This is a genomic window from Actinomadura litoris, from assembly GCF_009733595.1.
GTDB lineage: Bacteria > Actinomycetota > Actinomycetes > Streptosporangiales > Streptosporangiaceae > Spirillospora > Spirillospora litoris.
In genome coordinates this window covers 56,189-113,859 of the sequence record NZ_WOFH01000010.1, presented here as the reverse complement: position 1 = coordinate 113,859, position 57,671 = coordinate 56,189, and the positions used below count along the sequence as shown (strand labels likewise).

Genomic DNA, 57,671 nt, shown 5'->3' with positions numbered 1-57,671 from the left:
GGCGAACGCGCCCGGCATCGCGCTGCCGTCGAGGGTGCGGTAGACGATCCGGTCGAGTTTCGCGGGCGCGCCCCACCAGGCGGGGTCGCGCACCATCGTGACCGTCTTGGCGGTCTGGTCGATTCCCTGGAGTTTGAAGGGGCCCGCCGTGAGGGGCAGGCGGTCGAGCCACCCGGTGTTGAACGCGGCGGGGCTGGAATAGGCGGCCGCCGGATAGAGCGGGCTGAACAGGCTCCGCCAGTCCGCGTAGGTTCCGTCGAAGGTGACGATGACGACGTTGCCGCGCGTCCCGCGCTCGATGCGGCTGATCTGCTTGTAGCCGGTGACGGTCGAGACCTGGAAACGCGGGTCCCGGCCGGAGAGGGCGTGAGCCTGCGCGACGAAGTCGGCGTAGCCGAGGGGGGTGCCGTCCGACCATTTCGCCTTGGGGTTCAGCTCGTAGGTGACGGTCTGGCCGTGCTCGGTGCGTTCCAGTGTCGCCGCTCGCAGATAGGCGGGTACGGGATGCGGCATGGCCTTCTCGTCGGCGCGCATGAGATAGGGCAACGCGCCTTGGATGACGTGCTCGACGACGCCTCTCGTCCCGTTGACGTGGTTGAAGTTCCACTGGGACGGAAACTCGGGCAGGGGCCAGTGCAGCGTCCCGCCGTTGCCGACACGGTCGCGAGGAAGGGGGTTCACGTCGGACGCGGGCAGCCGCCCGGCCGCCGCCGTGGCCCCCCCGCCCGCCGTCCCGCACCCCCCGCTTACCAGCACCGTGGCCAGGAGAAGGATCGCGGCGGCCACCGCGCGCGTGCGCCCCGGCGCCCTCACAGCTCGACCTTCGCGGCGATGAGCGGGTGGTGGCACGCGACCGACCGGTCGGCGTCGTGACCGACCGCGCGGGGCCTCGGGTCGTGCTCGTCGCAGAGGCGGCTCTCCACCGCGTCGAGCGCGGTGTAGCGGGGGCAGCGCGAACGGAACCGGCAGCCCGGGGGCGGGTCGGTCGGGTCCGGCGGGTCCCCTCGCAGCGGGACGCGGCGCCGGCGCCGCTCCAGGAAGGGGTCCGGGAGCGGTACGGCGTCCAGGAGGGCGCGCGTGTACGGGTGGGCCGGCGCCCCGTAGACCTCGTCCACGGAGCCGATCTCCACGATGCGCCCCAGATGCATGACGGCGACCCGGTCGGCGATGCGCCGGACGACCGCCAGGTCGTGCGCCACGAACAGGTAGGCGAGGCCCAGCCGGGCGCGGAGTTCTTCCAGCAGGTCCATGACACCGGCCTGTACGGAGACGTCCAGGGAGGCGACGGGCTCGTCCAGCAGGAGCAGGCGCGGTTCCAGGGCGAGGGCGCGGGCGATGCCCACGCGCTGCCGCTGCCCGCCCGACAGCCCGTGCGGGTAGCGGCCCGCGTGGGCGGGCTCCAGGCCCACGAGGTCCAGCAGCTCCTCCACGCGGCGTCCGATCGGCAGGCCGTGCGTGGTCAGGGGCTCGGCGAGGATGTCGGCGACGCGCATGCGCGGGTCCAGCGAGGTGAACGGGTCCTGGAAGACGACCTGGACGTCGCGGCGCAGCGCCTTGCGCCGGGCGGGGGACAGCGCGGCCGTGTCCTCGCCGAGGACGGCGACGCGCCCCCGCTGCGGGCGCGCCAGCCGCAGGATCTCCATCAGCGCCGTGGTCTTGCCGCAGCCCGACTCCCCGACCAGGGCGAGCGTCTCGCCCTCCCGGACGTCGAACCCGACGCCGTCGACGGCGTGCACGCTGCCCGCTCGGCGCCGCAGCAGCGCGCCCCGGTACACGGGGTGGTGGCGGACGAGATCGGCCACCTCAAGGACGATGGGGCGCTCCCGCCGGGGCCTGCGCGCCGGCGGCGGGACCGCGACGTCGGGCACCGGGAACACCGCGGCCGGGTCGGCGGTCGCGGACGTGTTCACGCACGCGGCCACATGCCCGCCCGGCCCGACCAGGATCGGCTCGGGCTCGGCGGCGGCGCACGCGGCGTCCGCGACCGGGCAGCGCGGCAGGAACGGGCACCGGGCGGGCGGCGGCGCCGCGCCGGACGGCGGGCCCTCGATGGGCGCCCGGCGGCCCCGCGCCGCCCCCTCCCCGGCCGGGCCGTCGACGCGCGGGAGCGACTGGAGCAGCCCGATCGTGTACGGCATGCGGGGGCGCCGGTAGATCTCGTCCACCGGGCCCGACTCCACGGCGCGTCCGGCGTACATCACCATGACGCGGTCGGCGAACCCGGCGACGACGGCGAGGTCGTGGGTGATCAGGACGATCGCGGCGCCGGTGGCCTCCTTCGCGACCCGCAGCACGTCCAGGACCTGCGCCTGGATCGTGACGTCGAGCGCGGTGGTCGGCTCGTCCGCCAGGATCGCGACCGGGTCGTTGGCGATCGCCATCGCGATCATCACCCGCTGCCGCATGCCGCCGGAGAACTCGTGCGGGTAGGCGCGCGCCCGCCGGGCGGCGCCGGGGATGCCGACCAGGTCGAGCAGCTCGACGGCCCGCGCGCGCGCCGCCGCGCGGGTCGCGCCCGAGTGGATGCGGATCGTCTCGGCGATCTGGTCGCCCACCGCGTACACGGGCGTGAGCGCCGAGAGCGGGTCCTGGAACACCATGGCCAGGTCCTTGCCGCGCACCCTGGACAGCTCCCGGTCGGAGCGCCCGAGCAGCTCCTCGCCGCGCAGCCGGACCGACCCGGACGTCCGGGTCCCCTCCGGGAGCAGGCCCATCACGGCGAGGGCCAGCGCGGTCTTGCCGGAGCCCGACTCGCCGACGATCCCGAGGACCTCGCCCTGCCCGACGCTGAGGCCGACCCCGCGCACGGCCTGGACGTCCGGCGCGAACCCCACCCGCAGGTCGGTGACCTCCAGGACGTTCACCGCCCGCCTCCTCTGGACGGCGACAACGGGTCGAGGACGTCGCGCAGGCCGTCCCCCAGCAGGTTCACCGCGAGGACGATCAGGACGAGCAGCCCGGCCGCGCACCCGAACGGCCACGGGTAGGTCGTCGCGGCGCCGCGCCCGTCGGCGATGAGCGTGCCGAGCGAGACGTCGGGCGCCCGGACGCCGATCCCGAGGAACGACAGCGCGCTCTCGGCGATGACCGCGACGCTGACGTTCACGCTCGCGTCCACGACCAGCAGCGACGCGAGCTGCGGGACGATGTGCCGGGCGATCAGCCGGGGCGTGCCCACCCCGAGGAAGCGGGCCGCCAGCACCGACTCCCGCTCCCGCACCGACAGCGTCATGGCGCGCACCGCCCGCGCGGTGACCATCCACAGGAACGCCGCGAGCAACGGCACCAGCAGGAGCCAGTGCCCGCCCAGGCGCGGCGACAGGACCGCCAGGACGAGCAGCGAGGGCAGCACCAGCAGCAGGTCGACGCCCCACATCAGGACGCGGTCGGTCCAGCCGCCCACGAACCCCGCGACGGTCCCGAAGAGGGCGGCGAGCCCGGTCGAGACCACGGCGACGGAGACCCCGATGAGCAGGGACTTCTGCGCGCCGCGCAGGGTGAGCGCGAACACGTCGCGGCCGCTCGGCGTCGTCCCGAACCAATGCCGGGCGGACGGCCCCTGGCGGAACGCGGTGAAGTCGGTGTCGTCCCATCCCCAGGGCGACACCAGCGGGCCGGCGATGGACAGGGAGAGCAGCAGGCCGAGGAGGACGCACCCGCAGAGGGCACGCCGGTTCCGCACGACCTTCCGTGCCAGGTGCCGACGGCGTTCGGGGATCACGCGACGGCCCCCGTCCGGACGCGGGGGTCGAGGACCCCGTACATCACGTCCGAGGCCATTCCGGCGAGCAGCACCGCCGCGGCCGCCACGCAGTTCACGGCCGCGACCGCGTTGACGTCGCCCCGGGTCACCGAGTCGATCAGCCACTCCCCCACCCCGTGCCAGCCGAAGAGCTTCTCGGTGAACATGCCGCCCAGCAGGAGCAGGCCGGAGGTGTAGGCGAAGTAGGTGGTCATGGGGATCAGCGCCGTGCGGAGGCCGTGCCGCAGGAGCGCGTCCCGGCGGCGCAGCCCCTTGGCCCTGGCGGTGCGGACGAAGTCGGCCTGCAGGACGTCCAGCATCATGCTGCGCTGGTAGCGGCTGTAGAGGGCGAACTGGGCGAGCGCGATGGTGGCGGTGGGCAGGAGCAGGTGGCGGACGCGGTCCCCGAGGCCGCCCAGGGCGCCGAACGGCCCGTCCGAGGCGCCGGGCGTGGTCTCGCCGACCCACTCGAAGACGCGCAGGCCCGTCGCCTGGTTGGTCCTGCTGGCGACGATCTGCAGGAGGACCGCGAGCACGAACACGGGGACGGCCAGCACGAGGTAGGACAGGAAGGTGACGAGCAGGTCGGCGGTCCGGCCCCGCCTCACCGCCGCGTAGGCACCGGCCAGGACGCCCAGCGCACTGCCCAGGACGGCCCCGAGCACGAGCAGCCTGAGGCTGACGCCGAGGCGGCGCCACAGCTCGGCGTTGACGGGCTCGCCCTGCCACGTCCGGCCGAAGTCCCCGCGCGCCAGCCCCGCGACCCAGGTTCCGTAGCGCTCGGCCAGGGGGGTGCGGTCGTTGAGGTTGAACCGGGTGAGCTGCGCGTCGACGACGGCCTCCGGCGGACGCGGCGCGCGGCCCTCGTAGTTGGCGCGCGGCGTGAGCGCGGCGGCGGCGAGCAGGTACGCGAGGCTCGCGGCGAGAACGACCAGCACGGCGTAGTTCGCCAGCCGGCGTAGCAGGAACGCCGCCATGTCACCCCTCCCGGCGCGTGCAGCAGTCACAGAATGCTACTGATCACTCACGCGACGCGCGGAGAAACGCCGGGGCACTCCCGTTCCGGGTACGACTTCGGCGCCACTGAACCGTGGCGGATCGGTCCGCGAAGCAGACCCGTCCGCCATATCCCGGGGGATCTACCCGGCCATAGCGGGCGCTCGCTCAGGTACGGGACGTTCCTCGGTACGGCGCCGGAGCGCGCCGACCGCCAGCAGCGCCAGCCCGGCGGCGGCCCACGCCGCCAGGACGGTGAGCGCGCGCGCCGCCCCCGCGCCGTCGAAGAACGACGTGGACCTGATCAGCGTCACCGCCGCGCCCGGCGGGAGGAACTGGCCGATCTCCCCCCACGGCCGCGGCAGCAGTTCCGGCGCCGACGACGCGGCCGACAGGGGGTTGCCGAGCAGCAGCATGAGCAGACCGCCGGCGCCGATGCCCGCCCGGCCGAGGGCGGCGGCCAGCCCGGCGACGGTGCCCGCCACCGCGAGGATGGACAGCGCCAGGACCCCGGCGAGCGTCAGGTAGGACCCGGGCAGCAGCGACAGCCAGCCCTGCGCGAGCGCGGCGACACCGAACCCGCCGAGCGCCGCGAACAGGACCACTCCGGCGGCCCGCCACGCCACGGCCCGGATCGCGAACGTGAGCAGCACGGCCGCGGCCAGGCCGGACATGATCAGCGGCAGCACGAGGGCACCGAACCCTGTGCCGCGCGGATCGTGGGAGTCCGCCGCCACCACGTCCTGGACGGCCGCTCCCCGGGCGCCCTGGGGCCCGGTCAGCTTCTCGGCGAGCGCCCCGAGCTGCTGCGCGACCATCGGCGACGCGGCCGACGCGGTGAGGACGCGGGGACCGGCCGGTGTGGTGACGATGGCCCCGTACGCCTCGCGGTCGGTCAGCGCTTCGCGCGCGGCGGCCTCGTCCCGGCGCGTCTCGACGGCGAAGGCGCCGGGCCGCTCGTGCTCCAGGCGGTCGGCGACGGCGGACGCCTGCGGCCCGGTCACGACGATCGGCACGTCGCGCGGCCCCGTCCGGGCCGACGGCCAGGCGAAGGCGGTGATCATGATCAGTTGCAGCAGGACCGCGCCGACGGCGACACCGAGGACGCGCGAGGGGAGCGACGATCGCATGGCCGCCTCCAAAAAATCGGATGTCCGTTCTCTTTTATGCGGCCAGCGTGGCACCGGCGTCGCGGCCTTGTCAAGAACGGACGTTCGTTTTATATTGCTGCCATGCCGCGAGTCACCGAGGAGCACCTGGAGCGGCGCCGGCGGCAGATCCTCGACGCGGCCCGCGCCTGCTTCATCCGCAAGGGCATCCACGAGACGTCCATGCAGGACGTCTTCGCCGCGTCCGGGCTCTCGGCCGGAGCCGTCTACCGCTACTACAAGAGCAAGAGCGACATCATCGAGGCCGTCGCCTCCACCGTGGTCGGCGACCTGCTCACGTTCTTCGCCGACCTCGCCCGGCGCGACCCGCTCCTTCCGCTGGACGTCATGGTGGAGGAGCTCGCCACCAAGGTCGTCTCCCTCTCCGGCGAGGACGGCCCGCTGCGCCTGGCGCCCCAGGCGTGGGGCCTGGCCATGCACGACGAGCAGCTCGGCCGCTACATCCGGGAGTCCATCGAGGCCATGCGGGAGACCTGGATGTTCTACGCGGGCCGCCTCGTGGACGCCGGGCTGCTGCCTCCGGAGACCGACGTGGAGGCCGTCGCCAAGACGCTGTTCGGGCTCATGCCCGGGTTCGTCCTGCAACGGCTCGTCATGGGTGATGTCACCCCGGAGATCTTGCGAAGCGGCATACGGTCGCTCTCCCGCGACAGCACACTCACCCTCCTCGCCTAACCTGAGGCCACCGCGTCCCGGGCGGGTCTGGACGGCGCCCCATGCCGACCAGCGCGGGGTGACCCACGGGAGTGGTGTGCGCGTCTTCTGTGAACACTGTGCTCGCCAGGGCCCACATGGGCGTCATACGGCTGAAGTGCGTCGTTCGCTCTAGGGGTGTGCCCATGTCCGCTGCCGTGTCCGGTGTGACGCGGGTCTCACCATGCCCGGCCGGCGCCGGCGGTGCTCCGAACCCGCCCCTGTATGAGCTCGGGAGGCGCCGCCCGCGTCGCTCGGCCGGGCGCCGGACGGGCCGGGTGCGCGGGGGGCGGGGCGATTTCGCGCCCATCGCCCCTGACCTGCGCGTTCGGTGCCATCATCCGGTTCCCGTGGTTACCATCGCGAAACGCGCGCGCGAGCCGCGACGAAGACAGTGTCGACAGCACCGGGTCCCGGTGTCCTGAGGCGGACGCCCTTATGACCCCAGGACAGGAAGCAGGACGCTTTAACATTTCATTACTTTTGGTTCGGGAGCGGCGATGCAGACGGTGGAACACGACCGGGGGGCGGGACGCGCGGCGTTCCTGCTCGCCCTGGCGGCGGTCCTGCTCGTCACCGCGTCCCTGATGCTCGGCACCTGGGTGCCCGCGGACCGGCGCCTCGTCTGGTGGCACCCCGAGATCGTGATCGGGCTGTTCTGGACGCCCGCGGCCGCGACCCTGCTGCGGCACCGCCCCGGGCTGAGGGTCGGCTGGCTCATGCTCGGGTCCGGCGTCAGCGCGGCGGTGTACATCCTGGTGCTCAACCTCGGCCCGTGGATGGAGCTGCACGGCCTGGCGGGCGCCGGGTTCGTGAAGTGGCTCGGGACGTGGCTGTGGGCGATCGACACGTTCGCGCTGACCCTCGTGCTGCCGCTGATCTTCCCGGACGGGCGGCTCGTGTCGCGCTGGTTCCGGCCCGTCCTGGTGATGGCCTGCCTGGTCCCCGTCGTGGTCTGCGCGCACCTCACCGTCGACCCGGACGCGCGGCGCTTCCACAACGGCGTCTCGGTCTACCCCTTCCAGGAGATCCCGGTCCCGATCAGCGCGTTCATCATCGCGACGCTGGTGGGCGGGCTGGTGTCGGTCGTCGCGCGGTTCGTCCGGTCGCCACCGGACGTGCGGCGGCAGATCGCCTGGGTCGTCTACCCCGGCGTGCTCGCCGAGGCGATCATCTACGTGGGCGAGAACAGCCCGATCGGCGACCCGCTCCGCAACATCACGATCGCCGCCGTCCCGATCTGCATCGCGATCGCCATCACCCGCTACCGGCTCTACGACATCGACCTGGTGGTCAGCCGGACGCTGGTCTACGCCGGGCTCGTCGTGGTGATCACCGGCGTGTACTTCGCGCTGGTCGGGACCGCGAGCCTGCTGGCGCACGGCCGGGGCACCCTCGCCGGGCTGGCCGGCGCCATCGCGGCCGGGGCGGTGTTCGAGCCCGTCCGGCGGCGCCTCCAGCGCACGGTGGACAGCCTCATCCACGGCGAGCGCGACCCCTACCGGATCGCCGACCGGCTCAACCGGCGGCTCCAGACCGCCGCCGACCCGGGCGCGGCGCTCGCGGTCGCCGCCGAGGTCGCCCGCTCGGCCCTGCACGCCACCGGCGTCATGATCGAGGTGCTGGACCGCGACGGCCGCACGATCTCCGCCGAGGACGGCGAGCTCGGCGACCGCCCCCAGCTCATCCCGCTGGTGTGGCACGGCGAGCCGGTCGGGCGGCTGCTGTTCGGCGTCCTGCGTCCGCCCGACGCGCGGCTGTCGGGCATCCTCGCGCGCAACCTGGCCGAGCTGGCGAACGCGGCGCGGCTGGCGGCCGACGTGCAGCGCTCCCGGGAGCGGATCCTGCGCACGCGCGAGGAGGAGCGCCGCCGCCTGCGCCGCGACCTGCACGACGGGCTCGGGCCCACGCTGGCCAGCCTCGCCATGACGGTGGACGCGGCGCGCATCACGATGCGGTCCGACCCCGAGGCGGCGGACGCGCTGCTGGAGAACCTGCGCGCGACGATGGGTCGCACCATCGGCGACATCCGCGACCTCGTGTACGGGCTCCGCCCCCCGGCTCTGGACGACCTCGGCCTGGCCGGGGCCATCCAGGCGCTGGGCGGCGTCGTCGCGACCGGGGACGGCCCCCAGGTGGACGTCCACGTCGAGGGCGACCTGGACCGGCTGCCGGCCGCAGCCGAGGTCGCCGCCTACCGGATCGTGCAGGAGGCCCTCACCAACGTGCACCGGCATGCGAAGGCCGACTGCGCGGAGGTCCACCTGTATCTGAACGGCGATCTGCACGTGAGCGTGGACGACGACGGGGTGGGGTTGCCTCCGCGCGTGCGTTCAGGGGTCGGCATGTCGTCCATGCGAGAGCGCGCGGCCGAACTGGGCGGGTCCTGCACGGTCGGGCCGGGCCCCAAGGGCGGCACCATCGTCCGCGCCCGGCTGCCTGTGAACGGGACCCATTCCTAGCGCTCCGCCAGGAGGGCCGAACCCGGGAGATCCTCCACCGGGCCGCCACCCGGTGGGAGGGCCGGTGACCGCCCCCCGCCAAGAAGGTCGCCACCGGCCCTCGGGCTCCGTACGGCGTCGGGGCTCCCATCCCGGTCCGTACGGGCCATTCACCAGAGGGTGTGCATGAAGAACATTATGCCGCATGGGTCCCGGTGGAGAGGGACCGTTGTCCTGTTCGATCCGGGACCTTCATTGACTAGTAAAATCCGCTGGTCGGGCAGCGTTTGTCAGGGGTCGGTCAGAGAGGTGTCAAAGCCAGCCCCGACGGGTCTCCCCCTCGGCGACGAGCACGGCGGGGCCGCTGAGGACGCTCGTCCCGTGACCCAGGGTCACGGTCACCCGGCCGCCCGGTACGTCCACGGTCCAATCCCCCTGGGGCGGAGCGGCCTCTTCAGGCGATCCGTCCGCGTGGAGGGCGGTCGCGGCGGCCAGGGCCACCGCCACGGTGCCGGTGCCGCAGGAGCGCGTCTCACCGGACCCCCGCTCGTACACGCGCATCTCCACGTGCCGCTCCCCGACGCCGCGGAAGAACTCGACGTTCACACCGTCCGGGAAGGCCGCCGGATCGAAACCCGGGGCGCGGGACAGGTCGAGCCCCGCGATCGGGCCGTCCACCGCGCACGCCAGATGGGGGTTCCCCACGGAGACGCGCTTGCCCTGGAAGACCTCTCCCCCGACGGACGCCTCGCTCCACCCGAGCAGCCGCGGCGCCCCCATGTCCACGGACACGTCGCCGGACGCCCCCAGCGTGACGCGCCGGAGCCCCCCGCGCGTGGCCAGGTTCCACTCCCCGGGCGGGGCGAGCCCCGCGTCCACCAGGTAGCGGGCGAAGACGCGCGCGCCGTTGCCGCACATCTCGGCGACGCCGCCGTCGGCGTTGCGGTAGTCCATGAACCACTCGGCGTCCCCGGCGAGGTCCTCGGGAAGATCCGTGGCCTTCGTCCGGACGACGCGCAGGACGCCGTCGGCGCCGATCCCGGCACGCCGGTCGCACAGCCGCACCACGGCCTCGGCGGTGAGGTCCAGGGCGCCGTCCGGGTCGGGCAGGATCACGAAGTCGTTCTCGGTGCCGTGCCCCTTTACGAACCGCATCCCTCGATCGTATTACGCCGCCCGTAATCCCCGTGCCGCGCTAGGTCACCGACCGCTCACCGGACGAGGCGGAGGGCGCGCCCCAGCAGGTCGGGGTCGTCATAGGGCAGCCAGTGGACGCGCGGGTCCCGGCGGAACCACGACTCCTGACGCCGGGCGAAGCGCCGCGTCGTCCGGATGGTGTCGGCCTTGGCCTGCTCCTCCGTGCACTCCCCCGCCAGGAACCGGAGCACCTGGGCGTAGCCGAGGGCCCGGCCCGCGGTCAGCCCGTCCCGGAGGCCCCGCTTCTCCAGACCCCGCACCTCGTCGACGAGCCCCGCGTCCCACATGCGCTCCACCCGGAGGGCGATCCGCTCGTCCAGCTCGTCGCGCGGCACGGCCAGCCCTATCTGCGTCACCGACCCGTAGCGGTACCGGTGCTCGGGCATGGTGGCGCTGAAAGGGCGCCCGGAGATCTCGATGACCTCCAGGGCGCGGACGATGCGGCGCCCGTTGCTGGGCAGGATCGCCTCCGCCGCCACCGGGTCGGACCGGCGCAGCCGCTCATGCAGGGCGGCCGCGCCCACCTCGGAGAGCTCGCCTTCCAGACGCGCCCGCACGCGCGGGTCCGTCCCGGGGAACTCCAGGTGGTCGAGGGCGGCGCGCACGTACAGCCCCGAGCCGCCGACGAGCACGGGGAGCCGGCCGCGGGCGCGCACCCGCGCGACGGCGTCCTCGCAGAGCCGCTGGTACTCGGCGACGCTGGCGGTCACCGTCACGTCCCACACGTCCAGGAGGTGGTGGGGGACGCCGCGCATCTCGTCCGGGGCCAGCTTGGCGGTGCCGATGTCCATGCCGCGGTACAGCTGCATCGAGTCGGCGTTGACCGCCTCCCCGCCGAGCGCGAGCGCCAGGCCCACGGCGAGGTCGGACTTGCCGGCGGCGGTCGCCCCGACGACCGCGATCACATCTGGAGAGGTCACAGGCTTGATTGTGGCAACAGAACGGGTATAGGCGGGTTGTACGGGTGCCGTGCGCACCAGCGCGGCGCCGTCGAGACGAGGGAATCCGGGGGGTTCGCGAATGTCCATCGTCGACAAGGTCAAGCAGATGCTCGGCCAGCACTCCGACCAGGCGAGGAAGACCGTCGACAAGGGCGGGGACATGATCGACCGGAAGACCGGCGGCAAGCACTCCGACAAGATCGACAGGGCCCAGGAGAAGGCCGGGGACTACATCGACAGGAACGACGAGGGCGGTCCGTCCGGCGGCGCGCCGGGCGGCGGACAGCCCGCCTAGCCGTCCGCTAGACGGCCCTCGACCAGCTCGCGACGAGGTAGCCCACTCCGTAGGGGGCCTCATCCGCGAGCAGGTCGCCCGCCATATGCCCCCGCGCGCCGAACGGCTCGCTCTCCTGAAGGCCGTGCGTCCGGCGGCCGGGGGCGGCGCCCGCCGCGCCGGCGAGCACCTGCCACGCCGCGCGCCCGGCCGCCTGGAGCTCCCGGGACACCCCGGCGTCCAACGCGGCCAGGGCCACGGCGTCGGCCTTCGCGAGCGCGCTCGCCACGGACGCGTCGTAGGACGCGGCGCGCTCGTCCAGATACCCGGGCGCCTTCTCCGAACGGCACGCCGACGCGTCGCCCATCACCAGGAGCGCCACCCGCTCGGCCGACCCCGCGAGGCGGCGGCCGAGGGCCAGGCAGTCCTCGGGGGGCGCGTCGAACGCGACGGCCTCGTAGCGGGCGCCGTCGCCGGCGTCCTCCCGCCTCAGGAGCCAGTGCCCGATCGACAGCGACAGCGGCAGCGGCTCCGCGGCGGCCTCCGCGGGCCCGGTGGGGCTCGTCCAGTCCAGACCGTAGGGGCGGAGCGTCGCGAGCGCGGACGGTCCGTAGGCGCGCGTCTCGGGCGCCCCGCCGACCACCACGAGCGCGTCGACCTCGGGCGCGCGCAGGCGCGGCGGCCTGAGCGACGCGTCGGCGTACCCGGCGCCGAGGCGCCGGACGGCCTCACCGCACGCGGCGCGCACCGCGTCCAGCTCCGGCGCGGCCTCCCCCGCCATGGCGGGCACGAGGACGGGCGGATGCGGGCACACCGCAGCCGAGACCAGCACGCTGCCTCCTCCAGACCGATCCCGGCCTCTTTCGACCCAGCCCTCGCCTAGACGAGCGCCACCGACGCTGGGACGGACTCCACCCCACCATGCCGGCGCCCCATGTCAGTGGATGGAACAGCCCGGCGCGGCCGGGGCGGACGCCGGCGGGCGCCCGACCGAGGGCATTCCCAGCGAGACGCCCTTCCGCGCCTCGTCCGCCTTGCCCTGGCGCGCCTCCCACGCGTCGCCCGCGCGGGTCCGGCGGACGCCCCGCACGGGGTTGTCCGCGACGAGGTGGTGCGGCGCCGCGTAGGTGACCTCGACCGTGACCATGTCCCCGGGCCGCACCGGCTCCTCCGGCGCCCGGAAGTGGACGAGCCGGTTGTCGGCCGCGCGCCCCGACAGGCGGCGGGTCGCGCCGTCCTTGCGGCCCTCCCCCTCCGCCACGAGGACCTCCAGCGTGCGGCCGGACTGCTTCTTGTTCTCCGCCCAGGAGATCTCCTCCTGGAGGGCGACCAGCCGCTCGTACCGCTCCTGGACGACCTCCTTGGGCAGTTGCCCGTCCATGGTGGCGGCGGGGGTTCCGGGACGCTTGGAGTACTGGAAGGTGAACGCGGAGGAGAAGCGCGCCTCGCGCACGACGTGCAGGGTCTGCTCGAAGTCCGCCTCGGTCTCGCCGGGGAAGCCGACGATGATGTCGGTGGTGACCGCCGCGTCCGGGATCGCGGCCCGCACCTTGTCGATGATGCCGAGGTAGCGCTCCTGCCGGTAGGAGCGGCGCATGCTCCGCAGCACCGCGTCCGAGCCGGACTGCAACGGCATGTGCAGCGACGGCATCACGTTCGGCGTCTCGGCCATGGCGGCGATGACGTCGTCGGTGAAGTCCTTGGGGTGCGGCGAGGTGAACCGGACGCGCTCCAGCCCCTCGACGCCGCCGCACGCGCGCAGCAGCCCGGCGAACGCGGACTGCCCGCCGGCCGTCATCGCCCGGACGTCGCCGGGCGCCGCCGAGAGCGCGCCGAAGCCCGAACCGTAGGCGTTGACGTTCTGCCCCAGCAGGGTGACCTCAAGGACGCCCTCGGCCACCAGCGCCTCGACCTCGGCGAGGATCTCCCCGGGGCGGCGGTCCTTCTCCTTGCCGCGCAGCGACGGCACGATGCAGAAGGTGCACGTGTTGTTGCACCCGACCGAGATGGACACCCACGCCGCATACGGCGACTCGCGCCGGGTGGGCAGCGTCGAGGGGAAGGTCACCAGCGACTCTTCTATCTCGACCTGCGCCTCGCTGTTCACCCGCGAGCGCTCCAGCAGCGCGGGCAGCGAACCGATGTTGTGGGTGCCGAACACGACGTCCACCCAGGGGGCGCGCTTGACGATGGTGTCGCGGTCCTTCTGCGCGAGGCACCCGCCGACGGCGATCTGCATGCCCGGCCGGCCGTCCTTGACCGGCCGCAGGTGGCCGAGGTTGCCGTACAGGCGGTTGTCGGCGTTCTCCCGCACGGCGCAGGTGTTGAACACCACCACGTCGGGTTCGCCGTCGCCGGCGCGGACGTATCCGGCCGACTCCAGCAGACCGGACAGGCGCTCGGAGTCGTGGACGTTCATCTGGCACCCGTAGGTACGGATCTCGTACGTGCGGGGGCCCATCTCGATAGGCGCACTCATGACAGTCACCAAGGGTACGCGTCAGGCCCCACCGGACAGGCCCGCGATACGGGACCGGCCGCCCTCGGCAACGCGCCGGCGACCCCGTCCGGCGTCCAAGATCACCGGCAGGTTACCGGCGGGTCACAGATCGGCCGACGCGCCGCGTCCGGGCCCCGCGGTCCCCTGCCCGCGGGCCCTCGCATCCCCTTGCCGACATGGGTTTTCGTGATCGTATCGGTACCGCTCGGAGGCTTTCCGCCCGGCGCGGATGACGTAAAGTCCGAGCGCATGACAGGCAGCGAAGGCGCGCCCGACCCCACCGCGGGAGACGGGCCGGATGACCTCGTCCCGGAGCGATCCGCCGCGGGCTCCGGGCCCCTCGTCGTGGTCGAGCACGTCGACAAGCACTTCGGCGAGCTGCACGTCCTCAAGGACATCAACCTCACCGTGAACCGCGGCGAGGTCGTGGTCGTCATCGGCCCCTCCGGCGGCGGCAAGTCGACCCTCTGCCGGTCGATCAACCGGCTGGAGCCCATCGACGGCGGCTCGATCCTCGTGGACGGCAAGGAGCTGCCCCAGGAGGGCAAGGAGCTGGCCAGGCTCCGCGCGGACGTCGGCATGGTGTTCCAGTCGTTCAACCTGTTCGCCCACAAGACGATCCTGGAGAACGTCACGCTCGGGCCCATCAAGGTCCGCAAGCGGAGCAAGCAGGAGGCGGAGAAGCACGCGATGGAGCTGCTGGACCGGGTCGGCATCGCCAACCAGGCCCAGAAGTACCCCGCGCAGCTCTCCGGGGGGCAGCAGCAGCGCGCCGCCATCGCGCGCTCCCTCGCCATGAAGCCCAAGGTGATGCTGTTCGACGAGCCCACCTCGGCGCTCGACCCCGAGATGGTCAACGAGGTCCTGGACGTGATGACCGGGCTGGCCCGGGACGGCATGACGATGATCGTGGTCACCCACGAGATGGGCTTCGCGCGCCGGGCGGCGCAGAAGGTCGTGTTCATGGCGGACGGCCAGATCGTGGAGGAGAACACGCCCGACGAGTTCTTCACCAACGCGCGCACCGAGCGCGCGAAGGACTTCCTTTCCAAGATCCTCACGCACTGAGCCACGGGGCTCCGGCACGAAAGCAGAGGTGGACGAGCAGTGCGAGCACGTCGTATCGGCGCTCTCATCGGCGCGGGGCTGGCACTGTCGCTGGCGCTCGGCGCCTGCGGCAGCGACAAGGAGAAGACCGAGGCCAAGTCGGTCGCGCAGAAGGCCAAGGACGACAAGAAGCTGACCATCGGCATCAAGTTCGACCAGCCCGCGCTGGGCCTGAAGAAGCCGGACGGCTCCTACGACGGCTTCGACGTGGACGTCGCCAGGTACGTGGCGCAGAAGCTGGGCGTGCCGGCGAACGGCATCACCTTCAAGGAGACGACCTCCGCCAACCGCGAGTCGTTCCTGGGAGGCGGCCAGGTCGACCTGGTGTTCGCGACGTACTCCATCACCCAGGCCCGCAAGGCCCAGGTGACCTTCGGCGGCCCCTACTACGTCGCCCACCAGGACACGATGGTCCGCGCGAACGACAGCGCCATCAAGAAGCCGCAGGACCTCAAGGGCAAGAAGCTGTGCAAGGCCTCCGGGTCGAACTCCTTCCGCCGCATCACCGAGGGCCCGCCGGACGGCCAGCTCGCCATCAAGGGCGTGAACCTGGTCGAGGCGTCCAGCTACTCCGACTGCGCCGCCAAGCTCAAGAACGGCGCGGTCGACGCGGTCAGCACCGACGACCTGATCCTGGCCGGCTTCGCCAACCAGCAGAAGGGCGCGTTCAAGGTCATCAACGCCCCGTTCACCGACGAGAAGTACGGCGTCGGCATCAAGAAGGGCGACAAGGAGACCTGCGAGGCGGTCAACAACGCCATCACGCAGATGTACTCCGACGGCACCGCCAAGACCCTCCTTGAGAAGCACTTCGCCGGAACGGGGCTGAAGTTCGCCACGACCGCCCCGCAGCCGGAAGGGTGCGCCTGATCCGAGGCTGACCCCGTTGTGCGCGCGCGTCCAGGGGACGCCCATCGGCCCGTCCCCTGGACGCGCGCGCGTGACCCGACCCGCTGGAACGCCATGGAACAGCTAAGCCATGTTTGACTTCCGCCCCTTCTTCGACAACTTCGACCAGATCCTTGAGGGGTTCTGGGCGACCGTCCGCCTGTCCGCGCTCGCCGCGGTGCTCTCCATGATCTTCGGCACGGTGCTGGTGAGCTGCCGCGTCTCGCCCATCCCCGTGCTCCGCGCGTTCGGGACCGGCTACGTCAACGTGCTCCGCAACACCCCGCTGACGCTGGTGCTCCTGATGTGCAGCCTCGGTCTGAACGACGAGCTGGCGCTCAAGTTCTCCGGGAGCAACAGCACGTACTACTGGTGGGCGGTCCTCGGACTGTCCGGGTACACGGCGGCGTTCGTCTGCGAGGCGCTGCGCTCGGGCATCAACACGGTCCCCCTGGGGCAGGCCGAGGCGGCGCGCTCGATCGGGCTGGGCTTCACCCAGTCGCTGCGCATCGTCATCCTGCCGCAGGCGTTCCGCGCCGTCATCGCGCCGCTCGGCAGCGTCCTGATCGCCATGATCAAGAACTCGACGGTCGCGTCGGCGGCGGGCTACGCCGAGTCCGCCTCGGTCATGAAGGACATCCTCGACCAGCCCAGCTTCACCAGCGGGGCGATCCCGCTGTTCATCGGCATCGCGGCCGGGTTCATGATCCTCACGCTGCCGACCGGGTTCTTCTTCGGGTGGCTGCACAAGCGGATGGCGGTGGTCCGATGACCAAGGAAGCGACCGTCCTCTTCGACGCCCCCGGCCCCCGGGCGCGCGCGCGGCACAACATCCTGACCGTCGTCGCGGCGGTGGTGTTCCTCGCGATCCTGGGCGCGCTGGTCTGGCGCTTCAACGAGAAGGGCCAGTTCGCGGGCAAGCTCTGGAGCCCCTTCCTGAAGTGGGAGGTGTGGGACAACCTCATCCTGCCGGGCCTGTGGAACACGCTGAAGGCGGCGGCCCTCGGCACCGTGCTGGCGCTGCTGTTCGGCGTGGTGTTCGGCCTGGCCCGGCTGTCGGACCACTGGTGGGTGCGGATCCCGGCCGGGATCGTCGTCGAGTTCTTCCGGGCGATCCCGCTGCTGATCCTGATCTTCCTGGCGTTCTTCATCCCGAACAAGGTCAGCCCGTCCGTCGCCGACTCGGCGTTCGGCACCTTCCAGCGCGTGCTGGTCGACAACTTCTTCTCGATCTTCGGCGTGGAGATCAACGCGGGGGTCATCACGGTGCCCGCGTTCGCCGCGGTCGTCTTCGGCCTCATCATGTACAACGGGTCGGTGCTGGCCGAGGTGGTGCGCGCCGGGGTCCAGTCGATCCCGAAGGGCCAGGCGGAGGCCGCCTACTCCATCGGCCTGCGCAAGAACGGCGTCATGCGGCTCGTCCTGCTGCCGCAGGCCGTCACGGTGATGATGCCGGCGATCGTGAGCCAGATCGTCGTCCTGCTCAAGGACACCGCGCTCGGGTACATCATCGCCTACCCCGAACTCCTCAACGCGGCCTTCCGGCAGGTGCCCGCCAACTACGACAACAACAAGCTCCAGGCGGGCATCGTCGTCGCGGTCATCTACATCGCGATCAACATGTCGGTGAGCCGGTTCGCGACGTGGCTGGAGGCGCGCAGCCGCCGCAGCCGCAAGACCGAGGCCAAGACGATGGGCGGAGGCGTCGGGGCGCCCCCGCGGCTTCCTCGCGGCGCTCCGCCGCTTCCGCGACCTCCCCGCGGGCGGGTGTTACCGGTGGGTCGGCTGGTGATCGGCGTGTATCTTTCCGAAGTCAAACACCCCGTCATGGCCCCAACCGATCCCCGTATGCGGGACGATTCCTGGTATGACCGCTCGTGCGACCCTCCCCTACGGCTCCTGGCCCTCCCCCATCTCCGCAGCCGACGTCGCCCGCGCGCGGCTGCGCCTCAGCTTTCCCACCGTCGCCGGCGATGACGTGTGGTGGCAGGAGACCCGACCGGAGGAGGGCGGCCGGACCACCGTCGTCCACCTCCGGGGCGGTCACCGGACCGACCTGCTCCAGGCCCCCTGGGACGCGCGCACGCGTGTGCACGAGTACGGCGGGCGGTCATACCTGCCGGTCCGCACCGAACAGGGCTGGTCGCTGGTGTTCTCCAACTACGAGGACCAGCGGCTCCACCGGCTCGACGAGGGCGACCCGAAGCCGTACCCGCTGACGCCCGAGCCCGCCGTCCAGGCGGGCCTGCGCTACGCCGACCTCGTGCCCTCCCCGGACGGCACGGAGATCTGGTGCGTCTGCGAGGGGCACATCGCCGCGCCGCCGGAGGGCGAGGAGGGCGTCGCCGGGATCAGGCGTGCGATCGTGGCCGTTCCGCTGGACGGCAGCGCGTCGGAGAACGCGGGGGCGATCCGCGAGCTGGTGACGGGGGCGCACTTCTACGCGAGCCCGCGCCCCTCGCCCGGCGGCGGTCATCTCGCGTGGGTGCAGTGGAACCACCCGAGGATGCCCTGGGACGGCACGGAGCTGCGCGTGGCCGCGATCGAGGACGGCAAGACCGTCGCGCCCCGCACGGTCAAGGGCGGCCTCACCGAATCCGTCGTCGCGCCCCTGTGGCGTGACGACGAGTCCCTGTACGTCATCTCCGACTGGCCCGGCTGGTGGAACATCTACCAGGTCGGCCTGCACGGGGAGTCGCCGCAGGCGCTGTACCCGGCGGAGGAGGAGTTCACCAGCCCGCTGTGGCAGCTCGGAGGCATGCCCTACGCGCTGCTGGGCGACGGCCGGCTCGCCGTCCTGCACGGCGAGGGCGACATGCGGCTCGGCATCTACGACCCGGAGACGCTGGACCTCATCGACCTGGAGGTCCCCTACGAGCACTGGCAGTCGCAGCTCTCGGCGGACGGCACCACCATCGTCGGGATCGGCGGCGGTCCGGACGTCCCGCCGTCGGTCGTGCGGATCGACACCACGACCGGGCGCGTGGAGGGGCTCCGCCGCGAACTGCCGGAGCTGCCGGACGTCGCCTACCTGTCCAACCCGCGCGCCGAAGTGCTGGAGGGCCCGTTCGGGCGTCCCGTGCACGCGTACGTCTTCCCGCCGACCAACCCCGAGGCCGTGGCCCCGGAGGGCGAACTACCCCCGTACGTGGTCTTCGTGCACGGCGGGCCCACCGGACGCGTCTCCAAGGTGCTCGACCTGGAGCGGGCGTACTTCACCAGCCGCGGCATCGGCGTCATCGACGTCAACTACGGCGGCTCCGCCGGATACGGCCGCGCCTACCGCGAACGCCTGCGCCGCCAGTGGGGCGTGGTGGACGTGGAGGACGCCGTGGCCGCCGCCCAGGCCCTCGTGGACGGCGGCATCGCCGACCCCGCCCGGCTGGCGATCCGCGGCGGCTCCGCGGGCGGCTGGACGACGCTCGCGGCGATCACCCAGACCGACGTGTTCAAGGCCGCCACGTCCTACTACGGGGTCAGCGAGCTCCAAAGCTTCGTCGGCGCCACCCACGACTTCGAGTCGCAGTATCTGTTCGGCCTGATCGGTCCGCTGCCCGGCTTCGAGCGCGCCTACGAGGAGCGCTCGCCGCTGAACAACGCCGACCGCACGGCCTGCCCCGTCCTGCTCCTGCAAGGGCTCAACGACCCGGTGGTGCCCCCGGACCAGTCCGAGCGCTTCGCGGTGGCCCTGGCCGCCAAGAAGATGCCGTACGCCTACCTGACGTTCGAGGGCGAGGCCCACGGCTTCCGCAAGGCGGACACGGTCATCGCGTGCCTGGAGGCCGAACTGGCGTTCTACGGGCAGACCCTCGGCTTCGACCCCCGAGGCGTCACCCCGATCGACCTCACCGTCGGCTGACCCCGCCGCCCGCCGGTCGGCCGGTTTCCCCCGCCGACCGGCGCACGTGTCCGGGCGTGGTCAGGTGCGACGCAGGAGAGATGCGGGGCGCGCTGAATCGGCGCGGTCGTCCTGCGCGGAAGGGGCGTCGGTCGGACGCGGTCAGCGGGCGAACTCGATGGCGCGCGACTCCCGGACCACGGTCACCCGGATCTGCCCCGGGTAGGTCAGCTCGTCCTCGACCTGCTTGGCGATGTCGCGGGCGATGACCTGCGCCTGGATGTCGTCCACCGAGTCGGGCTTGACCATCACCCTGATCTCCCGGCCCGCCTGCATGGCGAAGACCTTCTCCACGCCCTCGTGCTTCTCCCGGGCGATCTCCTCCAGGCGTTCCAGCCGCTTGACGTAGGCCTCCAGGGACTCCCTGCGCGCGCCCGGACGGCTGCCGCTGATGGCGTCCGCGGCCTGCGTGAGCACGGCCTCCACGGTCCGGACCTCGACCTCGTTGTGGTGCGCCTCGATGGCGTGCACCACGTCCTCGTCCTCGCCGTAGCGGCGCGCGATCTCGGCGCCGATCAGCGCGTGGCTGCCCTCCACCTCGTGGGTGAGCGCCTTGCCGATGTCGTGCAGCAGCGTGCACCGCTTGGCCACTTCGACCGGCAGCCGCAGTTCGCTCGCCATGACCCCGGCGATGTGCGCGGACTCGATGAGGTGTTTCAGGACGTTCTGCCCATAGGACGTCCTGTACCGGAGCTGGCCCAGCAGCGCGATGAGTTCGGGGTGCATGTCGGCTATGCCGACCTCCACCAGCGCGTCCTCGCCTGCGCGCACACAGAGCTGCTCCACGTCGCTCTTGCTGCGCTCGTAGATCTCCTCGATGCGCTGCGGGTGGATCCGCCCGTCAAGGACGAGTTTCTCCAGCGTGAGCCTTCCGACCTCCCGGCGCACCGGGTCGAAGCAGCTCAGCAGGACCGCCTCGGGGGTGTCGTCGATGATGAGGTTCACGCCCGTGGTCGTCTCGAACGCGCGGATGTTGCGCCCCTCGCGCCCGATGATGCGGCCCTTCATCTCGTCGCTCGGCAGGTGCAGCACCGACACGACCGACTCGGCCGTCTGCTCGCTCGCGACCCGCTGGATCGCCAGCGTCACGATCTTGCGGGCGCGCTTGTCGCCCTCCGCCCGCGCCGAGTTCTCGATCTCCCGCGTGATGGGGATCGCCTCGCGCTTGGCCTGGTTCTCGATCAGCCCGACCAGCTCGGCCCTGGCCTGCTCGGCGGTGAGCCCCGCCGCCTGCTCCAGGATCTGGCGCCGCTCCTCCTCGACCTTGCCCAGTTCCTCTTTGCGGGCCTGGAGGGTCCGCTTGGTCTCCGCGAGCCGTCCGGACCACTCCTCAAGCCTGCGGACCTCGCCGTCCAGCCGCTGCTCCCGCTCGGCGAGACGCGCCTCCCGGCGCTCCAGGTCCTCCCTGAGCACCCGCAGGTCCTCCCTGAAGGAGCGGGCCTCCTCCTCAAGGTCCTCGCGCTCCTCGCGCGCCGTGGCGACGATCTGGCGCGCCTGCCCCTCGGCGCTCCGCAGTGCCTCCTGCGCGTCCAGCTTGGCCTTCGACCGGATCTCGTCCGCCTCACCCTGCGCGCGGGCCATCTCCGCCGCGGCCCGTCCCGGCATGCCCGGACGCCGCAGGACGACGATGACGAGAGCGGCCAGGGTCACCAGCAGCGCTGCACCCAGCAGGACGCTCTCCATGAGGCAGATCCTTCCTCGCCGCGGGCCCGCCTGTCAGGACCCTGCCTTGCGAGGACTTACTCACGCTATTCCGGGTGCACGACATCGCCGGGCCACGCCGTACGCGTGCCCGATGACGCGGCCGAATCCGGCCAACGAACCTGCCTTTTATGCCTCTCAGCTGCTCGAACGTGCTCGGCCGTATAGCAATCCGCGAGACGCGGAGTAACTCCTCACTGCCGTAACGGTAAGCGGCATGGAGGTAATGAGCAAGCAAACCCGGGGCATTCCGGACTAACCGAACGCCCGCGTGACGAGTTCCTTACCGCGCACTTGACCCGCGCACCCCCGCCCACCTGGCTCGTCGGCTCCGCCCAGGTAAGTACGAGATCACCTGCGGTCAGCCCGCCCGTCATTCCCCGGCGTGTCGCCCCCTGTTCACCTGATCACTCCAGGGGCGCCTCCGGGAAGTCCTCAAGGTCGGCGCCCTCCTCGGCCAACGCCTCCTTGACCACCCGATAGGAGAGCCCCGGCGGATATCCCTTGCGCGCCAGCATGCCGACCAGCCGCCGAGTGCGCTTCACCGGGTCGACGCCCCGCGTACTGCGGAGCTTGCGCTCGACCAGCGCACGCGCGGTGCGCTCCTCCTGCTCCGGCTCCAGCGTCTCGACGGCCTCGTTGACGGTCTCGCCGGCCACCCCGCGCCGCCGCAGCTCCGCCGCGAGCGCCCGCTTGGCGAGCCCCCGCCCCGCATGGCGCGACCGCACCCACGCCTGCGCGAACGCCTCGTCGTCGATCAACCCGACATCGGTGAACCGCGAAAGCACGGACTCCGCCACATCATCGGGAAACCCTTTGCGCCGCAACGCGTCCGCGAGCTGCGCCCGAGTACGAGGCGCCCCCGCCAGCATCCGCAGACAAACCTCCCGTGCGGCCCCCTCCCCAAGCCCACCCCGCTCACTCCCGCCCTCTTCACTCCCACCCCGCTCCCTACGGCCCTCCCCCTCACCAGAAGCCTCCGCGCCATCCCGCCCCGACGACTCCGCCGCGCCTTCCCAGGGAGAGGACGCCCCCCTCCTCCCCAACGCGCCACCCCGCCGCTTACCACCCCGCCGCTTACCACCCCGCCCTTCACCGACCGCCCGTCCCCGCCCATCCACCCCGCGACCACCGACGACCCCTCGCTCGCCAGACGCCCCCTGCCCACCGAACACACCCCGCCCACCGGACGCCCCTCGCCCGACCTCCGCCTCAACCCCCCGCGACTTCGCCGCCTGCGACTCCGCGTCCCGTTCAGTACCGTCCGGGGCTCTGCCGCTGCCCGCTTCAGAACCGGCCACCCTGACACTGTCCGCTTCGACGCCGCCCGCCCCAGCACCGCCTAGCTCGGGGCCACCCATCGCGGCGCCCGGCGGTCCAACACCGGTGGTTTCACCGGTTCCCGTTCCACCGCCGTCCGTTTTATCTCCATCGGGGCTCGGCAGTTCATCACCTGTCGCGTCGATGTCGTCAGCTTTGGCGTCGCTTGTGCCGGCGGCGTCCTCCCAGGGGTTATGTGCCCCAGGGAGATCGTCTTCCGCGCTGGCCGCTTCGGTATCGCCTGCTCCGGCGCTGACCGACCCAGCAGCAGCGCTCCAGGCACTGGTCCGTTCGGCGTCGGACGTCCTGGTGCGGGCTGTTTCGCCGTCGGCCGTCCCGGCGCCGAAAACCCAGGCGTCGGCCGTTCCCGTGGCGTCCGTCTCGATGTCGGCCGCGCCGGTTCCGCTCGCCTTGGTATTCCACGGATCGGCATCGCCTAGTGCGGGGCCACCCGACCGAGTGTCGGCTGTTTGGGGGTTGACGCCGGTCGCCTCGGCCGCATCTGCCGCAGGGTTGGTTTCCACGGGGCTGGTCGGCTGTTGCGTTCCCGGTTGGCCGGGGTGGTTGGCCTCGGGCTTCGTGGCGGGTTGGGAGGCGGGGGTGGCCGGCCCGGGGGTTTGTGGTGGCTCCGCTTGGGCTGTGTTGGCCGGACGGCCTGGTTCGAGCGTCCAGGGCGAGGGTGGTTCCGGGGGTTGCTCGGCGTCGGAGGCTTCGGGAGGTTCCGGGGTGTCGGCGGGTTCGGGGTCCGTGGTCCAGGGGTTGGTGGGGAGGGGCTCCCAGGGGAGGCTCACGTCCCCGCCCCTCCGGGGACGCCTCGACGCGACGGAGGGCGGGTGCCCCGGCCGCCGAGCCGGATGGGCTCGGCGTCCGGGCCGACGGGAGCGGCGGCGCCATCGGGGAAGGTCCGTGCGCCTGGCAGGCACCGGGTAAGGCGCCGCCGCCCTGCATACGAGATCATCGCTCACTCCTCGTCAAGAGTCACCCTTATCGGAGGATTGACCGTTAGGAATCACCCGATTTAGCGGCCTTGGCCGCCCGCTTGCCAGTGAGGGGGGGCTTGGCAGCGGGAGTGAACTCGGAGGCGGGCGGGGCGGCCGCCTCGGCGCCGGAGCCCGCGGCGGGCTCGGCCTCCTTGTCGACCTTCGGGCCGATGCCCAGCTTCTCCTTGATCTTCTTCTCGATGCCGTCCGCCATGTCGGGGTTGGCCTTGAGGAAGTTGCGGGCGTTCTCCTTGCCCTGGCCGAGCTGGTCGCCGTCGTAGGTGTACCAGGCGCCGGACTTGCGGACGAAGCCGTGCTCGACGCCGAGGTCGATCAGGCCGCCCTCGCGGCTGATGCCGTGGCCGTAGAGGAGGTCGAAGTCGGCGACCCGGAAGGGCGGCGCCATCTTGTTCTTGACGACCTTGACGCGGACGCGGTTGCCGACGGCCTCGGTGCCGTCCTTGAGCGTCTCGATCCGGCGGACGTCCAGCCGGACGGACGCGTAGAACTTCAGCGCGCGGCCGCCGGTGGTGGTCTCCGGGGAGCCGAACATGACGCCGACCTTCTCGCGGAGCTGGTTGGTGAAGATGGCGGTCGTCTTGGTCTGGTTGATCGCGCCGGTGAGCTTGCGGAGCGCCTGCGACATCAGGCGGGCCTGGAGGCCGACGTGGCTGTCGCCCATCTCGCCCTCGATCTCGGCGCGGGGGACGAGCGCGGCGACGGAGTCGATGACGACGATGTCGATCGCGCCGGAGCGGATCAGCATGTCGGTGATCTCCAGGGCCTGCTCGCCGGTGTCGGGCTGGGAGACCAGCAGCGCGTCGATGTCGACGCCGATCTTGGCGGCGTACTCGGGGTCGAGGGCGTGCTCGGCGTCGACGAACGCGGCGATGCCGCCCTTCTTCTGGACGCTGGCCACCGCGTGCAGCGTGACGGTGGTCTTGCCGGAGCCCTCGGGGCCGTACACCTCGACGACGCGGCCGCGCGGCAGGCCGCCGATGCCGAGCGCGATGTCGAGGGCGATCGCGCCGGTGGGGATCACCTCGACCGGCGCCCGCACCTCCTCGCCCATCCGCATGACCGAGCCCTTGCCGAACTGCCGTTCGATCTGGGCGAGGGCGGTCTCGAGAGCCTTCTCCCGGTCGTTCGCTGCCATGAGATGTCCTTCTCGTCGTGACTGTCGGCTCTCGGCCGCTGCCTTGCGTTGTCGAGGGCGACGTTACGGCGGGCCACCGACACTTTCGAGTCCCGGGCGCGGTTGTGGATGACGCCGTGGGCGAGAGGTCAGCGTACCGAACATAAGTTCGATCATCGTCGCGTCTACCGATTTGGGCAGGAATCTCCGTGCGTACGGTGGTCCGGACCCCGTACGCTGGCGCCGTCCACGGAGGGTTCCATCATGACGCTGACCGTCCTCTTCTGCGTCGACCCGCTCCATCCACGGCGCGTTGACCCGCACTTCTCCCGCGAGGCGGCGGCCGTGCGGGACCACTACGGCGAGATCGCCCTGCTCGACCACGAGGCACTGCGCCGCGGGGACGTGGAAGGGGCCGCGCGGGCGGTGCCGTCGGACCTGGGCGCGCTCTGGTACCGGGGCTGGATGCTCACGGGCGACGAGTACGCCGCGGTGGCCGCCCTCCTGAAACAGCGCGGGACGGTGCTGCTGACCCATCCGGACGACTACAGGCGCGCGCACGAGCTGCCGGGCTGGCACGACACGTTCGCGGGTCTGACCCCGCACAGCGTGTGGCGCCCCCTGGCACCGGGCCAGGATCCGGGAGACCTGAACGAGCTGGGCGAGCTGGTGCGTCCGCTGAACGGCGGGCCCGGCGTGGTCAAGGACTATGTGAAGTCGCGCAAGCACGAGTGGGAAGAGGCGTGCTTCGTGCCGGACGTGAAGAACCTCGTCCAGCTGCACGGCATCGCCGCCAAGATGGTCGCCCTGCAGGACGACCATCTCGCGGGCGGCCTCGTGGTGCGGGAGTACGAGCCCTATGACGGCGAGGGCGAGGCGCGGGTGTGGTGGGTGGACGGGGAGCCCGCGCTCATCGGGCCGCACCCCGACAGCCCCGACGTGGAGCCCGACCCGGCGCTGGACGCCGTCGCGCCCGCAGTCCGGGCCCTCGGCTGCCGGTTCATCACCACCGACCTCGCCCGCCGCACCGACGGCGAGTGGCGGGTGGTGGAGGTCGGGGACGGGCAGGTCAGCGATCTCCCCTCGACCGTGGACGCGATGGACCTGTACGCGCACCTGCCCGTTCCGGACTGACACCCCGGCGGGCTCCACCCGGAATCGATCGCGTCCGCGATGTGACGGAACCGGAACACGAGTCACTTCCGTCCCATGTGCACCGCCCCTAGGCTGTGGCCTCGCATGTCGGATTCCTTCTGCGCGGGGGCGTTCGACCGCGCCGTCCGGAACCTTCTGGATGCTCGACCCTCGATCCGAAGGACGTGTTCCTCTTGCCCCCACAGGAACCCACCCGCCGGCTCAGCTCCCGTGCCGTGAAGGTCGGGATGCTGGGCGCGCTGTCGCTGGCCCTGGTCGCCTGCGGTTCCAAGTCGACCACCGCGTACTGCGTGGACCGGAACGCCCCGGCGGTCGGGAAGACCAAGGGCGGCTACAAGGTGGTCTCGGACGTCTACTGCGACCCCGGCGACATCGACCGGGGATACGACTCGTCGTACAACCGGTACTTCTGGTACTACGGCGGCAGCCGTGACTCCAGGGGGTACGTGTCGGGCGGAACCTCCTTCCGGTCCAGCAAGGGCAAGGTCAAGTCGAGCAGCGGGCGTACGCTGAGCCGGGGCGGGTTCGGCGGCAGCGGCCGGAGCGGGAGCTGAACCGGTGCGCCGTACACGTTCGACGCCCCGCGACGGCTGGGCCGAGAAGGTCGAGTCGCAAGGGCTCGCCTTCCACAAGACCGCGCATCCAGAACATCTGCCGAGGCCCTACTGGGACGAGTCCGTCCACTACGTCTTCGACATGGACGAGGTGCTCGCGCTCGAAGAGGTCGTCGAGGAACTGCACCGGATGTGCATGCAGGTGGTGGAGCACGTCGTCACCACCGGGCGGTACCACGTCCTCGGCATACCGGAGTGGGTCGCGCCGCTGATCGAGGAGTCGTGGCGGCGCGGGGACCCGCACCTGTACGGCCGGTTCGACCTGCGCTACGACGGCGCCGGCCCGGCCAAGCTCCTGGAGTACAACGCCGACACGCCGACAGCCCTGGTGGAGAGCTCGGTCGTCCAGTGGTACTGGCTCCAGGACGTCTACCCCGGCGACGACCAGTGGAACTCCCTGCACGAGCGCCTGGTGGCGCGCTGGAAGGAGATCCTCCCCAGGGTCGCCGACGGGCCGGTGCACTTCGCTTGGACGAACGGCGACGAGACCGGTGAGGAGGTCATGACGATCGCCTACATGCAGGAGACCGCCGAGGAGGCGGGCCTGCCCGGCATGGCGATCGCCATGGAGGACATCGGCTGGGACTCCGCCCGCGAGCGGTTCGTCGACATGGACGAGAAGGAGATCCGCACCCTCTGCAAGCTCTACCCCTGGGAGTGGATCGTCGCCGAGCCGTTCGGACGCAACGTCCCCGGCGCGCCCACCTCGTGGATCGAGCCGATCTGGAAGATGGTGCTGTCGAACAAGGCGCTGCTCGTCCTGCTCTGGGAGCTGTTCCCCGGGCACCCCAACCTGCTCCCCACCTACCTGAACACGCCCGGGAGCCTCACCTCGTACGTGCAGAAGCCCCTGCTGGGACGGGAGGGGGCGAGCATGCGCATCGTCACCCCGGACGGCGGTGAGCAGCGCACCGAGGGCGCCTACGGCGCGGAGGGGTTCGTCTTCCAGGAGTTCTGCGCGCTCCCCGACTTCGACGGCGAGCACCCGGTGATCGGCGCCTGGGTCGTGGAGGACGAGTCGGCGGGGATCGGCATCCGCGAGACGGCCGGGCTCATCACCGACGACACGTCCTCCTTCGTCCCGCACCGCATTCCCCTGTAAGGCCCATGGCCCACGCGTTCAGAGCCTCGCCGTAGACCCCGGCCCCCACCTTCTAAGGAGAACCATGACAACCTTGGCGGCGAACGACGACAGCCTCGGCCAGATCCTGCTGGACGGGACCGGGGCGCTCCTCGCCTACGCCGGGGTCGGCCTGGTGCTGTTCATCGTCGGCTTCTACATGACCGACCTGGCCACCCCAGGCCGCCTGATCACGGTGATCCGCGAGCACCGCAACCCCAACGCGACGCTGCTCGCCTGCGCGGCGACGGTCGGCGTCGGCCTGATCGTCGGGGTGTCGATCTACGCGTCCGGCGGCGACCTCGCGGAGGGCCTGACCAGGACGCTGGTGTTCGGCGGCGTCGGCATCATCGCGCAGACGGTCGCCACGGTGGTCTTCGACCGGCTGGTGGGGATCAGCATCCGCAGGCTGGCCGACGACGCCGAGGACCGGCTGGAGCCCGCCGCGATCCTGCTGGCGGTGGCCAACCTGATGATCGGCTTCGTCACCGCGGTCGCGGTCTACTGAGGCGCGCCGGCCCGCGCGTGCGGGACCCCGGTCAGTGCAGCGTGGAGGGGACGTCGAAGGTGGCGACCACGGCCTGCCACACCTTCTTGGCGGGCTCCCCGTCGGCGAGGGCCTGCTCGATGGTGCGGCCGCCGAGTTGGGCGATGACGTAGTCCTTGGCCACGCTCTCGGCGTAGCGCTCCCCGAACTGCTGGTTCATTCGATCCCAGAAAACTGTGAGCCGCACCCGCTCACGCTATCCGACGCCGGAGGACACGAGGCCCGTCGCGACGACCGGGCAAACGCTTGCTTCGATGTGACGCGGGCCACGGCGGCGCGTTCTGTCGGACCCGCGAGGCAGGATGGTCGGCATGAGGGGTGACGTGCTCGAACGCTTCTCCCCGGCGACCCGCGCGTGGTTCGCCGGGGCGTTCGCCGCGCCGACCGCCGCCCAGGCCGGGGCGTGGGAGTCGATCGCGAGCGGCGACGACACGCTGGTCGTCGCGCCGACCGGCTCCGGCAAGACCCTCGCGGCGTTCCTGTGGTCGCTCGACCGCCTCACGGTAGGCGGGGAGGCGGGTGGGGGCGCGGAGCCGCCCGACCCGCTGAAGCGCTGCCGCGTCCTGTACGTCTCGCCGCTCAAGGCCCTCGCCGTGGACGTCGAGCGCAACCTGCGCGCCCCGCTGACCGGCATCCGGCAGGCCGCGCGGCGCCTCGGCCTGCCCGAGCCGGACGTGCGGGTCGGCATGCGGTCGGGCGACACCCCGGCCGACGAGCGCCGCAGGCTGGCGGTCAAGCCGCCCGACATCCTCATCACCACCCCGGAGTCGCTGTTCCTGATCCTCACCTCGCGGGCGCGCGAGTCGCTGCGCGGCGTGGAGACGGTGATCGTGGACGAGGTGCACGCCGTGGCGGGCACCAAGCGGGGCGCGCATCTGGCGCTCTCCCTCGAACGGCTCGACGCGCTCCTGGAGCGCCCCGCGCAGCGCGTGGGCCTGTCGGCGACGGTGCGCCCGACCGACGAGGTGGCGGCGTTCCTCGGCGGCGCGCGGCCCGCGTCGGTCGTCCAGCCGCCCTCCGACAAGGTCTTCGACCTCGACATCGTCGTCCCCGTGGAGGACATGGGCGAGCTGGGGCAGTTCGTCGACGACGCCGGGACGGCCGACCCGCGCCAGCGCAGCATCTGGCCGCACGTGGAGCACCGGCTGCTCGACCTGATCGAGTCGCACCGCTCCACGCTGGTGTTCGCCAACTCGCGCCGGTTGGCCGAACGCCTGTGCGGGCGGCTCAACGAACTCGCCTACGAGCGCGCGACCGGCGAGGTCCTCCCGGAGGACCACTCCCCCGCCGCGACGATGGCGCAGGCGGGCGCGTCCAGGGGGAGGCCCGCCGACGCGCCCGTGGAGATCGCCCGCGCGCACCACGGCTCGGTGTCCAAGGAGGAGCGGGCCGTCATCGAGAACGCGCTGAAGGAGGGCCGCCTCCCGGCCGTCGTGGCGACCTCCAGCCTGGAGCTGGGCATCGACATGGGCGCGGTCGACCTGGTCGTCCAGGTGGAGTCGCCGCCGTCGGTCGCGAGCGGCCTCCAGCGGGTGGGTCGCGCGGGCCACCAGGTCGGGGCGGTGTCCAAGGGGGTCATCTTCCCCAAGTACCGGGGCGACCTCGTGCAGACGACGGTGGTGTCGGAGCGCATGCGCACCGGCGGCATCGAGGAGCTGCGGTACCCGCGCAACCCGCTGGACGTCCTGGCGCAGCAGATCGTCGCGATGGTCTCCATGGACGAGTGGACCGTCGACGACCTGGAGACCCTCGTCAAACGCGCCGCCCCCTACGCCACGCTCCCCCGTTCGGCTCTGGAGGCGACCCTGGACATGCTCGCCGGGCGCTACCCGAGCGACGAGTTCGGCGAGCTGCGCCCCCGCCTCGTCTGGGACCGCGTCACCGGCGTCCTGCGCGACCGCCCGGGGGCGCAGCGCCTGGCGGTGACCAGCGGCGGCACCATCCCCGACCGCGGGCTGTTCGGCGTGTTCCTGGTCGGCGAGAAGTCCTCCCGGGTCGGTGAGCTCGACGAGGAGATGGTCTACGAGTCGCGCGTCGGCGACGTGTTCGTGCTCGGCGCCAGCTCCTGGCGGATCGAGGACATCACGCCCGACCGGGTCCTGGTGTCGCCCGCGCCGGGCCAGCCGGGCAAGCTCCCGTTCTGGCACGGCGACCAGCTCGGGCGCCCCGCCGAGCTGGGGCGCGCCCTGGGCGAGTTCACCCGCGAGCTGGCCGGGCTCGCGCCGGAGGCGGCGCGCGAACGCGTCACCGCCGCCGGGCTGGACGACTGGGCCGCCGGGAACCTCGTCTCCTACCTGGGCGAGCAGCGCGAGGCCACCGGGCACGTCCCCGACGACCGGACGATGGTCGTCGAGCGGTTCCGCGACGAGCTCGGCGACTGGCGCATGATCGTCCACTCGCCGCTGGGCGCGCGCGTGCACGCCCCCTGGGCGCTCGCCATCGCGGGCCGCCTGCGCGAGCGGTACGGCGACGCGCAGGCCATGCACGCCGACGACGGCATCGTCATCCGCATCCCCGACACCGACGAGCCGCCCGGGCTCGACACCGCCGTCTTCGACCCCGACGACATCGAGCGCCTCGTGGTGGACGAGCTGGGCGGGTCGGCGCTGTTCGCGGCCCGGTTCCGCGAGTGCGCGGCACGGTCGCTGCTGCTGCCCCGGCGCCGTCCCGACAAGCGCATGCCGCTGTGGCAGCAGCGCCAGCGCGCCGCGCAGCTGCTGGCGGTCGCGAGCAGGTACCCCTCGTTCCCGATCGTCCTGGAGACGATGCGCGAGTGCCTCCAGGACGTGTTCGACGTCCCGGGCCTGGTGCGGTTGATGCGCGACATGTCCGGACGCAAGGTCCGCCTGGTCGAGGTGGAGACGCCCGAGCCGTCCCCCTACGCGCGTTCCCTGCTGTTCGACTACATCGGCGCGTTCATGTACGAGGGCGACTCCCCCCTCGCCGAACGCCGCGCCCAGGCGCTCACACTCGACTCGGCGCTGCTGGCCGAACTGCTCGGCCAGGCCGACCTGCGCGAACTCCTCGACCCCGAGGCCGTCACCGACACCGAACGCGAGCTGCAACGCCTCGCCCAGGACCGCCGCGCCCGCGACGTGGAGGGCGTCGCCGACCTGCTGCGCGCCCTCGGCCCCCTCACGACCGCCGAGGTCGCCGCCCGCGTCACCGCCGGCCAGGAGGCCGGGCGCTGGCTGGTGGAGCTGGAGGGGGCGCGGCGGGCGATCCGCGTCCGGGTGGGCGGCCTGGAGCGGTGGGCCGCGATCGAGGACGCGGCGCGGCTGCGCGACGCGCTCGGCGCGCCGCTGCCGGTCGGGATCCCCGAGGCGTTCCTCGAACCCGTCGACGACCCGCTCGGCGACCTGGTCTCCCGCTACGCGCGCACGCACGGGCCGTTCCGTCCGTCCGGCCCGGCGGAGCTGTTCGGGCTGGGCACGGCCGTGGTCGTCGAGACGCTGCGGCGGCTGGCCGGTGCCGGACGCGTCGTCGAGGGCGAGTTCCTGCCCGTCGAGACGGTGTCGGGCCCGCTGACCAGCGAGTGGTGCGACACCGGCGTGCTGCGGACGCTGCGCCGCCGCTCCCTGGCCCGGTTGCGCGCCGAGGTCGAGCCGTCCCCGCCGGAGTCGCTCGGCCGCTTCCTGCCCGCCTGGCACGGCATCGCGGGCGGCACGCGGCTGCGCGGCATCGACGCGCTCGTCCAGGCGATCGAGCAGCTCCAGGGCGCGGCCGTGCCCGCGTCCGCGCTGGAGTCGCTGGTCCTGCCGTCCCGGGTGCCCGGCTACACGCCCGCCATGCTGGACGAGCTGACGTCCGCGGGCGAGGTGGTCTGGGCGGGGCAGGGCGCGCTCCCGGGCGGGGACGGATGGGTCGCGCTGTATCTGGCCGACACCGCGCCGCTGCTGATGCCGGAGCCGACCGAGATCACCCGCACGCCCGTGCACGACGCCGTCCTGGACGCGCTGGGCGACGGCGGCGCCCTGTTCTTCCGCATGCTCTCCGACCGGGTGAACCAGCGCCGCGGCACCGAGCAGGCGACCACCGACGCCGACCTCGTCACCGCCGTGTGGGACCTCGTCTGGGCGGGTCACCTCACCAACGACACCCTGGCCCCGCTCCGCTCGGCGCTCGGCTCGGGGCGTCCGACGCACCGGTCCAGGACGACACGTCGCGGACGTCCCGTCATGCCGTCCAGGACAGGCCCGCCCACGGTGGCCGGGCGCTGGTGGCCGCTCCCCCGGCGCGAGACCAACCCGACCCCCCGCTCGCACGCCCGCGCGGAGGCGCTGCTGGAGCGGTACGGCATCGTGATCCGCGGCGCCGTGGCCGCCGAGCACACGCCCGGCGGGTTCTCCGCCGTCTATCCCGTCCTGCGCGCGTTCGAGGAGAGCGGGCGATGCCGGCGGGGGTACTTCGTCGAGGGCCTGGGCGCCGCCCAGTTCGCGCTCCCGGGAGCCGTCGACCGGCTGCGGGCCTTCCGCTCGTCCGCCGCTCCCCCGGGCGACCTCGCCTCCCAGTGGGAGACGCCGCGGGAGGCGCCGCGCCAGCGCGCCCTCGTGCTCGCCGCCGCCGACCCCGCCAACCCCTACGGCGCGGCCCTGCCCTGGCCCGCCCGCGCCGACGAGGTCGCCAGCGGCCACAAGCCCGGCCGCAAGGCGGGCGCGCTCGTCGTCCTGGTGGAGGGCCACCTCGTCCTGTACGTCGAACGCGGCGGCCGCACCCTGCTGACCTGGGACGACGACCCCGCCGTCCTGCAACCCGCGGTCGACGCGCTGGCCCTGGCCGTCCGCGAGGGCGCCCTGGGCAAACTGACCGTGGAACGCGCCGACGGCGAGTCGATCGGCACCTCCCCCCTGGCCGCCGCCCTGGAATCCGCAGGCTTCCACCCGACCCCCCGCGGCCTCCGCCTCCGTTCATAACTTCGGCGCCGAGCACCCCGCGATCATGCCCACCGAGCGGTGACCGGCGACATTCGATCATGAACGCGCCCATGGCCACCCCGGCCGCACCCACACCAGCGCCCGCAGCTCGCACGCCGACCGCGATCGTGCAAGCGCGCCATCGCGTGCCCGGCCAACGGCAGCGTTCGACCACCGCCGCGCCCGAGCGAGCCCGCACCAGTGCCCGGGGGCTCGCACCCTGAACGCGATCGTGAAGGCGCCACCGCATATCCGGTCACGGCGGCGTTCGATCATGGCCGCGCCTGAACGAGCCCAACCAGTGCCCGGCGGCTCGCACGCCGACCGCGATCGTGCAAGCGCCATCGCATGCCCGGCCAACGGCGGCATTCGACCACGGCCGCGCCCGAGCGAGCCCGCACCACTGTCCGGTGGCTCGCACGCTGAACGCGATCGTGAAGGCGCGCCACGGCATATCCGGTCACGGCGGCGTTCGATCGCGGTCGCCCCTGCCAAGCTCATACAAGCCCAGACCAGCGCCCGCGGCTCGCACGCCGACTGTGATCGTGCAAGCGCGCCGTCGTGTGCCCGGCCAACGGCGGCGTTCGTTCATGGCCGTGCCGGTAGGAGGCCGGAGTGGGGTCCGGGGGCTCGTGCGATGGGTGAGGTGTCGGGGCTTTGGTCAGCGGCGGCGTTTGAACATGGACACCAGGCCGCGGAAAGCGCGTTCGTCCAGGGAGCCGAAGGGGTTGTCGTGGACGAGGTAGGTCCAGGTGGCGGAGGGGCGTTTGAGGTCGGCGGCGTCCAGGTCGATGCCGTCCTCGGAGGCGGTGAGGGCCTCGAACGCCGCGACCGAGCGCCGTTTCGCCTCGGGGAGGAGGCGTTTGCCCGCGGGGACGGCCTCGTTGTGGAACTCGACCAGCGGGTCCAGGCCGCGGCCGAGTGAGCGCAGGTGGATGCCCTCGCGCAGGTCGGCGAGGATCGCCAGGTGCTCGGCCCAGCAGCGGTCGAGCTCGTACAGGACGATCTGCCGCGCTGCCTCCGCGACCGCCGGGGCGCCCGCGGTGCCGGTGAGTTCGGCATGGCGCTCGGGGCGTTCGGCGGCGAGCATCCGGTCGGCGCGGTCGCCGCGCAGGACGTCCTCGCGTTCGGCGAGGAGCTCGCGGCGCTGGAGCCCGACCAGGTGGTTGTAGCGCCAGGTGTTGCGGTGGATCTCCAGGTCGACGCCCTCGGCGATGCGCTGGGCGTGCCCGACGATCCAGTGGGCGCCCTTGTCGTCGACGCGGCCGTCGGCGCCGGAGGACGCGCGGACGTCCTCGTCGGGCGCGTAGCGGGTCACGAGGTCGTCCTGGAGGCTGGTGAAGAACACCGAGCCGCCGGGGTCGCCCTGGCGGCCGGCGCGGCCCCGGAGCTGGTCGTCCAGGCGGCTGCTGTGGTAGCGGCCGGTGCCGACCACCAGGAGGCCGCCCGCGGCGGCGACGCGGTCGTGGTCGGAGCCGTCGGTGCTCGCGGGCGCGGTGCCGGGGGCGGCGGAGGGCGGGCTGCCGCCGAGGCGGATGTCGGTGCCGCGCCCCGCCATCTGCGTGGAGACGGTGACCGCGCCGTACCCGCCGGCGTCGGCGATGATCGCGGCCTCCTCCGCGTCGTTCTTGGCGTTGAGGACGACGGGGTCGAGGCCGGCGCGGGTGAGGCGGCGCGCGAGGCGCTCGGACTCGGCGACGTCGCCCGTCCCGACCAGGACCGGCCGCCCGGACGCGTGCGCCTCGGAGATCGCCTCGACGATCGCGACCTCCTTGTCGGCGGAGGTCGCGTAGAGGCGGTCGGGCTCGTCGTCGCGGACGCAGGGGCGGTTCGGCGGCACGACCGCGATCCGCAGCGAGTAGAACTCGGTGAGCTGACCGGCGACCGCCATCGCGGTGCCGGTCATCCCGCAGCGGACGGGGTACCGGCCGACCAGCTCCTGGACGGTGATCGAGTCGAGGATCTCCCCGCTCGGGGACGCCTCCAGCTCCTCCTTCGCCTCGACCGCCGCCTGGAGGCCGTCCGGCCAGCGCTGCAGCAGCGCCACCCGGCCCCGCGACTCGCTGACCAGCTTCACCGCGCCGTCCCGGACGATGTAGTCCACGTCGCGGTGCAGGAGGACTTCCGCGTGCAGGGCGACGTTCACGGCCGTGAGGACGGCGAGGTGCTCGGCGGCGTAGAGGTCGACGCCGAGGGCGCGCTCCACCTCGCGGGTGCCCGCCGGGGTGAGCTGCACGTTGCGGGCCTCCTCGTCGGTGGCGTAGTGCAGGCCGGGCCGCAGCCGCCGGACGAGGTCGGCGTAGCGCGGGTCGGCCGCGTCCAGCTCGGAGGCCCCGGCGAGGACGAGCGGCACCATCGCCTCGTCCACCAGGACCGAGTCCGCCTCGTCGACCAGCGCGACGGACGGCTCGGTCAGCACGAGGTCGGCCGGGTCGGTGACCAGGCGGTCGCGGAGGAGGTCGAAGCCGATCTCGCTGACGGGCGCGTAGGTGACGTCCGCCCGGTAGGCCTCGCGGCGCTGTCCGGGAGTGGACGCCTGGCCGACCCAGGCCACCGACACGCCGAGCGACCGGTAGAGCGGTCCCATCCACTCGGCGTCGCGCCGCGCGAGGTAGTCGTTGACCGACATCACGTGCACCCGGCGGCCTCGCAGCGCGTAACCGGCGGCGGCCAGCGCGCCCGCGAGGGTCTTGCCCTCGCCGGTCGCCATCTCCGCGACATGGCCGGACAGCAGCGCGAGCGTCCCGACGAGCTGGACGTCGAACGGCCGCTCCCCGAGCGCGCGGCGGGCGGCCTCGCGGCCCACCGCGCACAGTTCCGCCAGGTCATCGGCCTCGACGGGGCCGTCTCCGGCACGCAGGGCCGCGGCGGCGGCGGTCAGGGACGCCTCGTCCAGCTCCCGGACGCGCTCCTCGCGCGCCCCCGCCTCGTCCACGATCGCGCGGAACGGCGCCAGGTCGACGCTCCCCGGCTTCTGGACGAGGCGCCGCAGCCGATCACGCAGCGCCATGGCATCCCCTCGGTCTCGTCGGTCACGGTCCCCAACGGGCGGCCGGGGACCCACGGTTCCCATGATCGCAGCGACACCGTCCCGAGCACAGGGCGTAGGCCCCGTCCAGGGGTCTCCCCATGAGGTCTGACCTCGGATTCATCCCCAAGACGGATACCCCTGGGGGCTCCGGTTTGAGAGCATGTAGGCATACGGGGTTGCGGTGGCCAAGGGGAAAGTGCCGCCGCGGAACGGGGTTTCGGCATGACACCTACGGCACGGTGGGCCGCCGCTCAGCGGCGCAAGCGCCAGATCATCAGCCAGACGGTCATCGACCGCGCGTTGAACGACCCGCGGCGCCATGATCACGACAGCGCGGACGCGCCTTCGGCGAAGTAGCGCCCGTCACGGCAGGCGACCGGCGCGTCCCGGCACGACACGTCTCACCTGAGGCACCTCTGGACCAGACGCGGGGCCGACTCTCGACCGACACTCTCGGCCTGTGCGCCGCGTCCCGAACCAATGCACGTCCCGATAGATGAGTCTCACGGTCAAGTGAGCTCCGTGAACAACGCGAGGGCCCCCACCGGGTGGTGGGGGCCCTCGTCGCACTATCTCGGCCGCCCCTGGCCGAACCTGTTCCGACTCGGCCGTCTCGGCTCGGCCGGGTGGGGACGCGTCCGCCTCGTCGGCTCGGCCGTTCCGGGCCGGGTCCTTCAGCTCTTCTCGGCGGAGAACACCTCGTCGCGGGCCTGGTCCAGAGCCGCGTGCAGGGCGCCGCGCAGGACCGGGTTGCCCTCCACCTCCGTCACGACGACCGAGGGGCGGGTCGGGCTGATGCGGCCCACGGCCCGCTCGATCCGGGTCGCCAGCGGCACGCCACCGGCGCGTCCGAGGTGCCCCGACAGGACGACCAGGCCCGGGTCGAGAACGATGTTGACCGAGGTCACGCCGTAGGAGATGCGGTTGGCCAGCTCGTCCAGGAAGACACCGCCGCGCGTCTCGTCGGCCGCCGCCGCGCGGACGCAGTCGACCGCCGTGGGCTCGCCGATGCCGTGCGCGTGGGCGAGGGCGCGGACCGCGTCCGCGCCGACGAGGGAGCCGTAACCGCCCGCGAGGGTCGGGATGCCCCACGTGGTCGACTCGGTGACGCCCTCGCCCTCGTCCTCCTGGCCGCGTCTGGCCGCGCCGAGCGGCAGCGGCGCGCCGGGGACGGGCAGGTAGCCGATCTCGCCCGCGCCGCCCGAGCGGCCCCGGTGCAGGCGTCCGCCCAGCATGACCGACAGGCCGATGCCGCGGTCGAACCACATCAGCGCGAAGTCGTCGGCGGAGCGGGCGGCGCCGTAGGCGCGCTCGGCGATCGCCGCGAGGTTGACGTCGTTCTCGATCGTCACCGGGCGGCGCAGGTCGGTCCGCAATGCCTCAAGGACGCCCTCGTGCCAGGCCGGAAGGTCGAAGGAGAACTGGACGTCGCCCGACCGCGGGTCGACCACGCCGGGGGTGCCGATCACGAAGGCGCTCAGCCGCGACAGCGCCACCCGGGCCGAGCGGCACGCCTTGACGACGGCGCTGTGCACCGTCTTCACGGGTTCGTCGGCGCCGTTCGGATCGACGGTAACCTGGGCGACGATGCAGCCGGTGACGTCGGCGACGCCCGCGGTGACGCCGTCCGGCCCCACTTCGAGGCCCGCCACATAGGCCGACGACGGCACGACGGCGTACAGGGCGGCGTTCGGGCCGCGGCCTCCGGCCTGCTCCCCGACGACCTCGACGAGCCCTCGGTCTTCGAGCCTGGACAGCAGTTGGGAGGCGGTGACCTTGGACAGCCCGGTGTGCTCGCCGATCTGGGCGCGGGTCAGCGGTCCCTGCTCGACGAGCAGGTCCAGTGCCGCGCGGTCGTTCAGCTCACGCAGCAGCCGCGGTGTTCCCGGCCGTCTGACCATCCTGGCACCCCTCGATGTCTCAATCCGCTAACGAGCGGTTTTGTTTAGGAAAGTTTCTTGTTAGTTTACGCCCAAGCGCCAACCGGTTCCGTACCCCGGGCGGGGGGCGCGCGCAGAGCGCCGACTGGCGAGCAGGGCGCCCGCGCGCGATGCGACGTCGAGCGGGGCATGGCTGGACCCTAAAGGGTCGGGCCGTGTTCCACTCGCACCGCAGGCCACCAAGGCCGCGCGAGGCGATGCCGGAAAGGATTCCCAGTGAAGTACATCAAGGTTGCGGCCACGGTGGCCGCGATCGCCCTGGCCGCCGCGGCCTGCGGCGGGGACGACAAGGATGACAAGTCCGGATCGGGCGGCAAGGACCCGGCGCAGCTCAAGGTCTGGATGATGGGCGAGGGCACGCCCGAGCAGACCAAGTTCCTCGACACGGTCGAGACCGAGTTCAAGCAGAAGCACCCGGGCACCGACGTCCAGATCAAGTACGTGCCGTGGCCGCAGGTAGCCACCACCTTCCAGAAGGCCGCGGCGGGCGGCGAGGGACCGGACGTCACCGAGCTGGGCAACACCGACGTCCAGTCTCACATCGAGCAGGGCAGCCTCGCCGACATCAGCGACAAGTACTCCGGCTGGGCCGACGGCAAGACCCTCAACAAGACGGCGCTCGGCAACGACCAGTCGGGCGGCAAGACCTACGCGGTGCCGTGGTACGGCGGCGTCCGCGCCATCTGGTACCGGACGGACTGGTTCAAGGAGCTGAACATCCAGCCTCCGAAGAACTGGACCGAGCTGTCCGCGGCCGCCAAGAAGCTGCAGGACGCCAAGAAGGTCCCCGGCATCGGCGTGCCCAGCGACCAGACCAACGCGCTCGTCAGCTTCATCTGGGGCAACGGCGGCGAGGTGGCCACCAAGGACGGCGGCAAGTGGGCCGGCAAGCTCGACCAGCCGCAGGCCGTCGAGGCGGTGAACTACTACACCGGGCTCGTGACCAAGGAGAAGGTCGCCCCCGAGAAGTACATCGGCAAGAACGAGCTTGAGGGCCCGCAGCGCGACTTCGCCCTCGGCAAGCTCGGCATGTACATCGACGGCAGCTGGTCTCTGAAGGAGATGAAGAAGATCTCCTCCAAGGACGCCGACAAGTGGGCGGTGTTCCCGATCCCGAGCAAGGCCGGCGGCAACGCCCCGGTCATGGCGGGCGGCTCCGACCTCGCCGTCTGGAAGGACAGCAAGGCCAAGGACGCGGCGTTCGACTACATCACGGTCCTGAACAACGCCAAGAACGCGGCCGCGTGGGCCGACTACAGCGGCTTCTCGTCCATGCGCTCGGACGTGAAGTTCTCCGACCCGAAGCTGGCGATCTTCACCGAGATCGCCGGTAACACCAAGTTCACCCCGATCAGCTCCGGCTGGGGCGAGTTCGAGCAGGCCAAGAAGGTGCTGCCGAACGCGATGAAGGCGATCATGCAGGGCAAGGCCGCGGACGCCGAGTTGAAGAAGGCCAACGAGCAGGCGAACGCGCTGCTCAACCAGTAGGACCGGCACGCCCCGGCCGCCCGCGCGCACCGACGCCGGGCGGCCGGGGCCCGGCAACGCCACCCGCCCGTCCCCGCTGATCGGAACCGCGCATGCTCGACACCGCTCCCGCGGTAAAGAGGACGCCCGGCCGGAGATCCCCCGGCCGGGCGCGCTCCCTACGCAGGCCCCGTTTCGGGCCCTATCTGCTGATCGCGCCCACCGTGATCGTGATCGCACTCCTGATGTTCTGGCCCATGGTCCAGATCGGGATCATGTCCTTCCAGAAGGTCGGCAACCGCCAGTTGCGCGGCGAGCCGGCCGAGTCGGTGGGCACCGAGAACTTCAAAACGATCTTCGACGACCCGTTCTTCTGGCAGACCCTCCGGCACACCGTGCTGTTCGCCGTCGTCGCGGTGAGCCTCACGATGGTGGTGGGCACGCTGATCGGGCTGCTGCTCAACAAGCTCGGCACCAAGATGTCGAACTTCGTCGCCGGCGGCGTGATGGTCGCCTGGGCGACCCCGCCGGTCACCGCGGCCATCATCTTCACCTGGCTGTTCGGCACCACCGGCGGCGTGGTCAACTGGACCCTCGACCTGCTGCCCGACTTCCTCGTCGGGAGCGGCTGGCTCGACTACAACTGGTTCGCCAAGCCCCTGTCCACCTACACCGTGCTGACCGTGTGCGTGGTGTGGCAGGCGTGCCCGTTCGTCGCCGTCTCCGTCCTCGCCGGCCTCAAGAGCGTGCCGAGCGAGCTGTACGAGGCCGCGCGCGTGGACGGGTCGGGCCCCTGGCGGACGTTCTGGAGCATCACCTACCCGATGCTCAAGCCGATCTTCCTCGTGCTGCTGGTCATGTCGATCATCTGGGACTTCAAGGTGTTCACCCAGCTGTTCGTGATGTCCGGGATGGCGAACCGCGACGCGTTCAACCTGTCGCTGTACGCCTACAGCGAGGCGTTCGGCTCGCTCAATCCGAAGCTCGGCATGGGTTCGGCGATCGCGCTCGTGCTGACGATGATCCTGCTCGTCGTCACGGCCCTGTACGTCCGGGTCATGGTGCGTCAGGGGGAGACCAGATGAAGCGCTCCCTGCTCCGGCGGGCCGCCCTGAACGGGACCGGCCTGCTCGTCTTCGTTTTCGCGGTGTTCCCCGTCTTCTGGATGGTCTCCACCGCGTTCAAGCCCAACACCGAGATCTTCAGCACGACGCCGAAGCCGTTCCCGTCGCACCCGACGCTGGCCCACTTCGACCTCGTGCTGAACGGCGGCATCGCGGAGGTCTCCTTCTGGGAGTACTTCCGCAACAGCGCCGTGCTCGCCCTCGTCACCGTCGTGGTGTCGAGCCTGTTCGCCCTGCTGGCGGCGACCGCCGTCGCCCGGTTCCGCTTCCGGTTCCGGACGACGTTCCTGGTCATGCTGCTGGTGGTCCAGATGGTTCCGCTGGAGGCCCTGGTCATCCCGCTGTTCCTGGACCTCAAGAAGGCCGACATGCTCAACACGCTGCCCGGCCTCGCGGTCGTCTACATCGGCTTCGCCGTCCCGTTCGCGATCTGGATGCTGCGCGGCTTCGTCGCCGCGGTGCCGCGCGAGCTGGAGGAGGCCGCCGCGATCGACGGCGCCGGCCCCGTCCGGACGTTCTTCAAGGTCATGCTCCCGCTCGTCGCGCCCGGCCTGGTCGCGACCAGCATCTTCTCCTTCATCACCGCCTGGAACGAGTTCATCTTCGCCTACACCTTCCTGGAAGACCAGGACAAGTACACCCTGCCGATCATGCTGCAGTTCTTCTTCGGCCGCAGCGGCAACGCCTGGGGGCCCATCATGGCAGCGTCCACGCTGCTCACCATTCCCGTCATCGCGTTCTTCCTCCTCGTCCAGCGCCGCATGGTCTCCGGCCTCACCGCAGGGGCGGTGAAGGGGTGAACACCGACGACCTCGCCCGGCTCGCCCGCGGCACGCTGCTCCCCTCCTTCCCCGGCCCGACCGCGCCCCGCTGGGTGCTGGACGCGCTGGAGGCCGGCCTCGGCGGCGTGACGCTGTTCGCGCTGACCGGCAACGTGCCGAGCCCGGAGTCCCTCGCCGCCCTGACCATGCAGATGCGCAAGGCCGGCGACCCGTTCGTGACCATCGACGAGGAGGGCGGCGACGTCACCCGGCTCGGCGGCCACGCCACCGGCAGCCCCTACCCGGGCAACGCCGCCCTCGGCGCGGTGGACGACCCGGAGCTGACCCGGCGCGTCTACCGCTCGCTCGGCGCCGAGCTGGCCGAGGTGGGGGTCAACCTCAACTTCGCGCCCTCGGTGGACGTCAACACCGCCGACGACAACCCCGTGATCGGCACCCGCTCGTTCGGGCCCGACCCCGAGCTCGTCGCCCGGCACGCCGCCGCGGCCGTGACGGGCACGCAGGAGGCGGGCGTGGCGGCGTGCGCGAAGCACTTCCCGGGCCACGGCGCCACCGTGGAGGACAGCCACCTGTCCGTCCCGCTCGTCGACGCCGACCTGGAGCTGCTGGACCGCCGCGAGCTGGTCCCGTTCCGCGCGGCGATCGAGGCCGGCACCCGCGCGGTGATGACCGGGCACCTCAACCTGCCCGCCATCACCCGCGGCGTGCCGGCGACCCTGTCCGGCGCCGCGATCACCGGCCTGCTGCGCGAGCGGCTCGGCTACCAGGGCGTGATCGTCACCGACGCGCTCGACATGGAGGGCGCCAGCGGCGAGATCGGCATCCCCGAGGCGTCGGTCCGGGCGCTGATCGCGGGCGCCGACCTGCTGTGCCTCGGCCCGAACGAGCACGCCGAGACCCTCACCGCCACGCTTGAGGCGATCGTCGCGGCGGTGCGGGCCGGGCGGCTGACCGAGGAGCGCCTCGCGGCCTCGGCGGGCCGCACGGGCCGTCTGAAGCAGTGGCTGGCCGGGCACAGCCCCGCCGTGGTCGACCGCGCCGCCGGCCTGGAGGCCGCCCGCCGCGCCATCCGCGTGTCGGGATCGCTGCCGGGCTGGAGCGCCGCGCCGCTCGTGGTGGAGCTTGAGGCGACCGGGAACATCGCGGTCGGCCCGACCCCGTGGGGGCTCAACCCGTGGGCTCCCGACGCCGTGCAGGCCGATGGGGCCGAAGGGGAGGCAGACCGTGTCCTGGAACGTGCCACGGGACGCGGACTGGTCGTCGTGCTGCGCGACGCGCACCGCCACGCGGGCCAGCGGGCGCTCACGACCGCGCTCCTGACGGCGCGTCCGGACACGGTCGTCGTGGAGATGGGCCTGCCCGTGTGGCGGCCCGGATCCGCGGTGTACCTCGCCACCTACGGAGCCGCCGCCGCCAACGCCCAGGCGGCCGCCGAACTGCTGGGCCTGACGACCGCGGCGTGACGGTTCCGTGACGCCGCGTGACGATGGTATGACGGTCGTGTGAGCCGCGCGGCGGTCGCGTTCGAACCCCGCGGCGGCCGCGCGGGTCGCGCGAGCGTCGCGTGACCGCCGTGGCGTGCCCGCCGGACGAGAGCCCGGTTCCGGTGGGCGCGTCATGGCCCTCTCCCGAGGTGACGACGGGTGGGGTAAGACGAACCAGTCCGATCGGCAAGGGATACTAAGACCATGCGATTGTCCGCCCGGGTCGACTACGCGCTGCGTGCAGCCGCCGAGTTGGCGATCGCCGGAAGCCATCCGGTGACCGCCGTCCAACTCGCGGAGGCCCAGCAAATTCCACCCAAATTCCTTGAGAACATCCTCGGTCAGTTGCGCAGATCCGGCCTCGTCCGGAGCCAGCGCGGCCCCGAGGGCGGCTACTGGCTGGCGAGGCCGGCCGAACAGATCTCGCTCGCCGACATCATCCGCGCGATCGACGGGCCGCTGCTCGGCGTGCGGGGCGAGCGCCCCGAGCACGTCGGGTACGAGGGGCCCGCGCGTTCGCTCCAGGACGTGTGGATCGCCCTGCGCGCCAGCGAGCGCTCCATCCTCGAATCGGTCTCGCTCGGGCACATCGCCGCGGGCGAGCTGCCGCCGCCCGTCCGCAAGCTCACCGAGGACCCGTCGGCCTGGGAGAGCCCGTCCTTCATCTGATCCTCCGACGACCCACCGAGGTTCCATGCCGGAAGGCGACACCGTCTGGCTGGCCGCCCGGCGCCTGCACGAGGCGCTCGCCGGGCGGCCTCTTACGCTGTCGGACTTCCGCGTTCCCCGGTACGCCACCGCCGACCTGCGCGGACGCGAGGTCCATGAGGCGCGCTCGCGCGGCAAGCACCTCCTGGTGCGGGTCGGGGGCGGGCTGACCGTCCACACGCACCTGATGATGGAGGGCCGCTGGCAGATCCGGCGCGCGGGGCCGCTGCCCCGCGACCACCGGATCCGGCTCGTGCTCGGGAACGCCGAGTGGCAGGCGCTCGGCTACTCCCTCGGCCTGGTGGAGCTGCTGCGCACCGCCGGGGAGGACGAGGCGGTCGGGCACCTCGGCCCCGACCTGCTCGCGCCCGACTGGGGCGCGGAGGCCGCGGCGGCCGCGGTGCGGCGGCTCGGGGAGCGGCCGGACCGGGAGATCGGCGAGGCGCTGCTCGACCAGACCGTGCTCGCCGGGATCGGCAACGTCTACAAGGCCGAGATCCTGTTCCTGAGCGGCGTCCACCCCTGGACGCCGGTCGCCGCCGTCCCCGACCCGCAGGCGATGGTCGACCTCGCGCACCGGCTGCTGGACGCCAACAAGGAGCGGCACGGCCACATCACGACCGGCGACCGGCGGCGCGGCCGGGAGCACTGGGTGTACGGCCGGACCGGGCGGCCCTGCCGCCGCTGCGGCACCCCGGTCCGGCGCGCCGGCCAGACGTCCGACGTGGGCGTCCGGTCGACGTACTGGTGCCCCCGCTGCCAGCCCGCCCTCGCGGGCGGCTAGGTCAGGCCGCGGGTCGGCCCGCGGCGCGTTCGGCGCGGCGGGCTATCGTGCCGAGGATCTCCAGCCGGACGAAACCGGCGCCGCCCGCGCGGATCAGCGCCCAGTACGGGGAGAACGCGCGGCGCGCGAACGCGTCGGTGCCGCGCACGCGGGTCTCGAAGGACAGCAGGGAGCCCGCGCCCTCGGGGTCCACGCGCAGCGACAGCGCGACCTTCGCCCAGCCGGGCGCGGTGAAGGCGGTGAACTCCCCGGCGTCGCCGGGCTCGACCGGGGCCAGCTCTGGCTGGACCCGCCAGAACTTGGCGATCTTGCCCTTGACCAGCTCGGTGCCCTCGTCGACGAGGAGGGTGGGGGTCGGGAACGACTCCAGGAGCGGGCCCTTCAGCCGGGTGCGTCCCGCCGACCGCAGCCTCATGAGGTTCCGCGAGACGGGCAGCTCCTCGGCGGAGAGCGTCAGCATCGTGTCCCAGACCGTCGCCGGGTCGGCGTCGATGTGCCGGGTGTAGCGGGAACGGAAGTCGGGGGCGGGCAGGATCGCGTCGAGCGCGGTGCCCTCCGCTCGTTCGGTCTTCATGGTGTCACTCCTTGGCGCCCAGCGCGGCGACCAGCGCCCCCGCCAGGCGGTCGGTGAGGTCGGACGGCATGTCCCCGCCGCCCAGGAACAGGTGGGCGAAGACGGGCCCGAGGATCAGCACGTGGGCGAAGCCGACGTGCTCGGACGCCGGGGACGCGATCTCGCCGCGCCCGGCGGCGCGGTCGAGGATCTCGCCGAGGACGTCCCGCTCGCGGTCGACGAACCCGGCCGCGAACCGCTCCGACAGCGCCGGGTCGGCGGCGAGCTCGGCCACCAGGCCCGGCATGGCGAGCCGCGCGTGCGGCGCGGACAGCAGCGCGGCGACGTGCCGGGCGAGCGCGGCCAGGTCGCCGCGCAGCGTGCCGGTGTCGGCGGGCGGGACCGGCCGCTCCCCGTGCACGACGACGGCGAAGACCATCTCCGCCTTGGACCGCCAGCGGCGGTAGATGCCCGCCTTGCCGACCCCGGCCCGCGCCGCGACCCTGTCGATGCTGAGGCCCTGGTAGCCGTGCTCGACGAGCAGCTCGCGGACGGCCGCGGCGACGGCCTCGTCGACGTGCTCCGAACGTGGGCGGCCTCGGTTCATGCTCCGAGCATAAACGAAACGGAACGATCCGTAAATGAGAGGTCGGCGCCCGTCCGGACTCCGGACTCCCGGACGGGTCGCCGCCTGTGCCGGGTCGCCGGATCCTGCGCCCGCGCTTCGATCGTGCGCCGCGCGGCCACCCAAGTCAATTCTCGGGTTTCCTTATTGATCTCTTAGGGATAGCTTGGGGCGATGACCCTGGACGACCTGCGGGTGTTCGTCGCGGTGTGCGAGGCGGGGAACCTGAGCGCCGTCGCGCGCGACCTGGCGTGCAGCCAGCCCGCCGTGAGCCAGCACGTCCGGCGGCTGGAGCGGGAGACCGGGCTCGTCCTGCTGGAGCGGCTGCCGCGCGGCGTCCGGCCGACCGGCGCGGGCCGCGTGCTGCTGCGCGCCGCCGCCGACGGCATCGCCGGGCTGGACGCGGCGCTCGGCCGGCTCGACGACCTGCGGCGCGGCGTGGGCGGCACGGTCCGGATCGCGACCGGCGCCACCACGGTCCGGCACTTCATGGCGGCGGGCGTCGCCGCGTTCCGGGCGCGCCATCCCGAGACCGCGCTCCGGTTCGAGACCGCCGGGTCGAGCCGCCGCTGCCTGGAGGCGGTGCGCTCGCACCGGGCGGATCTGGCCTGGGTCACGGTCGGACCGCCGCTGGAGGGCGTCGAGCAGCGCCCGGCGCGCGAGCTGCCCTGGGTCCTCGCCGTCCACGTGGACGACCCGCTGGCCGGGCGCGAGGCGGTCACGCTGGACGACCTCGCCGGGATCCGGCACATCGAGCTGCCCGCGCACTCCACGTCCCGCGTCCATCTGGAGACGCACCTCGACCGGCACGGCGTGCGGCTCGCCTCGACCACCGGCGTGGCCGACTGGGACACCGCGCTCCTGCTGGCCGAACTCGGGCTCGGGCACGCGATCCTGCCCGCGCTGCCCGGGTGGGGGGCGGGGACGGGCGACGTCCGCCTCGTCCCCGTGCCGGGGCTGCCGCCGCTCACCGCCGGATGGGCCGCGCGTCGCTTCGACGCGCTGAGCCCGCTCGCGCTGGAGTTCGCCGACACGGTCGTCGGCCGGCTCGCCGCCGCCTGACCTCCGGTCGGGCCTCGCTCAGGGGGTCTCGCGCAGGACGAAGGTGACGAACCCGAGCGTCCCGCGATAGCCGTGGAGCCAGGCGCGGCGATGCTCCTCGGCGGCCGCGAACGCGTCGGCGCGGTCCTCCGGGTGGTCGATGCCCCACTGGGCGAGCGCACCCGTCCAGGACCACTCGTAGTCGTCCCACTCGTGCCGGGTGCTGACGTACGCGTAGACGATCGTCCAGCCGGCGGCGGCGATCCGGTCGGCGGTGGCGGGAAGACCGGCGTACTCGTCGGCGGTGAACCCCGCGTCGAGCGCCGCCCGCCCGGGTTCGCGCTCCCAGAAGCCGTCACCGGCGAGGACGGCGCCGCCGGGCGCCAGATGGCCGCGGGCGGCGGCCAGCGTCGGCATCAGCCCGCCGAACGCGTGCGCCGCGCCGACCGACAGCACCAGGTCGTAGGGCTTGGACGAGGTGAACGCGCGGGCGTCCCCCAGATGGAACGCGACCCGGTCGCCGAGCCCGGCCTCGGCGGCCCGCGCCCGTCCGGTGGCGAGGGCGCCCTCGTCCAGATCGACGCCGTCGGCGCGGAGCCCGGGGCGGCCGTCCAGAGCCCGCAGCAGCCACGCGCCGGTGTTGCAGCCGAGGCCGAGGACGCGTCCGCGCTCCGGCGCCGCGCGGTCGAGCAGGCGGCGGACCGACGCCTCCTCCAGCGGGCCCGCGATCGGATGGCGGGCGTGGGCGGCGGCGCTGATCTGCTCCCTCTTCATGACCCGCCATGCTGGCGGGCGCGGGGCCGGGCCGGCCACCGGTTATCGGGCCGCCCGCCGGTCCAGGCCGGGGGACGCGAGAAGACCCCAGTGCGGGACTGGGGCCTTCTCGCGGGCCGGACGCGTCTGCCTCCCATGGGGGCGGCCGACGGTCAGGTCTGCGCCTGGAACATCCAGTGCTGCTTCTCCAGCTGCGCGGTGATGCTGATGAGCAGGTCCTGCGTGATCGGGTCGGGCTCGTCGGTCTCGGCGACGCGCTCGCGGAACCGCGCGATGACCTGCGCCAGCGCGTCGGTCACCGCGGCGACGACCTTGTCGTCGGCGAGGTAGCCGGCCTCCAGCTGGGGCAGCGCGGTCCGGTCGGCGACGGTGCGGGCGCGGCCGTCGGGGTTCACGCCGATCGCGACCGCGCGCTCGGCGACGTCGTCCTGGCCCTCACGGGCGAGGTCCACGACCTCGTCGAGGTGCTCGTGGACGACCTTGAAGTTGCGTCCGGTCAGGTTCCAGTGGGCCTGCTTGGCCACGAGGGCGAGGTCGATCAGGTCGACCAGGGCGCCCTGCAGGGCGTTTCCGACGGTCTTCCGGGCGTCCTCGCCGAGCGGGCTCTTGACCTCCGCCATGGTGGGCTCCTTCCGCGTCGTTACGGTTGTCCGCTACAACGGGGTTAGATCCCCTCATATGCCGGGCTCATACGTGAGGCCGCGCACACTCGCGGCCCGTCTCGTGCGCGGGCTCGCGCGGGAACGTCCGCCCAGGCCGAAGGTCGTTTCGGGCGTGGACGAACGGGGGCTGGACGGTACCCGAGCGGGCCGTCCGGGCTCGGACGTGGGCTCGTGGGGAGGAGCGCCGCGTCCGGGCATGGGCGCGCCCGATGGGGCTTGGGCGCGCGTGGGACGGGTCAGGCCGCGACCATGTCGGCGCGGAGTTCCCCTGTGATCTCTTCCGGAGTCTCCGGAATGCTCTCGGCCGTGATGCGCTCGTGTTCGGGCGCACCCGCCATGACGGGCTCGTGCTGCAGCTCGGCGAGGGCCAGTTGATCCGCCACTTCCCTGAGCACGTGCGACAGCGGCACACCTAGGGCCTTGCAGATAGAAGAAAGCAACTCCGAAGAGGCTTCCTTCTGTCCCCGCTCCACCTCGGAGAGGTAGCCGAGGGAAACCCGCGCCGCCGCGGACACCTCACGGAGGGTGCGTCCCTGGCGCAGCCGCAGCTGCCGCAGTACGTCACCGAGCAGCTGGCGAAGCAGGACCATCGTCTCGCTCCCTCCCTCAGTTCGGACCATCTGCCGGTTCCACCGTACCCGCCCTGACGGTGACCGTGGCAGACCGTTGATTTCGTGTTCGCTCGGAACGTAACGCTGTAATCAGCCCCACTCTTCCCGATCGCGTCGAGACTCCTCGCTCCACTCGGCCACGTCAAGTCCGAGCAGGGCGCGTCTGAGCAGCTCAAGGGCATGGACGACGGTCATCCGCTGGATCACCGCGCGGATCTCCGGCCCCTTGCCCGGCACCGGGAGTTTCGGGCTGACCACAGTCCGCGTTCCCTCAGGACCGGCCAAACCGATGTAGACCGTTCCCACCGGACGGCCGTCCTGCGGCTCGGGACCCGCCACGCCGGTCACGGAGAGTCCGTAGGTGGTGCCGAGCCGGTCGCGGACGCCCGCCGCCATCGCGGCGGCGACGTCGGGGTGGACGGCGCCGTGCTCGGCCAGCAGGGCGTCCGGGACGCCGAGCAGCCGCGCCTTCATCTCGGTCGCGTAGGCGACGATCCCGCCCGCGTAGGTCTCGGACGAGCCGGGCGCCGCGGTCAGCTCGGCGCTGATGAGCCCGCCGGTCAGCGACTCCGCCGCCGCGACGGTCGCCGACCGCTCGACGAGCAGCCGGTGCACGACGCGGGCGAGCGTCTCGTCCTCGACGCCGTACACGACGTCGCCGAGCAGCTCGCGGACGCGCGCCTCGGCGGCGGCGAGCCGCCCCGGCGCGTCCGGCCCGGCGGCGGTGACGCGGATCTTCACCTCCGCGGGGTCGGGCAGGTAGGCGAGCCTGACGCCGTCCATGGCCTCGACCTCGGCGAGCCGGGTCGCGAGGACCGACTCCCACACGCGCGCGGTGCGCAGGGTGCGGCGCGCGACGCCGGGCGGCCCGGCGATCGCGGCGAGCTCGGGCAGCACGACCTCGTCCATGATGGTGCGCATCTCGAACGGGACGCCCGGCAGCGCATAGGCGATCCCGCCCGGCAGCTCGACGCGCAGGCCCGGCGCCGTCCCGGCGGAGTTGCGCAGCAGGCCCGCGCCCTCGGGCACCTCCGCCATGCGGAACGCCATCGGCTGCAACATCCGCCCCGACGCCTCGGCGCGCTCCCGCAGCCGCCGCTCCAGCGCCGGGTCGCGGACGAGCCCGACCCCGGCCGCCTTGGCGAGCGCGTCGCGGGTCACGTCGTCGTAGGTGGGGCCGAGGCCGCCGGTGGTGATGACCGCGTCGGCGCGCCCCAAGGCGGAGGCGACGGCCTCCACGATGACGTCCAGCTCGTCGCCGACGACCACGCTGCGCGTCACCTCGACGCCGTGGTCGGCGAGCCGCCGCCCGAGCCACGCCGCGTTCCCGTTGACCGTGTCGCCGAGGAGCAGCTCGTCCCCGACCGTGAGCAGTTCGACCCGCATCACGCCCCCCATCCTCGCCGTACCGCGTCCAGCGACCCGAATCTACAGCGGGCCGCCGACAGCCGGCCGGGCGCGGGCGCGGCGGCCGCCGCGCGGCCGGATCAGGACGCCGCATTCCGCTCTGCGGAAAATCGGAACGTGCCCAAGGGGCCACACCCACATTTCTCTTTTCGTCGCGCTGGAAATCGGGGGGCCGCGCATTGCATGCTGTATCACAGACACATCACTCACGGCGCGCGGACGGGAACGGGCCGAAGGAACGCTTCGTCGGCACGTGCTCGGCAAGATCATGGGCGTGGTGTCCGACTTGTCGGACTCTGATCGTGACGTTGTGAGTCAGAACTCATTTGCCCGTGCACAAAGCATTCCCATTCACAGGGATAATTGCCTGGGGCCCGAAGACCGGGCTGCGGGGCCACGACCGGGGTGGGCGCGGCCTCGCAGCCCACCTCCCCTGCTGCCCGGGGGTCGGTCAGGCCCGCGCGAGCCTGCGCAGCACGGCGCCGCAGCGCCGCGCGTAGGCGCGCTGGAACACCGGCATGAGCGGCCCGGCCAGCCGCCCCGCCGCCCCCGCCGGGCGGCTGAACGCGGTGACGGTCAGCCATACCTCGCCCGACTCGTCCCGGTGCACGACGAACGCCTCCTCCCCCGCGGCCGGATGGCCCGGGAGCGTCCCGTACGCCCATCCGGCGCGGTGCTCCTCCTCCCGCGTCCACACGACGCGGCACGGCGCCCTCAGCCGCAGCGGGCCGGCGCCGAGCCCGACCTCCACGCTCACCCCCGGCGCCACGCGCGGCGCCGACGCCCGCACACGCGCGGGCAGCGCCCGGTGCATCCAGAACTCCATCAGCGCGTCGGTCGCGTTCCGCATGACCGCCGGGCCCTCGCCGACGAGCGTGCGCACGCGCATGTGGCGGTAGCCGTCCGGCCGGTCGGCGTCCCAGGTCGCGCCGACCTCGGCGTAGGTGAAGTCCTGTGCGGTCATCGTCGTCCTCCCGGCGCCAGGATGCCGCAGCGCGCCCAACCTGACGAATCGGTGTCAGGTACCGTCCGGATCGCTGGCCTCGCCGCCGCGCGGCGCCGTACCGTCCGAGCCATGACCGCCGTCATCGCCGGGCTGACCGTGTACCCGATCAAGAGCGCGGGCGGCGTCGCGCTCGCCGAGGCCGACCTGACCGCGACCGGGCTGCGGCACGACCGCGCGTTCATGCTCGTCCGGCCGGACGGGCGGCACCTCTCGCAGCGCGAGGTGCCCGAGCTGGCGCTGCTGCGCCCGGGCTTCGACGGCGCGAAGCTGACCGTCGAGTCGCCGCTCGCGAGCGCGCCGCTGGTGTGGGAGGCGGCGGACGGCCCGGCCCGCGACGTGACCGTCCACGGGCGTCCCTGCCAGGGCGTCGACCAGGGCGATGAGCCCGCGGCGTGGTTCGGTGCGGCGCTCGGGCTGGAGTGCCGCCTCGTCCGCTTCACCGGGACGCGCCGCACCCTCCCCGGCGACGGGACCCTGGCGTTCGCCGACGGCTACCCCGTGTCGGTGCTGTCCCGCGAGTCGCTCGACGACCTGAACCGCCGCGTGGACGTCGCGCTCCCGATGAGCCGGTTCCGCCCCAACATCGTCCTTGAGGGTCTGGGCCCGTACGGCGAGGACTCCGTCACCTCCCTGCGCGGGCCCGCGCCGGACGCCGTGGAGATCGGCCTCGTCAGGCCGTGCGGCCGGTGCGTCATCATCAACACCGACCAGGAGACGGCGCGCCGCGCGCCCGCCCCGCTGCGCGCCCTCGGCCGCTACCGCGTCGAGCGCTTCGGCGGCGGGCGAGAGATCATGTTCGGGCGGCTGGGCGTGCCCCGCGTCCCCGGCGCGCTGCGCCTCGGCGACGCCCTCACGGCCACCTGAGGCCGCCTGGCGGCCTAGGAGGCCCCGTCCCCGCTCCGCCACAGCCGCCACGCCCGGACGAGGTAGTCCGCGCCGGTGACGACCGTGACGGCCAGCGCCGCGCCCATCGTCGCCCAGCGCAGCGGGTCGAGCGGCCCCGGCAGGATGTAGAAGCCGATCGCGAAGACCTGGAGCAGCGTCTTCAGCTTGCCGCCCTTGCTCGCCGGGATCACCCCGCGCCGGATCACGACGAACCGCAGCACGGTGATGCCGATCTCGCGGACCATGATGGCGGCGGTCACCCACCACCACAGCTCCCCCATGACCGAGAGGCTGACCAGCGCGGCGCCGATGAGCGCCTTGTCGGCGATCGGGTCGGCGATCTTGCCGAAGTCGGTGACCAGGCCCCGGGCGCGGGCGAGGTCACCGTCGATCTTGTCGGTGATGGACGCGGCGGCGAACACCGCGAACGAGGCGAGCCGCCAGCCGGTGCCGTCCAGGAACAGCGTCCAGACGAACAGCGGGACCAGCGCGATCCGGACGAGCGTCAGCGCGTTGGCGATGTTGTAGACGCTGGCGCTCGGCGGCGGGTCGGGGGACGACCCCGCGACCGGGCCGGGGGCGCCCGCGATCACGGCACGTCCGCCGCCGCGCCCCGCGACACCTCCGCCGGCGCGCCCGCGGCGGCGCCGGTCAGCGCGTCCGCGATCAGGTCCACGCCGTCGCTGCCGGTCACGCGGGCCGGGACGATCGCGCCGACCGCCAGGCCCTCGCCGCGGACGAGGACCGTGCCGTCCACCTCGGGCGCCTGGTGCGCGGCGCGCCCCTCGAACGCGCCGTCGGCCGCCTCCTCCTCCAGCAGGACCTCGACGACCGTGCCGACGCGGTCCTCGGCGCGCTGCGCGGTCAGCTCCTCGGCGAGCGCCGTCAGCTCCTCGACCCGGCGGGCGACCTCCGCCGGGTCGATCTTGCCGGGCAGGTTCGCGGCCTCGGTGCCGTCCTCGTCGGAGTAGCCGAAGACGCCGACCGCGTCCAGCCGCGCGGCGGTCAGGAACGCCGCCAGCTCCTCGACGTCGTCCTCGCTCTCGCCGGGGAACCCGACGATGAAGTTGGACCGCACGCCCGCCTCGGGCGCCAGCGCGCGGACCTGGGCGAGCAGGTCCAGGAACCGCTCGCGGTCGCCGAAGCGCCGCATCGAGCGCAGCACCGGCCCGCTCGCGTGCTGGAACGACAGGTCGAAGTAGGGCGCGACGCCGGGGGTGCCGCAGATCGCCTCGATGAGCCCCGGACGGGTCTCGGCGGGCTGGAGGTAGCTGACGCGGACGCGGTCGATGCCGGCCACGGCGGCGAGGTCGGGAAGGAGGCGCTCCAGCGCCCGCAGGTCGCCGAGGTCCTTGCCGTAGGACGTGGAGTTCTCGCTGACGAGCACGAGCTCGCGGGCGCCGTGCCCGGCCAGCCAGCGCGCCTCCTCCAGCACCTCCGCCGGCGGGCGCGACACGTAGGCGCCGCGGAAGGCCGGGATCGCGCAGAACGTGCAGCGCCGGTCGCAGCCGGAGGCCAGCTTCAGCGGGGCCACCGGCCCGCCGCCGAGCCGCCGCCGCAGCACCCGGGGCCCGGACGCGGGGGCGACGCCGTCGGGCAGCGCGTCGTCCTCGTGGGCACCGTGGCCCGGGATCGCCACGTCCCCGCTGGAGGCGGTGCGCTCGACCGGGCTGATCGGCAGGAGCGTGCGCCGGTCGCGCGGGGTGTGGGCCTGGTGCGCGCGGCCGGCGACGACGTCCTCCAGCCGCTCGCCGATCGCGGTGTAGTCGTCGAAGCCGATCACCGCGTGCGCCTCGGGCAGCGCCTCGGCCAGCTCCCTGCCGTACCGCTCGGCCATGCAGCCCGCCGCGACGACCTTCGCGCCGGAGTCGTGCGCGGCCAGCAGCGTGTCGATGGAGTCCTTCTTCGCCGCCTCGATGAAGCCGCAGGTGTTGACCACGACCACGTCGGCGTCGCCGCTGCCCTCGGCGAGGTCCCAGCCCGCGTCCTCGATCCGTGCCGCCAGCTCCTCGGAGTCGACCTCGTTGCGGGCGCAGCCGAGCGTGATGAGTGAGACCTTACGCCGTGTGGACATGCCCCTAAGGTAATGGGCGCGGGAGCCCCGGCCGACCAGCGGGCCGTCAGGCCGTCTTCGGGTCGTCGCGCCCGAAGCTGAGCTGCTGCACGCCCCGGCCCTTGCCGGGCGAGCCGATGTCCTTGCCGTTGACGGTCATCCGGACGCCGCCGCCGACGCCGATCACGACGCTGATCTTCTTCTTGGCGGTCCAGCGCTTGTGGTCGCCCTGGCGGAGCATGCCGCTGAACAGCGGCGCGCCCTTGTCGCCGCGCACGCTGACCCAGGTCGTCCGCCTGACCTGGACGGCCAGCTCGACGTGCTTGCGCGGCGCGGCCACGACCGGGTCGCTGCGCTTGGGCGGCGCCGTCGTCGGGCGCGGCGGGGCCGGCGCGGCCGGGGTGCCGGCGACCTGCTGGGCGGTGCGCCGCTCGCTCCCGCCGCCGTGCCCGACGACCTGCACGATCCCGTAGATCACCACGAGCGCCAGGGCGAGCGCCATCGCGGCGCTCCAGTTCGGGGAGCGGCGCTCGCGGAAGGCGACCGGCTGCTCGGGCTCGAACGCCGACACGGCCGACACGGGTTGCGGCGCGCCGCCGTGCGTCGCGTCGAACTCGGCGACCAGCGGTTCCGGATCGATGCCGATCACGCGGGAGACGCTGCGGATGTGGCCGCGGGCGTAGAAGTTGCCGCCGCAGGTGGAGAAGTCGTCCGACTCCATGCCGCGGATGACGGTCTCGCGTATCCGCGTCTGGAGACTGACCTGGGTCACCGAGAGACCGGCCTGCTGACGCTCCGTCGCCAAGGTCTCTCCGATGCTCACGCCGAGCCTCCTTTGAGCGCGCCCATGGCCTACCACACGATCCGGTGACATCAGTCTAGGAACCGCAATGCCCGCTGAGCGACAGCCAACACGTTCGAAACTGGGCAAGATTTCGCATCATTCCGCCATCGCCCCGCCCGCCACCCTTCCCACGGGAGGGAACCGTCCGCACTCCGCGGCGAGGCCTCCGGGGAACGCGCCGCCGAACACCGGGTGCGGTCGGCTCATGGTCGGTCTTCGGCCGCCCGCCGGCGGTCAGCCCCCGCGCAGTTCCGCCAGGACGCCGGGAAGGTCGTCGGGCTTGGCGAGGACGTCCCGCGCCTTGGACCCCTCGCTCGGCCCGACGATGTCGCGGCTCTCCATCAGGTCCATGAGCCGCCCGGCCTTGGCGAAGCCGACGCGCAGCTTGCGCTGGAGCATCGAGGTGGACCCGAACTGGGTGGACACCACCAGCTCGATCGCCTGGACGAGCAGGTCCATGTCGTCGCCGACCTCCTCGTCGATCTCCTTCTTCGGCGCGTTGGACTCGGCGACGTCCTCCCGGTAGTTCGCCTCCATCTGCCCCTTGCAGTGGTCGACGACGCCGTGGATCTCCTTCTCGGCCACGTAGGCGTTCTGGATGCGCATGGGCTTGCTCGCGCCCATCGGCAGGAACAGCGCGTCGCCCTGCCCGACGAGCTTCTCCGCGCCCGGCTGGTCGAGGATGACGCGGCTGTCGGCCAGCGAGGACGTCGCGAACGCCAGCCGGGACGGGACGTTGGCCTTGATGAGGCCGGTGACGACGTCCACCGACGGGCGCTGCGTCGCGAGCACGAGGTGGATGCCGGCGGCGCGGGCGAGCTGGGTGATGCGGACGACCGAGTCCTCGACGTCGCGCGGCGCGACCATCATCAGGTCGGCCAGCTCGTCGACGATGACCAGCATGTACGGGTAGGGCGTGTAGACGCGCTCGCTGCCGGGCGGCGCGGTGAGCTTGCCCGCCTTCACCGCCTTGTTGAAGTCGTCGATGTGCCGGAACCCGGACGCGGCGAGGTCGTCGTAGCGGCGGTCCATCTCGCCGACGACCCAGTCGAGCGCCTCGGCGGCCTTCTTGGGGTTGGTGATGATCGGGGTGATCAGGTGCGGGATGCCCTGGTACATCGTCAGCTCGACGCGCTTGGGGTCGACCAGGATCATCCGCACCTCGTCGGGCGTGGCCCGCATCAGGATCGAGGTGATGAGCCCGTTGATGCAGGTCGACTTGCCCGCGCCGGTGGCGCCCGCGATGAGGATGTGCGGCATCTTGGCGAGGTTGGCGACGACCGTGCGGCCCTCGACGTCCTTGCCGAGGCCGACGATCATCGGGTGGTGCTCGTTGGTGGCGGCGGGCGAGCGCAGCACGTCGCCGAGGCTGACGATGTCCTTGTCGACGTTGGGGATCTCCACGCCGATCGCCGACTTGCCGGGGATCGGGGAGATGATGCGCACGTCGGCGCTCTTCACCGCGTAGGCGATGTTCTTGGTGAGCGCGGTGACCTTCTCGACCTTGACGGCGGGGCCCAGCTCGATCTCGTACCGGGTGATCGTCGGGCCCCGGGTGAACCCGGTGACCTGCGCGTCGATGTCGAACTGGTCGAGCACGCCCGACAGCGCGTTCACGACGGTGTCGTTGGCCTTGGTGCGCGGCTTGGCGACGCTGCCGGGCCGCAGCGCCGACGCGTCGGGCAGCGCGTAGATCTCGCCGGAGGAGGACAGCGGGAGCTGCTCGGAGCTGCGCGGCGCCGGCGTCGGGTCGGGCACGGCGTGGGCGTCCGCCGGCTCGGGCACATCGGGCAGGTCGGGCAGCTCGGGCAGGTCGGGCAGGTCGGGGAGGTCGTCGGGGACGGGCTCGTCGTCGGAGGGCGGGGCGGGCGGCGGGACCTCGGCGCCGAACGGGTCGGGCTCGAACAGGTCGTCGACGAGGTCGCGGCCGGACCGGTCGGCGCGGCCGCCGCGCTCGCCCTTGCGGGGCGCGTCCTCCAGCAGGGGCGTGTCGTAGGGCTTGGAGTGCTCGCCGACCTCCAGCTCGCCGTCCTCCGGGGCCTCGCCGTCGGCCTTCCTGCTCTTGCGGCGGCGCTTCTTCGGGGCCTCCTCGGCGGGCGCCCCGTCCTCGGCGTCGCGTGCCGGACGGCCCTGGAGCGTCGCGAGCGTCCACAGGTCGCCGAACCGCTCGGGGACCTTGTTGATGGGGGTCGCGGTGACGACCAGCAGCCCGAAGAACGACAGGAGCAGCAGCAGCGGGACGGCCACCCAGCCGCTCAGCCCGGCCTCCAGCGGCGCCGAGACCACCCAGCCGAGGACGCCGCCCGCGTCGCGCACGGCCGGCATGTCCTTGGCGGGGGACGGCACGCCCGCCGCGATGTGCAGCACGCCGAGGACGCCGACGGCGAGCGCGGTGCAGCCGATGACGACGCGGCCGGTGTCCTCGTGCTGCTCGGGGTGGCGGAGCGTCTGCCAGGCCAGCAGCAGCAGCAGGACCGGCAGCACGACCGCCATCAGCCCGAGCCCGCCGCGCACGACCTTCTCCAGCGCGATCGTGACGACGCCGTCGGGCCGGAACCA

47 protein-coding genes (2 of these 47 running past the window's edge) are annotated in these 57,671 nt (G+C 72.7%); 21 read left to right on the top strand and 26 right to left on the bottom strand.

Annotated features, from left to right (window positions below):
- From GNZ18_RS26485 to GNZ18_RS26470, 5 genes are all read right to left on the bottom strand, one after another.
- Window positions 1-813, bottom strand: partial view of an ABC transporter family substrate-binding protein gene (locus GNZ18_RS26485; protein ID WP_312874752.1) — the beginning only. 891 nt of this gene lie to the left of the window's left edge; 813 of the gene's 1,704 nt are visible here — the first part of the coding sequence; its start codon is at window positions 811-813; its stop codon lies off the left edge, out of view.
- Window positions 810-2,864: an ABC transporter ATP-binding protein gene (locus tag GNZ18_RS26480; protein WP_312874751.1), complete on the bottom strand. Its 2,055-nt coding sequence runs from the start codon at window positions 2,862-2,864 to the stop codon at window positions 810-812. Before GNZ18_RS26480 ends, GNZ18_RS26485 begins: the two co-directional genes overlap by 4 nt.
- Window positions 2,861-3,682 (bottom strand): ABC transporter permease, encoded by an 822-nt coding sequence (locus GNZ18_RS41510; RefSeq protein ID WP_312874750.1) that lies wholly within the window; start codon window positions 3,680-3,682, stop codon window positions 2,861-2,863. The genes GNZ18_RS26480 and GNZ18_RS41510 overlap by 4 nt, the downstream gene beginning before the upstream one ends.
- Window positions 3,683-3,717: 35 nt before the next feature.
- A complete protein-coding gene (locus GNZ18_RS26475) occupies window positions 3,718-4,719 on the bottom strand; it encodes an ABC transporter permease (protein WP_156219267.1) in 1,002 nt (333 codons plus the stop codon).
- Between the two features lie 162 nt (window positions 4,720-4,881).
- Complete coding sequence (locus GNZ18_RS26470) at window positions 4,882-5,868, bottom strand: hypothetical protein (RefSeq protein WP_156219266.1); 987 nt, start codon at window positions 5,866-5,868, stop codon at window positions 4,882-4,884.
- 102 nt (window positions 5,869-5,970) lie between these two features.
- On the opposite strand from GNZ18_RS26470, the gene GNZ18_RS26465 reads away from it, so the two are divergent.
- Both GNZ18_RS26465 and GNZ18_RS26460 read left to right on the top strand, forming a co-directional pair.
- The gene (locus GNZ18_RS26465; protein WP_156219265.1) at window positions 5,971-6,582 is read left to right on the top strand and encodes a TetR/AcrR family transcriptional regulator; all 612 of its coding nucleotides are present in this window, start codon (window positions 5,971-5,973) and stop codon (window positions 6,580-6,582) included.
- A gap of 518 nt (window positions 6,583-7,100) precedes the next feature.
- Window positions 7,101-9,062 (top strand): sensor histidine kinase, encoded by a 1,962-nt coding sequence (locus GNZ18_RS26460; protein WP_156219264.1) that lies wholly within the window; start codon window positions 7,101-7,103, stop codon window positions 9,060-9,062.
- Between the two features lie 291 nt (window positions 9,063-9,353).
- Here the strand turns inward: GNZ18_RS26460 and dapF are convergent, their stop codons facing one another.
- Window positions 9,354-10,196 carry a diaminopimelate epimerase gene (gene dapF, locus GNZ18_RS26455; RefSeq protein WP_156219263.1) on the bottom strand — a complete coding sequence of 281 codons (843 nt, stop codon included), beginning with the start codon at window positions 10,194-10,196 and terminating at the stop codon, window positions 9,354-9,356.
- A 56-nt stretch (window positions 10,197-10,252) separates the two neighbouring features.
- Window positions 10,253-11,143 (bottom strand): tRNA (adenosine(37)-N6)-dimethylallyltransferase MiaA, encoded by an 891-nt coding sequence (gene miaA / locus GNZ18_RS26450; RefSeq protein WP_308166071.1) that lies wholly within the window; start codon window positions 11,141-11,143, stop codon window positions 10,253-10,255.
- 115 nt (window positions 11,144-11,258) lie between these two features.
- Here miaA and GNZ18_RS26445 point away from each other — a divergent pair, with 115 nt between their 5' ends.
- Window positions 11,259-11,474, top strand: coding sequence for an antitoxin (locus GNZ18_RS26445; protein ID WP_156219261.1), 216 nt, complete (start codon window positions 11,259-11,261; stop codon window positions 11,472-11,474).
- Between the two features lie 7 nt (window positions 11,475-11,481).
- Here GNZ18_RS26445 and GNZ18_RS26440 read toward each other — a convergent pair whose 3' ends face one another.
- Both GNZ18_RS26440 and miaB read right to left on the bottom strand, forming a co-directional pair.
- Window positions 11,482-12,285, bottom strand: coding sequence for a class III extradiol ring-cleavage dioxygenase family protein (locus GNZ18_RS26440; protein ID WP_312874749.1), 804 nt, complete (start codon window positions 12,283-12,285; stop codon window positions 11,482-11,484).
- A gap of 105 nt (window positions 12,286-12,390) precedes the next feature.
- Window positions 12,391-13,932: a tRNA (N6-isopentenyl adenosine(37)-C2)-methylthiotransferase MiaB gene (gene miaB, locus GNZ18_RS26435; protein WP_156219260.1), complete on the bottom strand. Its 1,542-nt coding sequence runs from the start codon at window positions 13,930-13,932 to the stop codon at window positions 12,391-12,393.
- Window positions 13,933-14,298: 366 nt separating this feature from the next.
- Here miaB and GNZ18_RS26430 point away from each other — a divergent pair, with 366 nt between their 5' ends.
- From GNZ18_RS26430 to GNZ18_RS26410, 5 genes are all read left to right on the top strand, one after another.
- Window positions 14,299-15,021, top strand: coding sequence for an amino acid ABC transporter ATP-binding protein (locus tag GNZ18_RS26430; RefSeq protein WP_242890619.1), 723 nt, complete (start codon window positions 14,299-14,301; stop codon window positions 15,019-15,021).
- A 39-nt stretch (window positions 15,022-15,060) separates the two neighbouring features.
- On the top strand, window positions 15,061-15,930 hold the full coding sequence (locus GNZ18_RS26425) for a glutamate ABC transporter substrate-binding protein (protein ID WP_214617588.1): 870 nt from the start codon (window positions 15,061-15,063) through the stop codon (window positions 15,928-15,930).
- 109 nt (window positions 15,931-16,039) lie between these two features.
- Entirely contained in the window at window positions 16,040-16,720 is a 681-nt protein-coding gene (locus GNZ18_RS26420; protein WP_156219258.1) for an amino acid ABC transporter permease, read from the top strand.
- The gene (locus GNZ18_RS26415) at window positions 16,717-17,925 is read left to right on the top strand and encodes an amino acid ABC transporter permease (RefSeq protein WP_156219257.1); all 1,209 of its coding nucleotides are present in this window, start codon (window positions 16,717-16,719) and stop codon (window positions 17,923-17,925) included. The genes GNZ18_RS26420 and GNZ18_RS26415 overlap by 4 nt, the downstream gene beginning before the upstream one ends.
- Complete coding sequence (locus GNZ18_RS26410) at window positions 17,816-19,807, top strand: S9 family peptidase (protein WP_156219256.1); 1,992 nt, start codon at window positions 17,816-17,818, stop codon at window positions 19,805-19,807. The genes GNZ18_RS26415 and GNZ18_RS26410 overlap by 110 nt, the downstream gene beginning before the upstream one ends.
- Window positions 19,808-19,948: 141 nt before the next feature.
- Here GNZ18_RS26410 and rny read toward each other — a convergent pair whose 3' ends face one another.
- The 3 genes from rny to recA all read right to left on the bottom strand — a co-directional run bounded on the left by rny (window position 19,949) and on the right by recA (window position 25,003).
- A complete protein-coding gene (gene rny / locus GNZ18_RS26405; protein WP_374225457.1) occupies window positions 19,949-21,517 on the bottom strand; it encodes a ribonuclease Y in 1,569 nt (522 codons plus the stop codon).
- Between the two features lie 437 nt (window positions 21,518-21,954).
- Window positions 21,955-22,908, bottom strand: a complete 954-nt coding sequence (locus tag GNZ18_RS44085; RefSeq protein ID WP_376766288.1) for a regulatory protein RecX — start codon at window positions 22,906-22,908, stop codon at window positions 21,955-21,957.
- Between the two features lie 961 nt (window positions 22,909-23,869).
- Window positions 23,870-25,003, bottom strand: coding sequence for a recombinase RecA (gene recA, locus GNZ18_RS26395; protein WP_156219253.1), 1,134 nt, complete (start codon window positions 25,001-25,003; stop codon window positions 23,870-23,872).
- Between the two features lie 243 nt (window positions 25,004-25,246).
- On the opposite strand from recA, the gene GNZ18_RS26390 reads away from it, so the two are divergent.
- From GNZ18_RS26390 to GNZ18_RS26375, 4 genes are all read left to right on the top strand, one after another.
- A complete protein-coding gene (locus GNZ18_RS26390; protein ID WP_156219252.1) occupies window positions 25,247-26,116 on the top strand; it encodes an ATP-grasp domain-containing protein in 870 nt (289 codons plus the stop codon).
- 194 nt (window positions 26,117-26,310) lie between these two features.
- A complete protein-coding gene (locus GNZ18_RS26385) occupies window positions 26,311-26,691 on the top strand; it encodes a hypothetical protein (protein WP_156219251.1) in 381 nt (126 codons plus the stop codon).
- Window positions 26,692-26,695: 4 nt separating this feature from the next.
- Window positions 26,696-27,853, top strand: a complete 1,158-nt coding sequence (locus GNZ18_RS26380; protein ID WP_312874748.1) for a glutathionylspermidine synthase family protein — start codon at window positions 26,696-26,698, stop codon at window positions 27,851-27,853.
- A gap of 64 nt (window positions 27,854-27,917) precedes the next feature.
- Window positions 27,918-28,379, top strand: coding sequence for a DUF350 domain-containing protein (locus tag GNZ18_RS26375; protein ID WP_156219250.1), 462 nt, complete (start codon window positions 27,918-27,920; stop codon window positions 28,377-28,379).
- Between the two features lie 31 nt (window positions 28,380-28,410).
- Here the strand turns inward: GNZ18_RS26375 and GNZ18_RS26370 are convergent, their stop codons facing one another.
- Window positions 28,411-28,605, bottom strand: a complete 195-nt coding sequence (locus tag GNZ18_RS26370; RefSeq protein WP_214617576.1) for a DUF3046 domain-containing protein — start codon at window positions 28,603-28,605, stop codon at window positions 28,411-28,413.
- A 124-nt stretch (window positions 28,606-28,729) separates the two neighbouring features.
- Between GNZ18_RS26370 and GNZ18_RS26365 the strand changes: the two genes are divergently transcribed.
- Complete coding sequence (locus tag GNZ18_RS26365) at window positions 28,730-33,331, top strand: ATP-dependent helicase (RefSeq protein WP_156219249.1); 4,602 nt, start codon at window positions 28,730-28,732, stop codon at window positions 33,329-33,331.
- A gap of 661 nt (window positions 33,332-33,992) precedes the next feature.
- Here GNZ18_RS26365 and secA2 read toward each other — a convergent pair.
- Window positions 33,993-36,341 (bottom strand): accessory Sec system translocase SecA2, encoded by a 2,349-nt coding sequence (gene secA2, locus GNZ18_RS26360; protein WP_156219248.1) that lies wholly within the window; start codon window positions 36,339-36,341, stop codon window positions 33,993-33,995.
- 695 nt (window positions 36,342-37,036) lie between these two features.
- Window positions 37,037-38,263, bottom strand: coding sequence for an ROK family transcriptional regulator (locus tag GNZ18_RS26355; protein ID WP_156219247.1), 1,227 nt, complete (start codon window positions 38,261-38,263; stop codon window positions 37,037-37,039).
- A 255-nt stretch (window positions 38,264-38,518) separates the two neighbouring features.
- Here GNZ18_RS26355 and GNZ18_RS26350 point away from each other — a divergent pair, with 255 nt between their 5' ends.
- From GNZ18_RS26350 to GNZ18_RS26325, 6 genes are all read left to right on the top strand, one after another.
- Window positions 38,519-39,790, top strand: coding sequence for an extracellular solute-binding protein (locus tag GNZ18_RS26350; protein ID WP_214617564.1), 1,272 nt, complete (start codon window positions 38,519-38,521; stop codon window positions 39,788-39,790).
- A gap of 92 nt (window positions 39,791-39,882) precedes the next feature.
- Complete coding sequence (locus GNZ18_RS26345) at window positions 39,883-40,854, top strand: carbohydrate ABC transporter permease (protein WP_156219246.1); 972 nt, start codon at window positions 39,883-39,885, stop codon at window positions 40,852-40,854.
- Window positions 40,851-41,693, top strand: a complete 843-nt coding sequence (locus tag GNZ18_RS26340; protein WP_173390889.1) for a carbohydrate ABC transporter permease — start codon at window positions 40,851-40,853, stop codon at window positions 41,691-41,693. Before GNZ18_RS26345 ends, GNZ18_RS26340 begins: the two co-directional genes overlap by 4 nt.
- The gene (locus GNZ18_RS26335) at window positions 41,690-43,138 is read left to right on the top strand and encodes a glycoside hydrolase family 3 protein (protein ID WP_214617562.1); all 1,449 of its coding nucleotides are present in this window, start codon (window positions 41,690-41,692) and stop codon (window positions 43,136-43,138) included. The genes GNZ18_RS26340 and GNZ18_RS26335 overlap by 4 nt, the downstream gene beginning before the upstream one ends.
- Before the next feature lie 225 nt (window positions 43,139-43,363).
- Complete coding sequence (locus tag GNZ18_RS26330; protein ID WP_156219244.1) at window positions 43,364-43,828, top strand: RrF2 family transcriptional regulator; 465 nt, start codon at window positions 43,364-43,366, stop codon at window positions 43,826-43,828.
- A gap of 25 nt (window positions 43,829-43,853) precedes the next feature.
- Entirely contained in the window at window positions 43,854-44,651 is a 798-nt protein-coding gene (locus GNZ18_RS26325; RefSeq protein ID WP_156219243.1) for a DNA-formamidopyrimidine glycosylase family protein, read from the top strand.
- 1 nt (window position 44,652) lies between these two features.
- Here GNZ18_RS26325 and GNZ18_RS26320 read toward each other — a convergent pair whose 3' ends face one another.
- Both GNZ18_RS26320 and GNZ18_RS26315 read right to left on the bottom strand, forming a co-directional pair.
- Window positions 44,653-45,225, bottom strand: coding sequence for a hypothetical protein (locus tag GNZ18_RS26320; RefSeq protein ID WP_156219242.1), 573 nt, complete (start codon window positions 45,223-45,225; stop codon window positions 44,653-44,655).
- A 4-nt stretch (window positions 45,226-45,229) separates the two neighbouring features.
- Entirely contained in the window at window positions 45,230-45,811 is a 582-nt protein-coding gene (locus GNZ18_RS26315; RefSeq protein WP_156219241.1) for a TetR/AcrR family transcriptional regulator, read from the bottom strand.
- 192 nt (window positions 45,812-46,003) lie between these two features.
- Between GNZ18_RS26315 and GNZ18_RS26310 the strand changes: the two genes are divergently transcribed.
- Entirely contained in the window at window positions 46,004-46,891 is an 888-nt protein-coding gene (locus GNZ18_RS26310) for a LysR family transcriptional regulator (protein ID WP_156219240.1), read from the top strand.
- A gap of 18 nt (window positions 46,892-46,909) precedes the next feature.
- Here GNZ18_RS26310 and GNZ18_RS26305 read toward each other — a convergent pair whose 3' ends face one another.
- From GNZ18_RS26305 to GNZ18_RS26285, 5 genes are all read right to left on the bottom strand, one after another.
- Window positions 46,910-47,644: an SAM-dependent methyltransferase gene (locus GNZ18_RS26305; RefSeq protein ID WP_156219239.1), complete on the bottom strand. Its 735-nt coding sequence runs from the start codon at window positions 47,642-47,644 to the stop codon at window positions 46,910-46,912.
- A gap of 152 nt (window positions 47,645-47,796) precedes the next feature.
- On the bottom strand, window positions 47,797-48,264 hold the full coding sequence (locus tag GNZ18_RS26300; RefSeq protein ID WP_156219238.1) for a Dps family protein: 468 nt from the start codon (window positions 48,262-48,264) through the stop codon (window positions 47,797-47,799).
- Window positions 48,265-48,542: 278 nt separating this feature from the next.
- The gene (locus tag GNZ18_RS26295) at window positions 48,543-48,896 is read right to left on the bottom strand and encodes a helix-turn-helix domain-containing protein (RefSeq protein ID WP_156219237.1); all 354 of its coding nucleotides are present in this window, start codon (window positions 48,894-48,896) and stop codon (window positions 48,543-48,545) included.
- 111 nt (window positions 48,897-49,007) lie between these two features.
- Complete coding sequence (locus GNZ18_RS26290; protein WP_156219457.1) at window positions 49,008-50,303, bottom strand: CinA family nicotinamide mononucleotide deamidase-related protein; 1,296 nt, start codon at window positions 50,301-50,303, stop codon at window positions 49,008-49,010.
- Window positions 50,304-50,775: 472 nt separating this feature from the next.
- Window positions 50,776-51,288: a DUF1990 domain-containing protein gene (locus GNZ18_RS26285; RefSeq protein WP_156219236.1), complete on the bottom strand. Its 513-nt coding sequence runs from the start codon at window positions 51,286-51,288 to the stop codon at window positions 50,776-50,778.
- Window positions 51,289-51,399: 111 nt separating this feature from the next.
- Here GNZ18_RS26285 and GNZ18_RS26280 point away from each other — a divergent pair, with 111 nt between their 5' ends.
- On the top strand, window positions 51,400-52,194 hold the full coding sequence (locus tag GNZ18_RS26280) for an MOSC domain-containing protein (RefSeq protein WP_156219235.1): 795 nt from the start codon (window positions 51,400-51,402) through the stop codon (window positions 52,192-52,194).
- A gap of 14 nt (window positions 52,195-52,208) precedes the next feature.
- Here the strand turns inward: GNZ18_RS26280 and GNZ18_RS26275 are convergent, their stop codons facing one another.
- From GNZ18_RS26275 to GNZ18_RS26260, 4 genes are all read right to left on the bottom strand, one after another.
- Complete coding sequence (locus tag GNZ18_RS26275) at window positions 52,209-52,808, bottom strand: CDP-alcohol phosphatidyltransferase family protein (RefSeq protein WP_376766285.1); 600 nt, start codon at window positions 52,806-52,808, stop codon at window positions 52,209-52,211.
- A complete protein-coding gene (rimO, locus tag GNZ18_RS26270; RefSeq protein WP_156219234.1) occupies window positions 52,805-54,289 on the bottom strand; it encodes a 30S ribosomal protein S12 methylthiotransferase RimO in 1,485 nt (494 codons plus the stop codon). The genes GNZ18_RS26275 and rimO overlap by 4 nt, the downstream gene beginning before the upstream one ends.
- Before the next feature lie 46 nt (window positions 54,290-54,335).
- On the bottom strand, window positions 54,336-55,091 hold the full coding sequence (locus tag GNZ18_RS26265) for a helix-turn-helix domain-containing protein (RefSeq protein ID WP_214617550.1): 756 nt from the start codon (window positions 55,089-55,091) through the stop codon (window positions 54,336-54,338).
- A 255-nt stretch (window positions 55,092-55,346) separates the two neighbouring features.
- Window positions 55,347-57,671, bottom strand: partial view of a DNA translocase FtsK gene (locus tag GNZ18_RS26260; protein WP_156219232.1) — the 3' portion only. 396 nt of this gene lie beyond the right edge of the window; only the last 2,325 of its 2,721 coding nucleotides appear in the window; the start codon falls outside the window, past its right edge — the gene reads right to left on this strand; the stop codon is at window positions 55,347-55,349.

Coding starts and splice junctions, on each gene's coding strand:
- GNZ18_RS26390 (WP_156219252.1), top strand. CDS start 25,247: ATGACGCTGACCGTCCTCTTCTGCGTCGACCCGCTCCATCCACGGCGC.
- GNZ18_RS26300 (WP_156219238.1), bottom strand. CDS start 48,264: ATGGCGGAGGTCAAGAGCCCGCTCGGCGAGGACGCCCGGAAGACCGTC.
- GNZ18_RS26355 (WP_156219247.1), bottom strand. CDS start 38,263: ATGGTCAGACGGCCGGGAACACCGCGGCTGCTGCGTGAGCTGAACGAC.
- GNZ18_RS26280 (WP_156219235.1), top strand. CDS start 51,400: ATGACCGCCGTCATCGCCGGGCTGACCGTGTACCCGATCAAGAGCGCG.
- GNZ18_RS26310 (WP_156219240.1), top strand. CDS start 46,004: ATGACCCTGGACGACCTGCGGGTGTTCGTCGCGGTGTGCGAGGCGGGG.
- GNZ18_RS26420 (WP_156219258.1), top strand. CDS start 16,040: ATGTTTGACTTCCGCCCCTTCTTCGACAACTTCGACCAGATCCTTGAG.
- GNZ18_RS26330 (WP_156219244.1), top strand. CDS start 43,364: ATGCGATTGTCCGCCCGGGTCGACTACGCGCTGCGTGCAGCCGCCGAG.
- miaB (WP_156219260.1), bottom strand. CDS start 13,932: ATGAGTGCGCCTATCGAGATGGGCCCCCGCACGTACGAGATCCGTACC.
- recA (WP_156219253.1), bottom strand. CDS start 25,003: ATGGCAGCGAACGACCGGGAGAAGGCTCTCGAGACCGCCCTCGCCCAG.
- GNZ18_RS26475 (WP_156219267.1), bottom strand. CDS start 4,719: ATGGCGGCGTTCCTGCTACGCCGGCTGGCGAACTACGCCGTGCTGGTC.
- GNZ18_RS26320 (WP_156219242.1), bottom strand. CDS start 45,225: ATGAAGACCGAACGAGCGGAGGGCACCGCGCTCGACGCGATCCTGCCC.
- GNZ18_RS26465 (WP_156219265.1), top strand. CDS start 5,971: ATGCCGCGAGTCACCGAGGAGCACCTGGAGCGGCGCCGGCGGCAGATC.
- GNZ18_RS26365 (WP_156219249.1), top strand. CDS start 28,730: ATGAGGGGTGACGTGCTCGAACGCTTCTCCCCGGCGACCCGCGCGTGG.
- GNZ18_RS26460 (WP_156219264.1), top strand. CDS start 7,101: ATGCAGACGGTGGAACACGACCGGGGGGCGGGACGCGCGGCGTTCCTG.
- GNZ18_RS26285 (WP_156219236.1), bottom strand. CDS start 51,288: ATGACCGCACAGGACTTCACCTACGCCGAGGTCGGCGCGACCTGGGAC.
- GNZ18_RS26325 (WP_156219243.1), top strand. CDS start 43,854: ATGCCGGAAGGCGACACCGTCTGGCTGGCCGCCCGGCGCCTGCACGAG.
- GNZ18_RS26375 (WP_156219250.1), top strand. CDS start 27,918: ATGACAACCTTGGCGGCGAACGACGACAGCCTCGGCCAGATCCTGCTG.
- rimO (WP_156219234.1), bottom strand. CDS start 54,289: ATGTCCACACGGCGTAAGGTCTCACTCATCACGCTCGGCTGCGCCCGC.
- GNZ18_RS44085 (WP_376766288.1), bottom strand. CDS start 22,908: ATGGGTGGCCCCGAGCTAGGCGGTGCTGGGGCGGGCGGCGTCGAAGCG.
- GNZ18_RS26305 (WP_156219239.1), bottom strand. CDS start 47,644: ATGAAGAGGGAGCAGATCAGCGCCGCCGCCCACGCCCGCCATCCGATC.
- GNZ18_RS26415 (WP_156219257.1), top strand. CDS start 16,717: ATGACCAAGGAAGCGACCGTCCTCTTCGACGCCCCCGGCCCCCGGGCG.
- dapF (WP_156219263.1), bottom strand. CDS start 10,196: ATGCGGTTCGTAAAGGGGCACGGCACCGAGAACGACTTCGTGATCCTG.
- secA2 (WP_156219248.1), bottom strand. CDS start 36,341: ATGGCGCTGCGTGATCGGCTGCGGCGCCTCGTCCAGAAGCCGGGGAGC.
- GNZ18_RS26470 (WP_156219266.1), bottom strand. CDS start 5,868: ATGCGATCGTCGCTCCCCTCGCGCGTCCTCGGTGTCGCCGTCGGCGCG.
- GNZ18_RS26340 (WP_173390889.1), top strand. CDS start 40,851: ATGAAGCGCTCCCTGCTCCGGCGGGCCGCCCTGAACGGGACCGGCCTG.
- GNZ18_RS26290 (WP_156219457.1), bottom strand. CDS start 50,303: ATGCGGGTCGAACTGCTCACGGTCGGGGACGAGCTGCTCCTCGGCGAC.
- GNZ18_RS26295 (WP_156219237.1), bottom strand. CDS start 48,896: ATGGTCCTGCTTCGCCAGCTGCTCGGTGACGTACTGCGGCAGCTGCGG.
- GNZ18_RS26345 (WP_156219246.1), top strand. CDS start 39,883: ATGCTCGACACCGCTCCCGCGGTAAAGAGGACGCCCGGCCGGAGATCC.
- GNZ18_RS26445 (WP_156219261.1), top strand. CDS start 11,259: ATGTCCATCGTCGACAAGGTCAAGCAGATGCTCGGCCAGCACTCCGAC.
- GNZ18_RS26410 (WP_156219256.1), top strand. CDS start 17,816: ATGACCGCTCGTGCGACCCTCCCCTACGGCTCCTGGCCCTCCCCCATC.
- GNZ18_RS26315 (WP_156219241.1), bottom strand. CDS start 45,811: ATGAACCGAGGCCGCCCACGTTCGGAGCACGTCGACGAGGCCGTCGCC.